Annotated in this window: 57 protein-coding genes and 2 pseudogenes (2 of these 59 cut by a window edge); 21 read left to right on the plus strand and 38 right to left on the minus strand. The window is 69.1% G+C overall.

The features are described 5' to 3' along the window. The 9 genes from OG542_RS16840 to OG542_RS16875 form a co-directional block, all read right to left on the minus strand. On the minus strand, positions 1-2 hold a 2-nt sliver of the coding sequence (locus OG542_RS16840) for a TetR/AcrR family transcriptional regulator (RefSeq protein WP_184591670.1). It extends 667 nt beyond the left edge of the window; just 2 of its 669 coding nucleotides fall inside the window; its start codon straddles the left edge of the window (only 2 of its three bases are visible, at positions 1-2); its stop codon lies off the left edge, out of view. 75 nt (positions 3-77) lie between these two features. Further along, positions 78-1,379 (minus strand): dicarboxylate/amino acid:cation symporter, encoded by a 1,302-nt coding sequence (locus OG542_RS16845; protein ID WP_311127172.1) that lies wholly within the window; start codon positions 1,377-1,379, stop codon positions 78-80. A 66-nt stretch (positions 1,380-1,445) separates the two neighbouring features. Further along, positions 1,446-1,562: a putative leader peptide gene (locus tag OG542_RS40740; protein ID WP_311127171.1), complete on the minus strand. Its 117-nt coding sequence runs from the start codon at positions 1,560-1,562 to the stop codon at positions 1,446-1,448. A 144-nt stretch (positions 1,563-1,706) separates the two neighbouring features. Beyond that, positions 1,707-2,006, minus strand: coding sequence for a DUF4229 domain-containing protein (locus OG542_RS16850; RefSeq protein ID WP_193482502.1), 300 nt, complete (start codon positions 2,004-2,006; stop codon positions 1,707-1,709). 79 nt (positions 2,007-2,085) lie between these two features. Then, positions 2,086-2,619, minus strand: coding sequence for a GNAT family N-acetyltransferase (locus OG542_RS16855; RefSeq protein WP_328411766.1), 534 nt, complete (start codon positions 2,617-2,619; stop codon positions 2,086-2,088). 16 nt (positions 2,620-2,635) lie between these two features. Continuing rightward, on the minus strand, positions 2,636-3,286 hold the full coding sequence (locus OG542_RS16860; protein WP_328411768.1) for a UdgX family uracil-DNA binding protein: 651 nt from the start codon (positions 3,284-3,286) through the stop codon (positions 2,636-2,638). A gap of 95 nt (positions 3,287-3,381) precedes the next feature. Then, positions 3,382-4,545, minus strand: coding sequence for an aminofutalosine synthase MqnE (gene mqnE / locus OG542_RS16865; RefSeq protein ID WP_328411770.1), 1,164 nt, complete (start codon positions 4,543-4,545; stop codon positions 3,382-3,384). 45 nt (positions 4,546-4,590) lie between these two features. Then, positions 4,591-5,046 carry an Lrp/AsnC family transcriptional regulator gene (locus OG542_RS16870; protein ID WP_033314055.1) on the minus strand — a complete coding sequence of 152 codons (456 nt, stop codon included), beginning with the start codon at positions 5,044-5,046 and terminating at the stop codon, positions 4,591-4,593. Positions 5,047-5,104: 58 nt separating this feature from the next. Further along, positions 5,105-5,791: a UbiX family flavin prenyltransferase gene (locus OG542_RS16875; RefSeq protein WP_311127167.1), complete on the minus strand. Its 687-nt coding sequence runs from the start codon at positions 5,789-5,791 to the stop codon at positions 5,105-5,107. A 91-nt stretch (positions 5,792-5,882) separates the two neighbouring features. Between OG542_RS16875 and OG542_RS16880 the strand changes: the two genes are divergently transcribed. After that, positions 5,883-6,488 carry a rhomboid family intramembrane serine protease gene (locus OG542_RS16880; RefSeq protein ID WP_328411772.1) on the plus strand — a complete coding sequence of 202 codons (606 nt, stop codon included), beginning with the start codon at positions 5,883-5,885 and terminating at the stop codon, positions 6,486-6,488. On the opposite strand, the gene mqnP is transcribed toward OG542_RS16880, so the two are convergent. Then, positions 6,478-7,380: a menaquinone biosynthesis prenyltransferase MqnP gene (gene mqnP, locus OG542_RS16885; protein ID WP_261681217.1), complete on the minus strand. Its 903-nt coding sequence runs from the start codon at positions 7,378-7,380 to the stop codon at positions 6,478-6,480. The genes OG542_RS16880 and mqnP overlap by 11 nt on opposite strands. Further along, positions 7,377-8,828 (minus strand): menaquinone biosynthesis decarboxylase, encoded by a 1,452-nt coding sequence (locus OG542_RS16890; protein WP_328411774.1) that lies wholly within the window; start codon positions 8,826-8,828, stop codon positions 7,377-7,379. The genes mqnP and OG542_RS16890 overlap by 4 nt, the downstream gene beginning before the upstream one ends. A 67-nt stretch (positions 8,829-8,895) precedes the next feature. Here OG542_RS16890 and OG542_RS16895 point away from each other — a divergent pair, with 67 nt between their 5' ends. After that, entirely contained in the window at positions 8,896-9,195 is a 300-nt protein-coding gene (locus tag OG542_RS16895) for a PLD nuclease N-terminal domain-containing protein (RefSeq protein WP_328411776.1), read from the plus strand. Between the two features lie 33 nt (positions 9,196-9,228). Further along, a complete protein-coding gene (locus tag OG542_RS16900) occupies positions 9,229-9,813 on the plus strand; it encodes an SMI1/KNR4 family protein (RefSeq protein ID WP_328411778.1) in 585 nt (194 codons plus the stop codon). A 67-nt stretch (positions 9,814-9,880) separates the two neighbouring features. Here OG542_RS16900 and OG542_RS16905 read toward each other — a convergent pair whose 3' ends face one another. From OG542_RS16905 to OG542_RS16920, 4 genes are read right to left on the minus strand one after another with little or no spacing between them, the layout of a single operon-like run. After that, a complete protein-coding gene (locus OG542_RS16905) occupies positions 9,881-14,323 on the minus strand; it encodes a golvesin C-terminal-like domain-containing protein (protein ID WP_408057765.1) in 4,443 nt (1,480 codons plus the stop codon). A gap of 47 nt (positions 14,324-14,370) precedes the next feature. Beyond that, complete coding sequence (locus tag OG542_RS16910; protein WP_328411782.1) at positions 14,371-14,832, minus strand: flagellar basal body L-ring protein FlgH; 462 nt, start codon at positions 14,830-14,832, stop codon at positions 14,371-14,373. Between the two features lie 29 nt (positions 14,833-14,861). Further along, positions 14,862-15,875, minus strand: coding sequence for a hypothetical protein (locus tag OG542_RS16915; RefSeq protein WP_328411784.1), 1,014 nt, complete (start codon positions 15,873-15,875; stop codon positions 14,862-14,864). Between the two features lie 13 nt (positions 15,876-15,888). Continuing rightward, on the minus strand, positions 15,889-16,404 hold the full coding sequence (locus OG542_RS16920; RefSeq protein WP_328411786.1) for a hypothetical protein: 516 nt from the start codon (positions 16,402-16,404) through the stop codon (positions 15,889-15,891). Between the two features lie 232 nt (positions 16,405-16,636). Between OG542_RS16920 and OG542_RS16925 the strand changes: the two genes are divergently transcribed. Beyond that, on the plus strand, positions 16,637-17,164 hold the full coding sequence (locus OG542_RS16925) for a hypothetical protein (RefSeq protein ID WP_408057766.1): 528 nt from the start codon (positions 16,637-16,639) through the stop codon (positions 17,162-17,164). A 10-nt stretch (positions 17,165-17,174) separates the two neighbouring features. Here the strand turns inward: OG542_RS16925 and OG542_RS16930 are convergent. After that, positions 17,175-17,282: pseudogene (locus OG542_RS16930) on the minus strand (DUF397 domain-containing protein); the annotation flags it as partial. Beyond that, positions 17,236-18,195, minus strand: coding sequence for a helix-turn-helix domain-containing protein (locus OG542_RS16935; RefSeq protein WP_328411788.1), 960 nt, complete (start codon positions 18,193-18,195; stop codon positions 17,236-17,238). The pseudogene OG542_RS16930 and the gene OG542_RS16935, both read right to left, overlap by 47 nt. A gap of 105 nt (positions 18,196-18,300) precedes the next feature. Here OG542_RS16935 and OG542_RS16940 point away from each other — a divergent pair, with 105 nt between their 5' ends. Continuing rightward, positions 18,301-18,795 (plus strand): DUF7848 domain-containing protein, encoded by a 495-nt coding sequence (locus OG542_RS16940; protein WP_328411790.1) that lies wholly within the window; start codon positions 18,301-18,303, stop codon positions 18,793-18,795. 10 nt (positions 18,796-18,805) lie between these two features. Here the strand turns inward: OG542_RS16940 and OG542_RS16945 are convergent, their stop codons facing one another. Then, on the minus strand, positions 18,806-19,228 hold the full coding sequence (locus OG542_RS16945) for a DUF6281 family protein (RefSeq protein ID WP_328411792.1): 423 nt from the start codon (positions 19,226-19,228) through the stop codon (positions 18,806-18,808). A 75-nt stretch (positions 19,229-19,303) separates the two neighbouring features. Then, the gene (gene uvrA, locus OG542_RS16950) at positions 19,304-21,763 is read right to left on the minus strand and encodes an excinuclease ABC subunit UvrA (RefSeq protein WP_328411794.1); all 2,460 of its coding nucleotides are present in this window, start codon (positions 21,761-21,763) and stop codon (positions 19,304-19,306) included. An 82-nt stretch (positions 21,764-21,845) separates the two neighbouring features. Between uvrA and OG542_RS16955 the strand changes: the two genes are divergently transcribed. Continuing rightward, complete coding sequence (locus OG542_RS16955; RefSeq protein WP_328411796.1) at positions 21,846-22,610, plus strand: MerR family transcriptional regulator; 765 nt, start codon at positions 21,846-21,848, stop codon at positions 22,608-22,610. On the opposite strand, the gene OG542_RS16960 is transcribed toward OG542_RS16955, so the two are convergent. Then, positions 22,549-23,316: a CDP-alcohol phosphatidyltransferase family protein gene (locus OG542_RS16960; protein WP_328411798.1), complete on the minus strand. Its 768-nt coding sequence runs from the start codon at positions 23,314-23,316 to the stop codon at positions 22,549-22,551. The genes OG542_RS16955 and OG542_RS16960 overlap by 62 nt on opposite strands. 93 nt (positions 23,317-23,409) lie before the next feature. On the opposite strand from OG542_RS16960, the gene OG542_RS16965 reads away from it, so the two are divergent. Continuing rightward, positions 23,410-23,886: a nucleoside deaminase gene (locus tag OG542_RS16965; RefSeq protein ID WP_328411800.1), complete on the plus strand. Its 477-nt coding sequence runs from the start codon at positions 23,410-23,412 to the stop codon at positions 23,884-23,886. Between the two features lie 135 nt (positions 23,887-24,021). Next, positions 24,022-25,431, plus strand: a complete 1,410-nt coding sequence (locus tag OG542_RS16970; protein WP_328411802.1) for a condensation domain-containing protein — start codon at positions 24,022-24,024, stop codon at positions 25,429-25,431. A gap of 73 nt (positions 25,432-25,504) precedes the next feature. Here OG542_RS16970 and ccsB read toward each other — a convergent pair whose 3' ends face one another. The 7 genes from ccsB to hemL form a co-directional block, all read right to left on the minus strand. After that, positions 25,505-26,584, minus strand: coding sequence for a c-type cytochrome biogenesis protein CcsB (gene ccsB, locus OG542_RS16975; RefSeq protein WP_328411804.1), 1,080 nt, complete (start codon positions 26,582-26,584; stop codon positions 25,505-25,507). Beyond that, positions 26,581-28,323 (minus strand): cytochrome c biogenesis protein ResB, encoded by a 1,743-nt coding sequence (gene resB, locus OG542_RS16980; RefSeq protein WP_328411806.1) that lies wholly within the window; start codon positions 28,321-28,323, stop codon positions 26,581-26,583. The genes ccsB and resB overlap by 4 nt, the downstream gene beginning before the upstream one ends. Positions 28,324-28,326: 3 nt before the next feature. Continuing rightward, positions 28,327-29,100 (minus strand): cytochrome c biogenesis CcdA family protein, encoded by a 774-nt coding sequence (locus tag OG542_RS16985; protein WP_328411808.1) that lies wholly within the window; start codon positions 29,098-29,100, stop codon positions 28,327-28,329. A gap of 1 nt (position 29,101) precedes the next feature. After that, positions 29,102-29,758, minus strand: coding sequence for a TlpA family protein disulfide reductase (locus OG542_RS16990; protein WP_261679417.1), 657 nt, complete (start codon positions 29,756-29,758; stop codon positions 29,102-29,104). Positions 29,759-29,824: 66 nt separating this feature from the next. Beyond that, the gene (locus OG542_RS16995; RefSeq protein WP_328411810.1) at positions 29,825-31,114 is read right to left on the minus strand and encodes a polysaccharide deacetylase family protein; all 1,290 of its coding nucleotides are present in this window, start codon (positions 31,112-31,114) and stop codon (positions 29,825-29,827) included. 175 nt (positions 31,115-31,289) lie between these two features. Further along, on the minus strand, positions 31,290-32,015 hold the full coding sequence (locus OG542_RS17000; protein WP_408057767.1) for a histidine phosphatase family protein: 726 nt from the start codon (positions 32,013-32,015) through the stop codon (positions 31,290-31,292). Further along, positions 32,012-33,328: a glutamate-1-semialdehyde 2,1-aminomutase gene (hemL, locus tag OG542_RS17005; RefSeq protein WP_311127152.1), complete on the minus strand. Its 1,317-nt coding sequence runs from the start codon at positions 33,326-33,328 to the stop codon at positions 32,012-32,014. Before hemL ends, OG542_RS17000 begins: the two co-directional genes overlap by 4 nt. 425 nt (positions 33,329-33,753) lie before the next feature. On the opposite strand from hemL, the gene OG542_RS17010 reads away from it, so the two are divergent. Together OG542_RS17010 and OG542_RS17015 are read left to right on the plus strand one after the other, a co-directional pair. Next, complete coding sequence (locus OG542_RS17010) at positions 33,754-33,924, plus strand: hypothetical protein (RefSeq protein WP_328411812.1); 171 nt, start codon at positions 33,754-33,756, stop codon at positions 33,922-33,924. Further along, entirely contained in the window at positions 33,915-34,352 is a 438-nt protein-coding gene (locus OG542_RS17015) for a hypothetical protein (protein WP_149512092.1), read from the plus strand. The genes OG542_RS17010 and OG542_RS17015 overlap by 10 nt, the downstream gene beginning before the upstream one ends. A 34-nt stretch (positions 34,353-34,386) precedes the next feature. Here OG542_RS17015 and OG542_RS17020 read toward each other — a convergent pair whose 3' ends face one another. Beyond that, on the minus strand, positions 34,387-35,355 hold the full coding sequence (locus tag OG542_RS17020) for an AraC family transcriptional regulator (RefSeq protein WP_328411816.1): 969 nt from the start codon (positions 35,353-35,355) through the stop codon (positions 34,387-34,389). A gap of 26 nt (positions 35,356-35,381) precedes the next feature. Further along, positions 35,382-36,323 (minus strand): annotated as a pseudogene (locus tag OG542_RS17025) (RNA-guided endonuclease InsQ/TnpB family protein); the annotation flags it as partial. Between OG542_RS17025 and tnpA the strand changes: the two are divergent. Together tnpA and OG542_RS17035 are read left to right on the plus strand one after the other, a co-directional pair. Continuing rightward, a complete protein-coding gene (tnpA, locus tag OG542_RS17030; RefSeq protein WP_328411818.1) occupies positions 36,316-36,723 on the plus strand; it encodes an IS200/IS605 family transposase in 408 nt (135 codons plus the stop codon). The pseudogene OG542_RS17025 and the gene tnpA sit on opposite strands and share 8 nt — an antisense overlap. Positions 36,724-36,824: 101 nt before the next feature. Then, positions 36,825-37,679: an NAD(P)H-binding protein gene (locus OG542_RS17035; RefSeq protein ID WP_328411820.1), complete on the plus strand. Its 855-nt coding sequence runs from the start codon at positions 36,825-36,827 to the stop codon at positions 37,677-37,679. A gap of 4 nt (positions 37,680-37,683) precedes the next feature. On the opposite strand, the gene OG542_RS17040 is transcribed toward OG542_RS17035, so the two are convergent. Next, positions 37,684-38,106, minus strand: coding sequence for a MerR family transcriptional regulator (locus OG542_RS17040; protein WP_328411822.1), 423 nt, complete (start codon positions 38,104-38,106; stop codon positions 37,684-37,686). A 376-nt stretch (positions 38,107-38,482) separates the two neighbouring features. Here OG542_RS17040 and OG542_RS17045 point away from each other — a divergent pair, with 376 nt between their 5' ends. Then, the gene (locus OG542_RS17045) at positions 38,483-39,988 is read left to right on the plus strand and encodes a SulP family inorganic anion transporter (RefSeq protein WP_328411824.1); all 1,506 of its coding nucleotides are present in this window, start codon (positions 38,483-38,485) and stop codon (positions 39,986-39,988) included. Positions 39,989-40,085: 97 nt separating this feature from the next. Here the strand turns inward: OG542_RS17045 and OG542_RS17050 are convergent, their stop codons facing one another. Next, positions 40,086-41,459, minus strand: coding sequence for an FAD-dependent oxidoreductase (locus tag OG542_RS17050; protein WP_328417954.1), 1,374 nt, complete (start codon positions 41,457-41,459; stop codon positions 40,086-40,088). Positions 41,460-41,759: 300 nt separating this feature from the next. On the opposite strand from OG542_RS17050, the gene OG542_RS17055 reads away from it, so the two are divergent. Continuing rightward, positions 41,760-42,137: an ArsR/SmtB family transcription factor gene (locus OG542_RS17055; RefSeq protein ID WP_328411826.1), complete on the plus strand. Its 378-nt coding sequence runs from the start codon at positions 41,760-41,762 to the stop codon at positions 42,135-42,137. Positions 42,138-42,255: 118 nt separating this feature from the next. Here the strand turns inward: OG542_RS17055 and arsB are convergent, their stop codons facing one another. Together arsB and OG542_RS17065 are read right to left on the minus strand one after the other, a co-directional pair. Further along, a complete protein-coding gene (arsB, locus tag OG542_RS17060) occupies positions 42,256-43,365 on the minus strand; it encodes an ACR3 family arsenite efflux transporter (protein WP_328411828.1) in 1,110 nt (369 codons plus the stop codon). Continuing rightward, complete coding sequence (locus tag OG542_RS17065; protein WP_328411830.1) at positions 43,362-43,670, minus strand: ArsR/SmtB family transcription factor; 309 nt, start codon at positions 43,668-43,670, stop codon at positions 43,362-43,364. The genes arsB and OG542_RS17065 overlap by 4 nt, the downstream gene beginning before the upstream one ends. A gap of 233 nt (positions 43,671-43,903) precedes the next feature. On the opposite strand from OG542_RS17065, the gene OG542_RS17070 reads away from it, so the two are divergent. The 4 genes from OG542_RS17070 (at position 43,904) to OG542_RS17085 (ending at position 46,954) form a co-directional block, all read left to right on the plus strand. Then, positions 43,904-44,323: an arsenate reductase ArsC gene (locus OG542_RS17070; protein ID WP_328411832.1), complete on the plus strand. Its 420-nt coding sequence runs from the start codon at positions 43,904-43,906 to the stop codon at positions 44,321-44,323. 204 nt (positions 44,324-44,527) lie between these two features. Then, a complete protein-coding gene (locus OG542_RS17075) occupies positions 44,528-45,343 on the plus strand; it encodes an oxidoreductase (RefSeq protein ID WP_328411834.1) in 816 nt (271 codons plus the stop codon). 31 nt (positions 45,344-45,374) lie between these two features. Next, positions 45,375-45,974, plus strand: a complete 600-nt coding sequence (locus tag OG542_RS17080) for a TetR/AcrR family transcriptional regulator (RefSeq protein ID WP_328417956.1) — start codon at positions 45,375-45,377, stop codon at positions 45,972-45,974. Positions 45,975-46,036: 62 nt separating this feature from the next. Then, entirely contained in the window at positions 46,037-46,954 is a 918-nt protein-coding gene (locus tag OG542_RS17085) for an alpha/beta hydrolase (RefSeq protein ID WP_328411836.1), read from the plus strand. Between the two features lie 219 nt (positions 46,955-47,173). Here OG542_RS17085 and OG542_RS17090 read toward each other — a convergent pair whose 3' ends face one another. The 3 genes from OG542_RS17090 to OG542_RS17100 all read right to left on the minus strand — a co-directional run bounded on the left by OG542_RS17090 (position 47,174) and on the right by OG542_RS17100 (position 50,539). Beyond that, positions 47,174-47,665 carry a hemerythrin domain-containing protein gene (locus tag OG542_RS17090; protein WP_328411838.1) on the minus strand — a complete coding sequence of 164 codons (492 nt, stop codon included), beginning with the start codon at positions 47,663-47,665 and terminating at the stop codon, positions 47,174-47,176. Between the two features lie 65 nt (positions 47,666-47,730). After that, entirely contained in the window at positions 47,731-48,918 is a 1,188-nt protein-coding gene (locus OG542_RS17095) for a M20 family metallopeptidase (RefSeq protein ID WP_328411840.1), read from the minus strand. A gap of 67 nt (positions 48,919-48,985) precedes the next feature. Then, positions 48,986-50,539, minus strand: a complete 1,554-nt coding sequence (locus OG542_RS17100) for an AbgT family transporter (protein ID WP_328411842.1) — start codon at positions 50,537-50,539, stop codon at positions 48,986-48,988. Positions 50,540-50,687: 148 nt separating this feature from the next. Here OG542_RS17100 and OG542_RS17105 point away from each other — a divergent pair, with 148 nt between their 5' ends. The 3 genes from OG542_RS17105 (at position 50,688) to OG542_RS17115 (ending at position 54,078) form a co-directional block, all read left to right on the plus strand. Continuing rightward, entirely contained in the window at positions 50,688-51,722 is a 1,035-nt protein-coding gene (locus OG542_RS17105; protein ID WP_328411844.1) for an Lrp/AsnC family transcriptional regulator, read from the plus strand. 247 nt (positions 51,723-51,969) lie between these two features. Then, on the plus strand, positions 51,970-53,334 hold the full coding sequence (locus OG542_RS17110; protein WP_328411846.1) for a cation:proton antiporter: 1,365 nt from the start codon (positions 51,970-51,972) through the stop codon (positions 53,332-53,334). Positions 53,335-53,451: 117 nt separating this feature from the next. Then, complete coding sequence (locus OG542_RS17115) at positions 53,452-54,078, plus strand: NADPH-dependent F420 reductase (protein ID WP_328411848.1); 627 nt, start codon at positions 53,452-53,454, stop codon at positions 54,076-54,078. A 10-nt stretch (positions 54,079-54,088) separates the two neighbouring features. Here OG542_RS17115 and OG542_RS17120 read toward each other — a convergent pair whose 3' ends face one another. Together OG542_RS17120 and OG542_RS17125 are read right to left on the minus strand one after the other, a co-directional pair. Then, complete coding sequence (locus tag OG542_RS17120) at positions 54,089-54,325, minus strand: hypothetical protein (RefSeq protein WP_193482541.1); 237 nt, start codon at positions 54,323-54,325, stop codon at positions 54,089-54,091. A gap of 114 nt (positions 54,326-54,439) precedes the next feature. Next, on the minus strand, positions 54,440-55,244 hold the 3' portion of the coding sequence (locus OG542_RS17125) for a LacI family DNA-binding transcriptional regulator (RefSeq protein ID WP_328417958.1). The gene runs 221 nt beyond the window's last position; 805 of the gene's 1,026 nt are visible here — the last part of the coding sequence; its start codon lies beyond the right edge, outside the window; it ends in the stop codon at positions 54,440-54,442.

A 55,244-nucleotide genomic window follows, 5' to 3' on the forward strand; every position in this document is an offset into this window, starting at 1 on the left:
ATACGGCTTAGCGTACGGTCCCCCTGGCCTGCCCTCGGTCGTGAACCGAAGCGGACCGGCCAGGGGACGTCACCCCGTCACGCCGCGGCAGGGACCTGCTCGCGCTCCGCGTCGCGCGGCTCGTCCAGGGAGGAGCCGTCGGCCGTGGCGTAGGCCTCGCGGTCCAGCAGGTTCTCCCGGGCGGAGACCAGGACCGGGATGAGGGCCTGGCCGGCGACGTTGGTCGCGGTGCGGATCATGTCGAGGATCGGGTCGATCGCGAGGAGCAGACCGACGCCCTCCATCGGCAGACCGAGGGTGGAGAGGGTGAGGGTCAGCATGACCGTAGCGCCGGTCAGTCCGGCCGTGGCGGCGGAGCCGACCACCGAGACGAACGCGATCAGCAGGTAGTCGCCGACGCCCAGCTGGATGTCGAAGATCTGGGCGACGAAGATCGCGGCGATCGCGGGGTAGATCGCGGCGCAGCCGTCCATCTTGGTCGTCGCGCCGAACGGCACCGCGAAGGACGCGTACTCCTTCGGTACGCCGAGCCGCTCGGTGACCTTCTGCGTCAGCGGCATCGTGCCCACGGAGGAGCGGGAGACGAAGGCCAGCTGGATCGCGGGCCAGGCGCCCTTGAAGAACTGGATCGGGTTGGCCTTGGCGACGGTCGCGAGCAGCGCCGGGTAGACGCCGAACAGCACGATCAGGCAGCCGATGTAGATGTCGGCGGTGAACGTCGCGTACTTGCCGATCAGGTCCCAGCCGTACGTGGCGATGGCGTTGCCGATGAGGCCGACCGTGCCGAGCGGGGCGAGCCGGATGACCCACCACAGCGCCTTCTGGAGCAGCTCCAGGACGGACTCGCTCAGGTTGAGGATCGGCTGGGCCCGCTCGCCGAGCTGGAGGGCGGCGATACCGGCGACGGCGGCCATGAAGACGATCTGGAGGACGTTCAGCTGGGTGAACGGCGTGATCACGTCCGTCGGCACGATGCCGGTCAGGAAGTCGATCCAGGAGCCGGTCTCGTCGGGCTTGGCGCCGTCCTTGGGCGTGAGGCCGGTACCGGCGCCGGGGTTGGTGAGCAGGCCGATGACCAGGCCGATACTCACCGCGATCAGCGAGGTGACCATGAACCACAGGAGGGTGCGCGAGGCCAGGCGGGCCGCGTTGTTGACCTTCCGCAGGTTGGTGATCGAGACGAGGATCGCGAAGAAGACGAGCGGCGCGACGGCGAGCTTCAGCAGGCCGATGAAGGTGTCGCCGACCTTCTCCAGGGTCGTGGTCAGCCAGGACAGGTCCTGGTCGCGGGCGAGCCAGCCGAGCAGCACACCCAGGACGAGACCGGCGAGTATCTGGGCCCAGAAGGGCACCTTGAAGGACTTCGTGTATGAGGACACGGACTGACTCCGTTGGGGGGACGCGTTGGGGAGCTGACGTGGGAGACGACGGGGGTTGGCGTTACGTCAGAGACGACAGTTAGCGGACGCGCACCGACAGAGATCCACGTGCAGCCGCGCGACGAGCGCAAGCCTCCGAAGCGCAACGCTCCGGGGCGGACGAGACACGACTGCTGAGTTCATAACAGCAACACCTTAACACCTGAACTTTGAGGACCCCAAAGCCTCGCTTTGACAGGCAGAAGCACGCAGGCACCCATACAAGGCAAAGCGCCCCGTTTCCGAGCATCTACGGAAACGGGGCGCTGCGCGCGTATGTGAGGAAGCTTACGAGGCCTGGCCCTGCGCCCGGCTCGTGTCGTCGGCCGAGTCCTCCTGGCTGCGGTTGGCCTCCATGTTGGCCTTCATACGGTCGACCCGCTGCACCACCTGCACGGAGGCCCGGTCCCGCTCCTTGCGCAGCACGACGAAGCTGATCGGCGCGGAGAACAGCAGGGCGAGGGTCACGATCCACAGGCCGTTGCTGTCGCCGAGGCCGCGCGGGGCGAGGCCGGAGTAGACGAGGCCCCAGACGACCACGAGGCAGCCCACGAAGATTCCGAGGCGCATCAGTGTGTAGCGGAGCATCTCAATCCACTCTTCCGATTCCAAAACGGCCAGGATTCAGTGAAGCACGGCGGGCGGCCGATCTTGCAGGGGGGTCAGTTCAAGAGAGCCGGTTCAACGGGAGGAGCATGATCACGTCTTCTCGGTCGTCTCCCGGCGCGACCCGGATGGCGCCCGGGATCCGGCCGACCTCCTTGTAGCCGCAGGACTCGTAGAACCGCTCAAGACCGAGCCCGCCCCGGCACGTCAGCCGGATCGCCTCGATGCCCTCGATTCCCCGGGCCCCGTCCGCCGCCGCGTCCAGCAGGTCGCGGCCGTAGCCCTTGCCCTGGTGACGCGGATGCACCATCACCGTGTACAGCCACAGCCAGTGCGTCATCAGGTGGTGCGTGTTGAGGGTCAGGAACGCGGTCGCCGCGACCCGTCCCTCCTCGTCGTGCCCGACGAGCAGCCTGACCTTGCCCTCCGCCATCGACGCGAAGTGCTTCACCAGCCAGGGCCGGATGTCCTCCCGCGTCACGGGCGGCACGAACCCGACGGCTCCCCCGGCGTTGGAGACATCGGCCCACAGATCGAGAATGCCGTCACGCAGGTCGGGGGTGACAGCAGGGTCGAGCGTGAAGGTAAGGGGCATGCGGGGATTGTAGCTATTACGACAACGCCCGTGCCGCCACGTCCAGATCCGACACCAGACCCCGGTACGCCGCCTCCCGGTCGTCCGCCCGCAGCACCGCCGACGGATGCACCGTCGGCACCAGCCGCTCCGCCCGCCCGTGGATCTCCTCCTCCAGCACCGTGCCGCGCACCCGCGTGACACGGAACGAGGACCCGAGCAGGGCCTTTCCGGCGGTGGCCCCCAGCACGACGATCAGCTCCGGCTCCACGACCGCGAGCTCCGCCGCCAGCCAGGGCCCGCACGCGGTCATCTCCCGCAGGGTCGGCGCCTTGTGAATACGCCGCTTCCGGGGCTCGGCCCGCGTGAACTTGAAGTGCTTGACCGCGTTGGTGACGTACGCCTCGGAGGGGTCGATGCCGGCCTCGGTGAGCGCCCGGTCGAGGAGCTTCCCGGCCGGCCCGACGAACGGTTTCCCCTGCCGGTCCTCCTGATCCCCGGGCTGCTCACCGACGAGCATGACGCGAGCGTCCTTGTTTCCGGCGCCGAAGACGGTCTGGGTGGCGTCCCGGTGCAAGGGACACCCCCGACAGTCGACAGCGGCCCGACGCAGCGCGGTCAACCCACCGCGCCCAGGAAGGAACGGCTCAGCGGTATAGGCGTCCTCAGGCGCCCGGGTGGCAACCATGCCCTCCGGGTACCCACCCAAGGGGCGCGGGACCCTGCCGATATGCGGCTCCGCCGCGGGGCGCGACCAGCCCCCACGCACCCGCACGCAAAAACTCACACCCGCATCGGCTGAGGCGACTCCCGACGCTCCGGGTCAGCCCCCTCGTACTCCCGGATGATCTCGTACCGAGTGTTCCGCTCCACCGGCCGGAACCCGGCATCCCGAATCAGATCCAGCAGATCCTCACGCGTCAGCTTGTTCGGCGTACCGAAGTTGTCCGCATCATGCGTGATCTTGTACTCGACGACGGACCCGTCCATGTCGTCGGCCCCGTGCTGCAAAGCCAGCTGCGCGGTCTGCACGCCATGCATCACCCAGAAGACCTTGACGTGCGGCACGTTGTCGAACAGCAGCCGCGACACGGCGAAGGTCTTCAGCGCCTCCGCACCGGTCGCCATCTGCGTCCGCGCCTGAAGGCGATTGCGTACCTTCCCGTCCTTCACGTCGACGAAGTCGTGCTGGTAGCGCAGCGGGATGAAGACCTGGAAGCCGCCGGTCTCGTCCTGCAGCTCACGCAGCCGCAGCACGTGGTCCACACGGTGGCGCGGCTCCTCGATGTGGCCGTAGAGCATGGTGGCCGGGGTCTTCAGACCCTTCTCGTGCGCGAGCCGGTGGATGCGCGACCAGTCCTCCCAGTGGGTGCGGTGGTCGACGATGTGCTGCCGGACCTCCCAGTCGAAGATCTCGGCGCCGCCGCCGGTCAGCGACTCCAGACCGGCGTCGATCAGCTCGTCCAGGATCTCGGAGGCGCTCATCCCCGAGATGGTCTCGAAGTGGTGGATCTCGGTCGCCGTGAAGGCCTTCAGCGAGACGTGCGGCAGGGCCGCCTTCAGCTCCCGCAGCGAGCGCGGGTAGTACCGCCACGGCAGGTTCGGGTGCAGCCCGTTGACGATGTGCAGCTCGGTGAGGTTCTCGCCCTCCATCGCCTTGGCGAGCTTGACGGCCTCCTCGATGCGCATCGTGTACGCGTCCTTCTCCCCCGGCTTGCGCTGGAAGGAGCAGTACGCACAGGAGGCCGTGCACACGTTGGTCATGTTGAGGTGACGGTTGACGTTGAAGTGCACGACGTCGCCGTTCTTGCGGGTGCGCACCTCGTGCGCCAGGCCGCCGAGCCAGGCCAGGTCGTCCGACTCGTACAGCGCGATGCCGTCCTCACGGGTCAGTCGGACGCCCGCCCTGACCTTCTCCTCCAGCTCGCGCTTGAGCCCGAGATCCATGCCCACACCTTTCTCCGAAGACGTCCCAACCGTACGACTACGCCTCTACTCCTCTTCGGGCAGCTCCCCCACCCGGTTCTCCCACTTGGTGGAGAGCACGATGGTCGTACGCGTCCGGGAGACGCCCTCGATCCCGCTGAGCCGCCGGATCATCTTCTCCAGGCCGTCCACGTCCGCCGCCCGCACCTTGAGCATGTACGAGTCGTCGCCCGCGATGAACCAGCAGTCCTCGATCTCCGAGAGGTCCTTCAGCCGCTGCGCCACGTCCTCGTGGTCGGTGGCGTCGGAGAGCGAGATGCCGATGAGGGCGGTGACGCCGAGGCCCAGCGAGGCGGCGTCGACGGTGGCCCGGTAGCCGGTGATGACACCGGCCGCCTCCAGCCGGTTGATGCGGTCGGTGACGCTGGGTCCCGACAGTCCGACGAGGCGTCCCAGCTCCGCGTAGGAGGCCCGGCCGTTCTCCCTCAGGGCCTGGATGAGCTGCCTGTCCACCGCGTCCATTGCGATCGAAGCCTTCCGCTGAAGTTGTCTGTGGGTCCGATGAGGTTCGGGGTCGTGCTCAGCCGGCGCGGTGTGATCCGCCACCGAGCTCACCTTGCCAACGGCGGTAGAGACGGTGCGGTACACCCGCCGCGTCGAGTACGCGTCCGGCGACGAAGTCCACCAGGTCCTGGATGTGCGTCGCGCCCGCGTAGAAGGCGGGTGAGGCCGGTACGACGCTCGCGCCCGCGTCGTCGAGGGTGACCAGGTGCCGCAGGGTCTGGCCGTTCAACGGGGTCTCGCGTACGGCCACGACGAGGGGGCGGCCCTCCTTCAGGGTCACGCTCGCCGCCCGCTGCAGCAGGTCCTTCGACAGCCCGAGCGCGACCCCGGCCACGCTCGCCGTCGAGGCGGGCACGATCAGCATGCCCTTGGTGGGGTACGACCCCGAGGAGGGCCCGGCGGCCAGGTCGCCGGCGCTCCAGTGCCGTACGGCGTCGAGGTCGACGGCGAAGGTGTCCGGCTTGCCGTCGGCGCCCCGGGACAGCCATTCCCGCAGGTCGTCGCGCCAGTGAGCGTCACGGAAGGAGATCCCGGTCTCGTCGAGCAGGGTGAGCCGGGAGGCCCGGGAGACCACGAGGTCGACGCTCTCGCCGGCCGCGAGGAGGGCCCGCAGCACGGCAGCGGCATACGGGGTGCCGGATGCCCCGGACACCCCTACGATCCAAGGCGTACGTGGCGTCTCGCCTGGCTTGACTGGGTTCACAAGACCGAGCCTATAGGGCGTCGCAGGGCGGGAACCGGTGCAGGGGTGCGGGCCGTTGCATGGAGGGGATGAGCGAGCACTGGGGGTCGCCATGTCGGGTAGGGAAGCCGGGTGGTCAGGGGGCGACCGTGCGATGGCCGCGGGCAAGCTGATGCTGGCCTGGGTCGCGCTGCTGTGGCTGCTGGAAGTGGTGGACGTGATCAGCGGTCACGCCCTGGACGGCCTGGGCATCACGCCACGCACCCCGTCCGAGCTGATCGACGTCGTCCCCTCGGCGTTCATCCACTTCGGCTTCGCCCATCTGGCCGCGAACACCGTGCCGCTGCTGGTCCTCGGCTTCCTCGCCGCGCTGGCGGGACTGCGCCGGTTCCTGCTGGTCTGCGCGCTGATCATCCTCGTCGACGGCGTGGGCGTCTGGCTCATATCCCCGGCCCACACCAACACCGCGGGCGCCTCCGGCCTGATCTTCGGCCTCTTCGGCTTCCTGCTGATCACCGGCTTCGTCGAGCGCCGCCCCCTGGGCATCCTGGCCGGCGTGCTGATCGCCGCGATCTGGGGCGGCTCGATCCTGGCGGGCCTGGCCCCGACCCAGTCGGGCGTCAGCTGGCAGGGTCATCTGCTGGGGCTGGCGGCGGGCGTGGCGGCGGCGTTCGTGTTCCGTCGCCGCCCGGCCGCGCCGCCCGAGCTCATACGGTGAGGCCGCGCACCAGCAGATCCAGCAGCGCACACACGAACAGGGCAATCCCGATGAAGCCGTTGACGCTGAAGAACGCCCTGTTCACGCGGGACAGGTCGTGCGGCCGGACGATCGAGTGCTCGTACAGGAACGCTCCGGCGACGATCAGCAGGCCCAGCCAGAAGAAGGCTCCCGCGCCGGTGGCGAGGGCGTACCAGACGAACAGGCCCGTCGTCAGCGCGTGACAGACGCGCGCGCCCCAGACGGCCGCCGGGATGCCGAAGCGGGCCGGGACGGACATGACGCCGATCTCGCGGTCGGTCTCGACGTCCTGGCAGGCGTAGATCAGGTCGAAGCCGCCGATCCAGATGCCGACGGCGAGGCCGAGTATCACCGCGTCCCAGGACCAGGTGCCGGTGATGGCGAGCCAGCCGCCGACCGGGCCCATCGCCTGGGCGATGCCGAGGATGGCCTGCGGGAAGTTCGTGAAGCGCTTGCCGTAGGGGTAGACCACCATCGGGATCACCGCGATGGGGGCCAGGGCCAGGCACAGCGGGTTCAGCAGGGCCGCCGCGCCGAGGAAGACGACGAGGGCGACGAGCGCGCCCGTCCAGGCGTGCTTCACGGACATCGCGCCCGTCACCAGCTCGCGCTGCGCCGTACGCGGGTTACGGGCGTCGATCTCCCGGTCGATGATCCGGTTGACCGCCATGGCGAACGTACGCAGCCCCACCATGCAGACGGTGACCAGCAGGAGCCGGCCCCAGTGGATGTTCCGGTCCAGCTGGAACATCGCGGAGAGCGCGGCGATGTAGGCGAAGGGCAGCGCGAAGACCGAGTGCTCGATCATCACCAGGCGCAGGAACGCCTTGGTGCGGCCCGGCTGGGGGATCGCGGCGGATGCGGAGGTCACAGCCCGTACTCCTTCCAGCGGCGGTCCACCTTCGCCGCCGTCTCCGGGTCGGACTCCACCATGTCGGGCCAGCCGCCGTCGCGGGTGTAGCCCTCCTCGGGCCACTTCCTCGTCGCGTCGATGCCCGCCTTGCCGCCCCAGAACTGCTGGTAGGAGGCGTGGTCGAGGTGGTCGACGGGGCCCTCGACGATCGACAGGTCGCGGGCGTAGTCCGTGTTGCCGAGGGCCCGCCAGGCGACCTCGTGCAGGTCGTGGACGTCGCAGTCGGAGTCGACGACCACGATCAGCTTGGTCAGCGACATCATGTGCGCGCCCCAGATCGCGTGCATGACCTTCTGCGCGTGCTTCGGGTACTTCTTGTCGATCGAGACGATCGCGCAGTTGTGGAAGCCGCCCGCCTCCGGCAGGTGGTAGTCCACGATGTCCGGGATGATGATCTTCAGGAGCGGGAGGAAGAAGCGTTCCGTCGCGCGGCCCAGGGGGCCGTCCTCCGTCGGGGGCCTGCCGACGACGATCGACTGGAGCAGCGGCCGCTTCCGCATCGTCACGCAGTCGATCTTCAGCGCGGGGAAGGGCTCCTGCGGGGTGTAGAAGCCGGTGTGGTCGCCGAAGGGGCCCTCGGGCAGCATCTCGCCCGGCTCCAGCCAGCCCTCGATGACGACCTCCGCCTGCGCCGGCACCTGGAGCGGCACGGTCTTGCAGTCGACCATCTCGATCCGCTTGCCCGCGAGGAACCCGGCGAACAGGTACTCGTCGATGTCCCCGGGCAGCGGGGCCGTGGAGGCGTATGTCACGGCGGGCGGACAGCCGAAGGCGATCGCGACGGGCAGCTTCTCACCGCGCCTGGCCGCCACCTGGTAGTGGTTGCGGCTGTCCTTGTGGATCTGCCAGTGCATGCCGATCGTGCGCTTGTCGTGGCGCTGGAGGCGGTACAGCCCGAGGTTGCGGACGCCGCTCTCCGGGTCCTTGGTGTGGGTGAGCCCCAGGTTGAAGAAGGAGCCGCCGTCCTTGGGCCAGGTGAACAGGGCGGGCAGTTGATCCAGGTCCACGTCGTCGCCGGTGAGGACGACCTCGTGCACCGGGCCGTCCTTGACCTTCTTCGGCGGGACGTGGGTCATCGAGCCGAGCTTTCCGAAGGCCTCGCGCACGCCGACGAACCCGTGCGGCAGCTCGGGCTTCAGCAGCCCGCCGATCCGCTCGGAGATCTCGCCGTACGACTTCAGCTCCAGGGCCTTCAGCAGCCGCCGGTCCGTGCCGAACACGTTCATCGCGAGCGGCATGGCCGACCCGCGTACGTTCTCGAAGAGCAGCGCGGGGCCGCCGGCCTTCTGCACCCGGTCGACGATCTCCCCGATCTCCAGATACGGATCCACCTCGGCCTTGATGCGCTTGAGGTCGCCCTCGCGCTCCAGCGCCCTGAGCAGGGAGCGAAGATCGTCGTAAGCCATGCGGTCCAGTATCCCCGAGCGGCTACCCTGGCCCTGAACCGCCCACCCGCTTTCGCTGAGAGGCCGCATGCTCCGGGTACTTATGTTCCTCGTGCCGCTGGCGCTGAGCGTGTACGCGTTCATCGACTGCATCAGCACGAAGGACGACGACATCCGTCACATGCCCAAGCCGATTTGGGCACTGCTCGTCCTGGTGTTCCCGCTCGTCGGCTCGATCTCCTGGCTGATCGCCGGCAAGAAGCGAGGTGCCGCGGCGGGGGGCCGTCCGCGTCCGCGGCAGTGGGTGGCGCCCGACGACAACCCCGACTTCCTGAAGTCCCTCGACGAGGAGAAGCGGGACGACGATCCCAAGCGGGACGAGCCCTGAGGGTCGCCGACGTCCAGTGAGGATCCACCAAGGATGGACAACATGCGGGAACTGTGGCGCCGATTTGAAGAGTGGCTTCGACAGAACGCGCCCGGGGATTATTCCACGCTCCGCCCAGGAGCGTCAGACGTCGATATATCCAGGCTGGAGAGCGAAGTTGGCTTCCCGCTCCACGGTGACCTGAAGTCGCTTCTCTCGGAACACAACGGTGTCACACCGCGCAGATCCAGCATGGCGCCCGGCGCCTTTCTTCTCGGGTACAGCCTTCTGGACACCGAAGGCATCCTGGAATGGCATCAGAACCTTTCCTCCATGGCGCACGAAGCGGCCGAGGAAGGCTATGAGGAAGAAGTGGTCGGGCGCACCGCACACACCCAGTGGGTTCCCTTCGCTCAGGCCCTCACCGGTGATCTGCTGTTCGTCGACCACCGTACGGACCACTACGGAGAGGTCGGCGAGATCTCGTTCGGCGATCCCGAGTACCTGCGGCTCTGGCCGTCCATGACTCTGATGCTGACCGACCTGTGCGACGCGGTGGAGGCATCGCTGCGGCTGCCGACCGCGCGGCGTCGCCCGTCGGTCCATGAAGGGCGCATGCTGGAGTGGGTCACGGGCTGACCCGCGAAACGAAGCGTCCTGCCGGATCACCGTGATCCGGCAGGACGCTTCGCTGTGGGACCCGCTGTCAGGCGATGTTGCAGACCGACTTGATGTCGCAGTACTCGAACCCGGTCTGGACGAAGTACGCGTCACTGTCGAGCAGGCGGATCTCGGACGTGAACCGCCCGAGGTCGCCACCGGCATCCGTGTTCTGCCTGGCCGGGACCGCGGCACGACCGCAGATCTCGTTCCATGTCGGATACGGGTACTTGTTGTCGAGCTCCAGCATCCAGCTGCCGTCCGACTGCTTGTCCGCGTAGAACTGCGCGCAGTACTTGCCCGAGGTCAGCGTCATCCCGCCGCTCTCACGGGATTTCGCGAACGGGTACTCGTCGCAGCTGGTGCCGTCCGCGTTCGGGTGGGGGTCCCACTCCGCGACCGCGAGCATGCACATCTTGTCCCGGTTTTCCTTTGCCTTCGCCTCGTCCGCCAGGCGGTGCAGCGGCTTGTTGTGCTGCTCGCTACCGGGGTGGGAGGCCAGCTTCTCCATGAGCACCCAGTAGTACGCGGCAGCGGCCGGGTACTTCTTCGTGTTCAGTTGAAGCGTCGGAGTGTAGTCGGGGAACACGCATCCGGTGTTGCCGCCCACCTTGTTGTCGCAGCGGACATCGAAGGCACTGTTGCTCCACTTCGGGACGGCCTGAACTCCGGCGCTGGGTGTGGACCAGGTGGTGTCCCAGGTGAAGTCCAGCTTCGATTCGCCTCCCGTGGTCTTGTTCCAGGTGTAGGTGTTGGTCCGGGTGGCGACGTGTGTGTCACCGGGGGTCCAGGTGGTACTGCCGGTCCAGGGGCCGGTGCTTTCGGTGCAGTCGCCGGTGGGCCAGCACTCCTCCGCGAACGACGTGAGCGTGGTGGAGGTGAGCCCCGTCATGTTGACCAGAGACAGCTCGGTCCACGTGGTGAACTGGTTGGACTTGGGGTTGAGGTTGATCTCCTGGATGACCTTCATCGTCGCGTTGCCGACGGGGACGCCGTCGCGTGTCGCGGTCAGCGGAAGCAGACCGCGCAGACATCCTTGCGTCCTGGTCTGCATGGCCGCGCCATTGACGTTCGAGCACCATCCGACGGGGCCCGCGGTCGCTGCCGCGGCGGCGCTCCTGAGCGTTTTCGAGGACTTGGCCTTCTCCTCGTCCAACGGGACGTAGGAGCCGCACCAGCTGATCCCGTCGCGACCGGTCGCACATGTCTGCTCCCCCGGCTCGGCGGCCGCCGAAGCCTTCAGAGCGGCGCCCGCCGGGACTTCCTTGGCGTCCTGAGCGGCCACGAAGTCGACGTCGGGCGCGTTCGGGTCCGCCTCGGGGAAGATGATGTCGTTCAGACCGTCGTAGTCCCCGGGCACGAACGCGATGGCGTCGTAGGCGATGTCCTTGGTGCCGTCGCCACCGTTGAAGTTGTCCAGGCTGACTTCGGGCACGTTGTCGTTGAACCGGTAGGCGCCCAGGTCGACCCATTTGTTGGACTGGTTGGCGTCCTGGGAGATCGCCTTGACGGTGGTGCCGTGTGCGTGCTTGATGCGGTATTCGGCCTTGGAGGTCTGCGCCCCGTGGTCGGGGATGTGCGCGTAGACCTTGGCCTGGCCGCTGTGCTCGGTGATCTTCTGGCCGAGCTTCCAGGTGCCGGTGACCTTCATCCGGTCGCCGGGCGCCGGGAAGGATTCGGGAGAGCGGGTGTGGGTGAACCAGAAGTGGTTGCCGTACGCCGCGCCGATCTGATGAGTGTCGATCTTCCCCGGGTAGGTGGTGATCGTCTGTCCGGTGTCGGCATCGATGATGTCGCTGGGCTGATAGGTGAGTGTGAACGTGCCGTCGGACTTCACTGCCCCGCAGCCGCGTGAACCGGATCCTGCCGGCGTGGTGCCGTTCGGCACGTCGTCCACGATCAGGGCGTTCGACGGCAGGCCGCTGCTGCAGCGCGGCGGGTAGGAGTTGGCGTCCGGCTGTTCCGGATACGACGTGTTGAAGCGGTGGACCTGGTTGCCGCACTCGGCCAGCCGGTCGCAGTCCTTCCACTGGGCCGACTTGTCCCACCAGCAGTGCAGCCAGTGCGGGTTGGTGTCGGAGTCACCCGCATCGAGCTGGCAGGCGCCCATGCCGGGGTCGTTGGAGTCGTTGTCGCCGATCTTGGACGGCACGCAGTCGTTGGACGCGTCACAGAACCGGTCGATCGGCGGCTTGACGGTGCTGCGGTACGCGTTGCTGTTCCACCAGGCGGCCAGGTAACCCGGCTTGAAGTCGCCGGGAGCGAACATCGCCGAGATCGGGCGAGCGGCCCAGCCGAGGACCTTCTCCTCATAGGGCCAGTCCTGCGGGTGCGCGGCATGGCTGTAGTCGTCCTTGGACGGGTCCACGGTGTTTTGCAGGAAGGGGACCCGGTTGGCCTTCCACAACGGGTTGGCCGGGTTGTTGGTCCAGCCCAGTCCCTTGTGCCCGGCGGAGTCAGCCGTCTCGTAGAAGCCGGAGTTATAGGCCCACAGGGCGAAGAACCAGTTCTCGATCCACTTCGGATGGCCGTCGTTGACCTTCATGCCGGCCCGGTAGGTCTGGTTCCACTTGTCGGAGAGGATCTGCACGCCGTAGGCGATGTTGGCGGTGTAGTCCAGCGCGACGGCATCCTGGGTGAGCGGGGACAGGGCCGTCTCACCCTCCTTCTCCTTGCCGGCCAGCCGCATGCCGTCCGTGGCCTGGGTGATGCCGTAACCGCAGTCCGCCTCGGAGAAGTTGATGCGCCACGGGTCGGCCTGCGTACCGTCGGAGGTGTACTGGGTGCCGTAGTAGTTGCCGACGAGGCTGTTGGCGGTGACACCGGGGACGGCGAACCGGGTGGCCTGCCACATGTTGGATTCCTGCGCGGTGACGCCGAGCATCACCTGCGAGGGTATGTGCCAGCGGTCGGTGACGTCGGGGTCCTCGTTGTCGAGAGTGCCGTTGGGGTCACCGGCCAGCACGATCGGCGGGAACAGGCCCTGGGGCTGGTAGCCGCCCGTGCCGGTGTTCTTCCAGTTCGGCGAGCGGTAGAAGTTCAGCTCGCCGACGACGGCTTGGTCCACGGCCCATTCCACCTGCCGGGGCGTGGGCTGGAAGGCCTGCTTCTTGACGTCGTTGCGGGCGACCGCGCAGTAGCGTTCGTCGGTGCCCTCGCTCGGACCGGTCGCCGACGCCGTCAGCGCCTGGGGGCGCAACGTCTGCGCGGACAGACCCTCGGCGTCACCGCTGACCGACGGCTTCGCGGACGAGTCCTTCCCCGTCGGGAGGCCCAGCGCCGGGGAGAGCCGGCTTCCGGCCTCGGCACGCTCGGCGGACAGCTGAGGTGTCGCGTCCAGTTCGGTGTGCTTGCCGGTGGCGACCACGTCCAGGGTGATCCGCGCGTCGCGGACCTGCTTGGCGTCCTCGGGTGTGATCAGGCTGGTCCTGCCGTCCGCCCACGAGGTGGACACGCCCGCGTGGCCCAGGCTCGACATGCGGGCACCCTTGGCGAGATGCCCCGGGTTCTTCACCGGTCCCGGCAGCGTCCCCGTGTTCTTGGCCTTGCCCGTGAGGAACACCGTGCCGCCAGGAGTGGCGGACAGGTCCCAGTCGGTGAGTTTTCCTTCAGCCACCGTCTTCGGGGTGGTCTTCCTGCCCTTGACCTGGGTGGCGTTCAGCCGCTTGGCCCAGGACTTCGCCTTGGTCTTCTTCGAGTCGGTTTCCCGGTCGATGAAGGTCACGCCGTCGCCGCTGTCGGCCGCGATCTGGAAGGGCACATGCTTCGTCACGGCAAGGACGGTTTTCTTCCGCCCGTTGATGCGGACGAGCCTGTTGCCGTGGCCGGCCACGATGCCGTGCCGGGTCGGGACAGCCGAGGTGACCTGACCGGGGAAGGCGACCGGCTTGGACTGTTTGCCGGTGGCCGCGTCGACGGTGATCAGACGGGTCTTCTGCTCCTCGTCCCCGTCGTGGGTCAGCTGGGTGAACACCGCATCGTCCCCGGTGCCGCAGCCCGGAGAGAAGTAGGCCAGCGACGCGGTGACCGGCAGCTTGGTGACCTTGCCGCTGCCCAGGTCGATGACGGCGGTGAACGCGCCGCGCACCATCAGCTCGGGCTTGTTGGTGAACGTCCGGGGTGCGTAGGCGATGGCCGCGTACTTACCGGACCCGGTCACGCACGCGTTACCGATCCAGGAGTCCGCATCGAATCCGTCCTCGCGCAGGGTGGCTACAGTGGTGAACTTGTAACCGTCTTTCTCCTTGCCTGTCAGGACATGGAAACCGGTGCTGTCGCCGGACGTGGACAGGGCCACATCCTTGGAAGAAGCGTGGTTCTTGCCCAGGACGGTTGCGCGGTCCTTGCGGCCGACCTCACGGGGCTCGCTCGTAGCTTCAGGCAGGCTCTTTCCGCCTTGCACGGCGTTGTCGGGGACCTCCGGTCCCTGAGCCTGAGCGGAGATGGACAGCGACGATGCGAGAAGCGCAGTCGCTGCCGCTACCACCACCGCGCGTTGCCTCTGTCTTTTACGCACAGTAAGAAGCCCTCCCTTTTCTATTTTCGGTCGACGAGGGGGGTGAACTCATCCACGTAGATCTTCGGAACCTGCGGCACCGGACCCATGTCTTCCGAGCCGATCACCGCGTCCTCCGTCCCGGTTTTGCCCGGAGGGACATCCTGAAGCCAGAACCGGTTGTGCGCGGTCCAGCCCTTACCGTCGGCGATGCTGATCTGGACCGAGTACGTCGCTTTCCGCTCGTTGGTGTTGGCCACCTGGATCTCGGTACGCACACCGCTCTTTTCCGGCGTGGCACGTACGGTCAGGTCTCCGTACTCCAGGACACGTGTGCGGCCTTCGGAGTGCACCGAAGGCACAGGCGATGGACGCTCTTGCGGACTGGTCTGCTCGACGCTCGGAGTCGCCGGCCGCTGCGGCACGGGGGCCTTGTCGGCGCCGCCGTCCGTACACCCGGCGGCCAGCACACACGCCGCCATCAGACACAGTGCGCGGACCATGCGCGGTCCGGGCACGACTGCACCGGCCTTCACCGGGTGGAAGCGGCCATCTGCTTGCGCGCGGTGGCGATTTCCTTGCCGTGCTGCTCCTTGATGGCGGTCAGCCGGCTCTTGTTGTCGGCGATCTGCTGGTCCTGGATCGCGGACTCCACACCAGACCAGATTTTCACCAGGTCCGTCTGCTTCTTGCAGTCGATGTCGTCGACCGCCAGAGCGATGGACTCCTGCGACGGCTCCCCGTCGTTGGTGACGCCCTGGTCCATCGCCTTGTACGGGTCGGCGAGTCCCTTGTGTCCCTTGCCGTCCATGCACGAGGACCACGCGGCGATGGCCTTGACGACCTTGTCGTCCTTCATCGACTGCACCAGGCTGTCCCCGGCGAGCTGCGCCACGGTGATCGGGTCGGCCTCCTGCACGCCGAGCTGCTCCTTGGACCAGCCGATGCAGCCGCCCGTCTTCACCTTCTTGCCGTTGTACTCCGCCCGGGCGGGCTTCGTCTGACCGGGGCCGGAGAACGCCGCTCCCGTCTTGACTCCCTCGGGGGCCTTGGGCGGTTCGGGCTTGGTGTGGCCGGTCAGGACCTCGACCTCGACACCGGACAGATCACGCATGGGCTGCTTGGTGTGCTCCCGCAGCGCCGGCGGGAGCTCGTAGCCGTACTTCTCGGCCTGAGCCCGGTCGGTGATGCCGTAACGGCGTTCGATGTTGGCGTCGTTGTCACTGGGAGGCGGGTTGGCGCCCGCTCGCGGCAGCGTCAGGTCGATGCCGTAGTCCTTCATGCAGGACTGCTGGAGATCGTTGGCGGCCTGCTCGATTGTCACCTGGTCCTCGTAGGAGGCCATGTACGCCTCCAGCGGAAGGGTCAGATCCTTGACCAGACCACTGGTGGGGACCTTCTTGGGCCAGTTCTCCTTGTTCACGACCGGTCTGGTGTCAGCCGCATTCTGCGCGGTGTCCGGAGTCGTGCCGGAGGAACAGGCACTGATCAGAAGAGCTGAAGCGGCCAGGGCTACTGCGGTGGCTGTCTGCTTGATGTGCTTCACGGGGGCTTCCTTCTCAGGCGAAGTGCGAAGACGCGTTGTTGTTCTTCAGGGCGGAGATCAGGTCGGTGATGTTGCAGTCTCCGTAAGGGCCGTTCTTCGCGAAGTACTGAGACGTGCCGCCGTAGCCGGAGTTGTAGTACACGCGGTAGTTGTCATCCCGGGCGCAGTTCTGCACGGACGCCGCATTGTTCTTCATGTACTGGCCGTTGCCATTGCCACCGTTGCCGAACACGTACCGGTAGGTCGACAGTGACGAACCCTGGTACTGGCTCGTACCCCAGTGGTCGGACACGTTGCCGTAGAACATCGTGAACGCCGACTTGTAGTAGCCGCCCTGGACGGCGATGTCCTTCGAGTTGTAGAACAGCCACAAGTCGCCGTACGAGCAGTTGATCCACGGAACGTCACAGTTGTCCATGACGGTGTACTCCGCCGCATTCGCCGGACCGGCGGTCGCCATCACCGCTGCCACTGCCGCGAATGAGGTGGCACAGGCGGCCATCCTCGTCTTGAAGGGCATACCCCTCATCACATCTCCTCGATCGGTCACACATGCGAGGAGGATCTTCACACCAAGTAGATGTCATGGCCATGAACGTTGCCTGATCGAGATCTGCTGACCCCAGTGAAACGACTTGCTCTCGGACCGCATGGTCGTCAATGGTCTTCGGACAGTTACGGCTGCCACTTGGAACTCGCGGATTCCCAGGGGGACTTCATGGATCTGCTCCGGTGCGGCGCTGATCTACTTCTTCGTCGACATGCTCTCCGTGGTCACGGCGCCGTCCCGCTACGTCCTCGCCATCGAGGCGGCCGGCCCGTCCACCGCCATGGTCACCAGCCGGACCCCGCAACACCTCGACCAGCTCGTGGGCGACGTGGCGGGCGCACTGGAGAACCCCGACACCGAGTTCCAGGTGACGGTGGAGCAGCTCACCATCAACTCGCCCACCAACTACCACTTCGGCGACAACGTCAACATGCACGGCGGCAGCGGCAACACGGGCATCGTGAAGAACGGGGCGACCGGCGACTCGCTGGATCCGACCCTGCGGCGTGCCATGGCCGAACTGCTCCAGGGTGTCCGCGAGTTGCGCGAACAGCTTCCGCAGCCCAGCGCGCAGCTCATCGACGAGTCACTGCCGGTGCTGTCGGCTGACGCCGTGCCTCAGGAGGAACGGCGCCGTGCGCTGATGGCTGTCGCCGCGATCGCCGCGGCCGTCGGGGCCGTGGGCCAGCCGGTGGCGGAGGCGGCCAACCGGATCCTGCAGATGCTGAGCGGGCAGTAGTTCAGCGCCCTCAGCACACGCCGGCAAGGAAAGCGGACCAGGCGGACCGGGTGACGAGCAGGACCGGTCCCTCAGGGGTTTTGCTGTCGCGGACGGGGACGGAGTCGGGGAAACCGGGGGCTACTTCTATGCAGTTGCCGCCGTTTTCGCCGCTGTAACTGCTCTTGATCCAGGTCGCCGCGCAGAGTTCGTGCCTGTTCATGCTGCTCGTACCCCTCCATCGCTTCGCTGATCAGGGCGACGGACTCGCGGACTGACAGAGCGTCCGCCCTGAGCACATCATAGGCGTGGCTATGACGGGTGTGGACGGTCGGATCGTCGCTGAAATGGCCACGGTCCAGCGACTCCGAATACACCCAGCGGTGCCCGTCCGGCAGCTCGATCAGCGACATGGAGACATTGGGCCGGAGGAGTTCCGAGAAGCGCGCCGGGGCGACCTGGATGCGGATGTTGGGGCGCTGTCCCGCACGAAGCAGATGTGCGCACTGGTCCCTCATGATTTCCGGACTGCCGACCACGTTGCGCAGGCAGCTCTCGTCCAGGACGACGAGGTACAGCGGACCGTCCTCGGCAAGGAATCGCCGCTGCCGACTCAGTCGGGCGTGAGCACGCTCCTCGACCTCGTCGCCGCTGGCGACACGTCGGAACAGCGCCCGGACGTAGTCACCAGTCTGCAGGAGGCCCGGGATCAGGCGCTCTTGGTACTCGCGCAACGTGACGGCCACCGCATCCATCTCAGCCCGCCGCCGAAACCAGTCGGGATGCTCCACCTGTGGATACCAGTCGATCCGCCCCCACAGCCGCGCCAACACCCCGCCCGTACCGAGAAGTTCGTCGCAGGTCTTCGCGAACGTGTCCTGCGGCACCCGCGTACCGGCCTCGACCCGCGCCACGTGCGAGCGGTCGCACGGGATCTGCCTCGCCAAGCCCTCCTGCGAAAGCAGCGCCGCCTCGCGGAAATGCCGCAGCACCTCTCCGAACACGGCAGCCGTACTCGCCCCCGACTCCGCCCCGCCGTTCCGTCGGCTCACGGCTTCCCCCTCCGTGACAGTGCATCGGTGTCACACGCCAAGCATTGAACCGGACCATTCCCCTGCGCAACGCTACATACACCCAGAGTTACGGAGGCAGGGACGATGGAAAACCCCGCACGGACCCGCATGGCCACCCTGGAAGAACGGCTCAGTGCCGGCGTACGCGAGGCCAACGACCGTTCCAGGAAGGGGATCCCGGCCGACCCGAGCCGACCCCCCGTTCCGGTGCCCGGGTGCGCGACCTGCGAGGAGCTCGCCGCCCGGCGGGACAAGGCCCGGGCGGCGTTCGACGGAAGTGCCGTGACGGACGCGAACGTGCTGCTGCGCCAGCACCAACGCAAGGAGCACGGTGGGGAATCGGCAGGGCGGAGGATCTTCCGGTACGTCCCGTACACGATCGTCCAGGACGCGTCCGCCCAGCCGGAGTACCAGGCGTACTGCGTCTCCGGGGAGGAGACGGACTGCGGCGCGAGTTCAGGGCCCTGCTCGGCCCCCGGCGAGGTCGAGGAGTGGCAGCGCAGGCACACCCAGGAGACCCGGCACCTGCGCTACCGCCGCAGTTTCGCCGACTACGCGGTACTGGAGAGGCAGGGGTGAGGCCCCGGCGTCAGGAGCGGTCGGTCACCTTCTTCAGCTCGGGCGGGAGTTCCTTGACGGTGTCGGCGACGACGAGGCGGTACTCGCCGATGTCCTCGGCCACGGCGATGGCGATACCGGGGTCGACGCCCCGCACGGCGAACGCGGTCATCAGCGCCGGGCCCTCCCCGTCGTCGCCGTCGCCCGGGGTGTCGTCGCACGCCGGGCGGGTAGCACCGCCGAGCGACTTGCCCACGGGGACGTCGGTCTCCTCTCTCCCGAGGTATCTGCGGCCGTCGTACTCGACGACGTAGGCACAGGACGGCGCGGGCCGCGCGCCGTCGCCGTCGTCCGGCGACGACTCCGACGTGCAGCCCGCGGACAACGGGGCGAGGGTCGCCGCCAGCAGCGCCCAGGCGCGTCCGCGGCCGGCCAGCGGGAGTAAGGCCTTCATCGGTACGCCTCCTTCTGGAGCCTCGGCTCCGGCTGGGTGGATACGCAACGAAGACGTGTGCGGGTGCGGAACGGTTCAGAGTCCGGGTGCGCCCTGTGCCACCACGTGTCCCCCGCCCGAACCGCCCCGCGGCCCCAGGTCGATCAGCCAGTCGGAGGCCTGGACGACGTCGACGTTGTGCTCGATGGTGACGACCGAGTGCCCGGCGTCGACGAGGCGCTGGAGGACGTCGAGGAGACGGGCGGTGTCGGCGGAGTGCAGGCCCGTCGTCGGTTCGTCGAGCAGGTACAGGGCGCGTCCGGTCGTCCGCCGTCCCAGTTCCTTGGCGAGCTTCAGGCGCTGTGCCTCGCCGCCGGAGAGGGTGGTGGCGGGCTGGCCGAGGGGGAGGTAGCCGAGGCCGACGTCCGCCATCCGCTTCAGCCGGGTGGCCACCGGCGGGACGTCCTTGAACACCGTCAGCGCCTCGTCCACCGTCGCCTGGAGCACCTCGGCGATGTCATGGCCCTCGTGCCGGACCGACAGCACCTCCGGCCGGAAGCGGCGGCCCTTGCAGCCCGGGCAGCGCACCTCGACGGCCGGGAGGAAGTGCATGGTGACGGTGAGGACGCCCGCGCCCTCGCAGCGTTCGCAGCGCCCGCCGGGCACGTTGAAGGAGAAGTGGCCCGCGGTCAGGCGGCCTTGGCTGCGCGCCGCGAAGACCTCCCGGATCGGGGTGAAGACGTCCGCGTACGTGGCCGCGTTGGAGCGCGGGACGCGGCTGACCGGCTCCTGGTCGATGAGGACGGCCTTGGACAGGTGCTCCCAGCCGTCGATGCCGTCGTGCTCGGCCGCCAGCTCCCCCGCCCGGTGGAAGTGCCGGCGGGCGGCCCGGCCGAGGATGTCCAGCAGCAGCGTCGACTTGCCCGAGCCGGACGGGCCCGTGACCGTCACCAGGCGGCGCAGCGGGATCCGTACGGTCAGGTCCTTGAGGTTGTGGGCCCGGGCCCCGCGGATCACGACGGCCGTCTCGCTGTCGCCGCGTCCACGTGAGCGCGGCGCGGACAGCAGTCCGGACAGATACGCGCCGGTCACCGAGCCCTCGGTTTGGGCGACCTCCTGCGGCGTGCCCGCCGCGACGATCCGGCCGCCGTCCCGGCCCGCTCCCGGGCCGACGTCCACCACGTGATCCGCCGCCCGCAGCACCTCCAGGTCGTGCTCGATGACCAGCACGGTGTTGCCGAGGTCGCGCAGGCGGCGCAGGACGTCGACCAGGCGGGCGGTGTCCGAGGGGTGCAGGCCGATCGTCGGCTCATCGAGGACGTAGAGGACACCGGTCAGGCCGGAGCCGAGCAGGGCGGCCAGCCGCAGCCGCTGCGTCTCCCCGGCGGAGAGGCTGGGCGTGGCCTGGCCCAGGGTGAGGTAGCCGACTCCGACGTCCACCAGGCGCCGCACCCGCTCCTCCAGGTCGGCGACGACCGGTTCCACCAGCAGCCACTCGTCCCCGTCCGACCGCTCCCGCAGACCGGCCAGCCAGCTGTCGAGGTCGGTCAGCGGGAGCCGGGCGGCCTCGACGAGGGTGAGTCCGTGCACGGTCACCACCCGGCTCTCGGGCCGCAGCCGGGTCCCGCCGCACATCCCGCAGGGCTGCTTCACGAGGCCCTGCTGTTCGGCCCGTTCGCGGTACTCGGGGTCGTCGGCGCGCTCGGTGTAGCGGCGCAACAGCGCCGTCGCGACCCCTTCGAAGCGGCCCGCCGAAACGGTCGCCGGCGGATCGGCGTCCGGGAAGTGCCGCCGGAACTCGGGGCTTTCGACGCCGTGGAGGAGCAGATCCCGCTGCTGTATGCCCAGTTCGTCCACCGGTCGGTCCGCGTCGAAGGTGAACCCGTAGTGAGCGGCGGCGGCTCGCAGCACGGGGATGTTCCACTCGGTGAATTTGGCGTTCCAGCCCTTCACCGCGCCCTGTGCGACCGGCTTCCCGCCGTCGACCAGGCGCCGTACGTCGGGCCGGATCACCTCGCCCAGGCCGGTGCACTCCGGGCACGCGCCCGCGGGCTTGTTGAAGGAGAAGGAGCCCATCACCAGCTCGGGCACGAGGGTGCCGCAGTGCGGGCAGGGCGTCTGCCCGGCCTCGGGGTCCTCGTCGGCCGCGGTGTCGGCCTCGGCGGCGTTCGCGTGGGACGGCGGGATGTCCTTCCCGCAGCCGGGGCACGGCCGTACCCCGACGCGCGACCACAGCAGCCGCAGGTACGTGAACACCTCGGTGACCGTGCCGACCGTGGAGCGGGGGCTGCGGTTGGTGAGGTGCTGGTCGACGCTGATGGACGGGGACAGGCCGGTGATCGAGTCGACGGCGGGCTTGCTGACGAAGCCGGTGACCATGCCCAGCGACTCCAGGTACTGCCGCTGGCCCTCCCGGTGGAGGGTGTCGAAGGCGAGGGTGGACTTGCCGGAGCCGGACAGGCCGGTCAGGACGACCAGCTTGTTCTTCGGGAGGGAGAGGGAGACGTTCCTGAGGTTGTGGAGCCGGGCGCCGGTGACACGGATGAAGGAGTCCATTCCTTCAAGTCTTCCATTGAAGTGCGGTGTTGAGACTTTGGCGCGGTCCACCGCCTTGCTCCCTGCCGTAACCTTCAAATCGATGACGAACGAACGCCGCCTCCGGCCCGTCGACCTCGCCCGGTCGGCCGGTGTCTCGACGCAGCAGATCCGCAACTACGAGGACGCCGGTGTGCTCCCGCCGGCCGCCAGGACCGCCTCCGGCTACCGCGCCTTCACCGAGGTGCACCGCGGTGCGCTGCTGGCGTACCGGACGCTGATGCGGGGGTACGGGCCGGTCGCGGCGACGCGGATCATGCGGACCCTGCACGAGGGGGATGCCGCGGGCGCGCTCGCCCTGGTCGACGCCGCGCATGCCGCCCTGCACGAGGAGCGCGTCTCACTGCGGGCCGCGAGCGAGGCCCTGGAGCTGCTGGCGGCCGAGCCCCCCGCCCCGCTCCCCCGGTCCGGCGGGCTGCGCATCGGGGAGGTGGCCGCGCTGCTGGGCGTACGGACGTCCGCGCTACGGGTGTGGGAAGCGGCCGGGCTGATCGCACCCCGGCGCGAGCGCGGCACGGGATACCGGGTCTACGAACCCGCCGACGTACGGGACGCCCGGCTCGTGCACACCCTGCGCCGCAGTCACTATCTGTTCGACCAGATCCGGCCGGTGCTGGAGGGGTTGAGAAGGGAGGGCAGCAGTGATGCCCTGCGCGCGGCCGTCGCGGCTCGCGGGGAGGCCCTGACCGCTCGGACCAGGGCCATGATCGAGGGCTCCGGGGCCCTCCACACCTACCTCGACCGGCTCACCGAAGCCGGGACGACGACAGGATCGACAGCAGGTGGGCCGGGACCATCAGCCAGGTGATGACGGCCAGCGCCCCCAGCGCCCAGCGGGTCGGCTCGATGCCGCCGGTCACCAGGTCGGCGACGGCCGCGACGAGCAGGACCAGGGACGCCTCGATGCCGTTGGTCACGCGGTGGATCTTGAAGGCGGCGGCGACCCGGCGGACCGTGGCCACATTCTGCGAGCGCGGGCGGGTCGCCTCGTCGTCCACGACCATCAGCCCGCGCCGGGCCCGGGCGACGTCCACGAGGTCGGTGGAGGCCTTGAGGAGGACGACGCCGAGGGCGGTGGCGATGCCGATCGACAGCCAGCCGCCGACGCCCGACTCGGCGGCCCGGTAGCCGGCCCCGGCCATGAGCGCCGCGTCCGCGAGATAGGCGCCGAGGCGGTCGACGTAGATGCCGGCCGCGCTGTTCTGCCCCTTCCAGCGGGCCACTTCGCCGTCCACGCAGTCGAAGAGGAGGAACAACTGCATCAGGACGACGGCCAGCACCGCGCCCGTCAGGCCCGGGATCATCAGCGCGGCGCCGGAGGCGACACCGCACACCACCATGGTCCAGGTGAGCTGGTCCGGGGTGACGGGCGTGCGCACCAGCTGCCGGGTCGTGTGCAGGGAGATCCGCCGCATGTAGAGCCGGCCCGCCCAGTGCTCGCCGTTGCGGCTCGCCAGCTTCGCATGCGGCTGGCAGACCTCCCGCAGCTCCTCCAGAACCGGCGCAGCGCCCATGACCGTTCCTCCACACCCGGGGACCAACTGCCGCCCGCGCGGCAATGATCGGGCCAGGTTACAGAGCGTCCTGTTCAGGTCATGGATGAGGTCATGAACGAGGTCACGAACGACGTCTCGGACCAGGCACAGGCACGCGCGTGGCTCGCCACCGCCGTGGAGGAGGCCCGCGCCGGGCTCGCCGAGGGCGGCATCCCGATCGGCGCCGCCCTCTACGGCGCCGACGGCACCCTGCTGGGCCGCGGCCGCAACCGGCGCGTGCAGGACGACGACCCCAGCCTGCACGCGGAGACGGCCGCCTTCCGCGCGGCCGGGCGGCAGCGCTCCTACCGGGGCACGACGATGGTGACGACCCTGTCCCCCTGCTGGTACTGCTCCGGCCTGGTCCGGCAGTTCGGCATCTCCCGGGTGGTGATCGGCGAGGCGGCCACCTTCCACGGGGGCCACGACTGGCTCTCCGAACACGGTGTGGAGATCGTGTTGCTGGACGACGCGGAGTGCGCCGGCCTGATGCGGGACTTCATCGCGGGCAACCCGGCGCTGTGGAACGAGGACATCGGCGTCAACTGAACGCACCGCCCAGGCCTCGTATCGCCGTTCGAGATGCCATCCGTTCCATTGAAATGTGGCCAAACCCAGTGTCGCCGAGGGCAAGTTCGGCATTCCTCTGGTCGGGTCTATCCCACCTGCGAACGGAGACGCCCTGTGCGAATGACTGACATCCAGCGTTGCGAGGTGCGACCTGGGCGACTCGTCGAATGGACACTCAGTCCGGCGACCGTCGCGACGGCGAAGGCCCTGCCGGAGGACTCCAGGCCACCGGCGTACATCCAGGAGTCGCACCTCCGGACGGCGCGGTCCGTGCGCGAGGACGGGCTGTTCGTGCCGACCTGGCTGGGCGCGGCGTTCGACATCCCGGGGCGGGCCGATCTGGACGCGCTGGGCGAGGCGCTGCGCGGCTGGACCCTGCGGCACGAGACCCTGCGCAGCGGCTTCCGCTGGGCGGGCGGGCCCGGCGACTCGATCCGCCGCTTCACGCTCGACGCCTCCTCGGTGTCCCTGCACCGTGAGGAGGTCGGCGACTTCACCGACCCGGCGGCCCTGGCCCAGCACCTCCAGGACCGCTTCGACACCACGGCGGACGCCCTGCGCTGGCCCAACCTCATCTACACCGCGGTCGTCCGCGACGACTGCACCAGCGTCTACATGGCGTTCGACCACAGCAATGTCGACGCCTACTCCATCCACCGCCTCCCCGCCGAGATCCACGAGCTGTACGAGGCGGCCCGCGCGGGCGGTGAGGTGGCGGCGTCGCCGGAGCCGGAGCCGGTGGGCAGCTACGTCGACTTCTGCGAGGCCGAGCGTGCGGACGCCGACCGCATCGACGCGGACCACGACATCGTCGCCCGCTGGCGGGAGTTCATCCAGCGCTGCGACGGACGGCTGCCGAGCTTCCCGGTCGACCTCGGGCTGGATCCCGAGGGCGGGCTGCCCACGCAGAAGTTCATGCGCGAGATGCTGGTGGACGCGGACGCCGCCGCCGCGTTCGAGGCGTACTGCCGCCCGTACGGCGGGAGCCTCGTCGGGGTCCTCGCGGCCAGCGCCCTGATCGTGCACGAGATCGGCGGCGAGCCCGTCTACCGCACGGTCGTGCCGTTCCACACCCGGGTGAAGTCCCAGTGGTCGCAGTCGGTCGGCTGGTACGTGGGCGGTGCCCCGATCGAGATCCCCATGTCCGAGGCCCCCGACTTCCCGAGCGCCCTGCGCACCGTACGCGCCGCCCTCCAGGCCAACCGGCGGCTGGCGCGCATCCCCCTCGCCCGCGTCCTGCACCTCCTGGGCGCCGACTTCCGCCCCACCTCCCCCGACCTGTACTCGATCGTCTCGTTCGTCGACACCCGCGCCATCCCCGGCTCCGCCGACTGGACGGACCAGAACGCGTACGGGCTGCTCCGGGTGTCCTACGGCGACCAGGTGTGCGCGTGGATCACCCGGCTGCACGAGGGCCTGTGGTTCGCCAGCCGCTACCCGGACACGGACATCGCCCACAAGAACCTGCGGCTGTACGCGGAGCGGCTGCGGGACATCATCACGAGCACCGTCGGCCGGCCTTAGGAGGAGACGGCGAAGGCCGGTTCCCGTGACGTGGGGTCACGGGAACCGGCCTTCTCTGTCGTCCGGGGCGGGGTTACACGCCCGCGTAGGAGTGCTTGCCGGAGACGAAGATGTTCACGCCGTAGTAGTTGAACAGCCAGCAGCCGAAGGCGAGGAGGGCCAGGTAGGCGGCCTTGCGGCCCTTCCAGCCGGCGGTGGCGCGGGCGTGCAGGTAACAGGCGTAGGCGACCCAGGTGATGAAGGACCAGACCTCCTTGGGGTCCCATCCCCAGTAGCGGCCCCAGGCGTCGCCGGCCCAGATCGCGCCCGCGATGATCGTGAACGTCCACAGCGGGAAGACGGCGGCGTTGACGCGGTAGGCGAACTTGTCGAGGGACGACGAGGACGGCAGCCGCTCCAGGACCGAGGTCGCGAAGGTGCCGGGCGTGCCGCCGCTCTGCAGCTTGCTCTCGTAGGAGTCCTTGAAGAGGTACATGATCGTGGCGACCGCGCCGACGTAGAAGACCGCACCGCAGAAGATCGCGGTCGAGACGTGGATGTACAGCCAGTACGAGTGCAGCGCGGGAACCAGCTGGTCGCTGGCCGTGTACAGCACCGTGACCGCGAGACCCAGGTCGAGCAGGACCGTGGTGATCAGGGGCAGGCCGAGCCATCCGACGTTCTTCCTCAGGGCGAGCAGCCCGAGGTACACGCCGACGGCGACCGTGGAGAACGTGATGTTGAACTCGTACATGTTGCCCCACGGCGCCCGCTCCACCGACAGGGCGCGGGTGAGGACACCGCCGAACTCGATCAGGAAGGCGAGCACGGTGAGGGAGACGGCGATCCGGCCGTACAGGTCGCCCTGCTCGTCCCCGCCCGCGGCGCCCGGCCCGTCCGGCACGTCCCGCTGACCCGACGCGGCCCGCACCGTGACCTTCGGCCGCTCCAGGACGGCGGTGCCGCCGGCCTTGTTCACGGTGACGGCGGGCGCCTTCTTCGCGTCCCCCTGGGTGGTGAGCGCGGCGGCGGTCCGGGCGACCTTGCTGCGGCTGCCGAAGAGCCATTCGGCGATGTGCGCGAAGAAGGCCAGGGTGTAGACGGCCATCGAGGAGTAGATCAGCACATTGCTGATACTCGCGAGGTTTTCGTTGGTGGCGGCGGCGAGAGTCACTTCTCAGCCCCTTCGGCAGGTACGGGGGTTTCGGTGCCCGGCTCCTGGTCGGTGTCGGGGGAATCTGCGGGGTCGTCGGGATCGGGCGCGCCCGGGGCCTGGTCGTAGAGGATCCCGGCGAGGTCGCCGAGTTCCTCCGGGACCTTGGCGGACTCGCTGCGGCCGAGGCCGGCCATCTCGACGACGGTGACGCCGTCGGCCCCTCGGACCGCGCGCACCCAGACGCGGCGGCGCTGGATGAACAGGGAGGCGGCGAGGCCGCCGATCGCGGCGACGGCCCCGGCGAGGGCCCAGCCGCCACCGGGCTCCTGGACCACCTGGAAGCCGGCCCACTCCTTGACGGTCTTGCCGAAGGTGACCGAACCGGCGCCGTTCGGGAGCGTCATGGAGTCGCCGGGCCGCAGCAGCCGCTTGAACAGCTTGCCCTTGGAGTCCTTGAACTCCTTCATGTTGGTCTTGTCCATCTGGTACACGCTCTGCGGGATGCCCGAGTCGGCCCCCAGGTCGCCGTGGTAGGCGGACAGCGCGAGCACCGGGGAGTCCAGCGCGGGGAACTGCGACAGCATCGTGCCGCTGGCGTGGCCGCCGTAGGTCGGGACGAAGAACGCGTTGAAGCCGAGCTGTTCCTTCTTGCCCTGGGCGTTGCGGTAGCCGTCGAGGACCTTGACGACTCCGGAGGAGGTGACGTTGGCGTCCAGCGGCAGCAGCGGTACGGCGTCGTCGTAGACGACCTTGCCCTGGGCGTCCCGGACGGTGATGACGGGGGCGTAGCCGTGGCTGACGAGGTAGACCTTGGAGTCGTCGATCTCCAGGGGGTGGTTCACCTGGACGGTGGTGTTCTCGTCCTTGCCGTAGGGGCCCGCGCTGTAGGTGAGGCCGGCCTTGTAGACGCGCGGGGTGCCCTTGTTGGGGCCGGTGCGCTCGTAGGTGCCGGTGAACTTCTCCAGGTTGAAGCTGAAGGGCACCAGGTCGTCGGACGTGAAGAGGTTGCCGGACTTGAAGTCGTCGTACTGGGTGAGGGTGTTGGAGAATCCCTGGCCCTCGACGACCAGCTTGTTGCCCTCGGACTTGTAGAGCTGGCCCCAGGCGAAGGCGACCAGCATCACGATGAGGGCGATGTGGAAGAGGAGGTTGCCCAGTTCGCGCACGTAGCCCTTCTCGGCGGCGACGGCGTCACCGGCGAGGTGGGCGCGGAAGCGGCGCTTCTTGAGCAGGGCCAGGGCGGCCTGGTGGACCTGCTCGGGTTCGGCCGTGGTGCGCCAGGTGGTGTGTGCGGGCAGCCGGTTCAGCCGCTTGGGCGCGCCCGGCGGGCGGCCGCGCAGCTGGCCCACGAACTGCCAGGTGCGGGGCACGATGCAGCCGATGAGGGAGATGAACAGCAGGATGTAGATCGCGGAGAACCACACCGAGCCGTAGACGTGGAACAGGCCGAGCTTGTCGTAGATGTCGCCGAGGGTTTCGTGGCTCTTGCGGAAGTCGGCGACCTTCGTCTCGTCGACGCCGGACTGCGGGATGAGCGAGCCGGGGATCGCGCCGAGGGAGAGCAGCAGAAGCAGCAGCAGGGCGACCCGCATGGAGGTGAGCTGGCGCCAGAACCAGCGGGCCCAGCCGATGACGCCCAGGGCGGGCAGGTTGGGCAGGTCCTCCTTGGGGGCGGTGGACAGCTGGGAGCCGGCGGCGCCCAGGTCCTGGTCCTCGGCTGGTGAGGGGGCCGGGTCGGAGGCGGTGGTCTTGCTCATCGATCAGATCCCCACAGTGAAGCCGTCGGACCAGACCTGCATCTCCTGCACGATGCGGTCCCACGCGCCGGTCAGCAGCAGCAGACCGGTCACGATCATCATGGTGCCGCCGACCCGCATCACCCAGACGTAATGGCGCTTGATCCACCCGAAGGCTCCGAGGGCCTTGCGGAAGGCGACCGCGGCGAGCACGAACGGCACGCCCAGCCCAAGACAGTACGCGACGGTCAGGAGGGCGCCGCGTCCGGCGCTGCCCTGGTTCAGGGCGAGTGTCTGCACGGCGGCCAGCGTCGGGCCGATGCAGGGCGTCCAGCCGATGCCGAACAGCGCGCCCAGCACGGGAGCGCCGACCAGGCCGGCCGCCGGCCTGCGGTGGAAGCGGAACTCGCGCTGGGTGAGCCAGGGCATCAGCCCCATGAAGAAGATCCCCATGAGGATCATGAAGACGCCCAGCACCTTCGACAGGACGCCGCGCTCCTCCTGGAGCGTCTGGCCGAAGTAGCCGAAGAAGGCGCCGCCGGAGACGAAGACGGCCGTGAAGCCGAGCACGAACAGCGAGGCGCCGGCGACCATCCGGCCCCGCCTGGCCTCGGCCAGGTCGGTGCCGCTGACGCCGGTGACGTAGGACAGGTAGCCGGGCACGAGCGGCAGCACGCAGGGCGAGAAGAAGGAGACGAGGCCGCCGAGCAGGGCGAGGGGCAGGGCCGCGAGCAGGGCGCCGTTGAGCACCGTGCCGTTGGGGTCCGTGACCGCGGCGAGGCTGGTGACGTCCGTCACGTCACTTCTCCGCGACGACGGGCTTGAGCATCTTCAGCAGCCGTTCCTCGCTGAGCGCGGACAGCGAGCGGGCCGCGATCTTCCCGTCCCGGTCGAGGACGAGGGTGGAGGGGATCGCCTGCGGGTTGAGCGTGCCCTTGTCGAAGCGCAGCAGCAGCTTGCCGGTCGGGTCGTAGAGGCTGGGGTAGGTGATGTCCCAGTCCTTCTCGAAGGCGAGGGCGGCGCCGGTGGAGGTGTCCCGGGTGTTGATGCCGACGAACTGCACGCCCTTGCCGGCGTACGCCTTGGACACCTTCGCGAAGTACTTGGCCTCGGCGCGGCAGGGGTTGCACCAGGAGCCCCACACGTTGAGGACGACGACCTTGCCCTTGAAATCGGCGACGTCGAGCGTCTTGCCGGCGATGGTCTTGCCGGACAGGTCGGGGGCCGGGGTGCGCTCGCCCTTGGCGACCGTGGCGGTGCCGTCGGAGCCGGTGACGAAGTTGGTGTTGCCGCCCCCGCCGGAGGTCCCGCCCGAGCCGCACGCGGAGACGAGCAGGGCGGCCGCGGCGGCACCGGCGGTCAGGGCGGCGCGGCGACGGACCCGGGGTGAACGGGTGGTCCGGGTCGTGCGGGGCGTGCTGTTCGAGCCCAGGGGGGCGCGGCTGGCGGCACTCATGTGAAAAGTTTCGCATGCCCGTTCCGGGGCTCTCGCGCACCCCCCTTGCGGGCGGAAAACCGCATTTCAGGCAGCGTTCCGCGAGGGCGTCCCGGACCCCTGCGGGGCCTTCTCGACGAACCCCTTCCAGCCACCGGCCGGTTGCTGCCCGACCTCGAGTGTGCGCAGCTTGGCGAGCACCTCGGGTTTCTGCACGTCCAGCCAGTCGGTGAACTGCCGGAAGGAGACGAGGCGCACATCCGCGCCCTTCTCCTTCTCGCGCGCGATGTGCTTGAAGGCCTCCTCCACGGCGTCCATGTAGATGCCGCCGTTCCACTGCTCGAAGTGGTTGCCGATGAAGAGGGGCGCGCGGTTGGACTCGTAGGCCCGCTGGAATCCCCGGATGTACGCCTGGGCCGACTGCTCCCGCCAGCCCGGGTAGTTGTGAGCGGGCGCCTTCGTGGTGCTTATGGACTGGTTTGCCAGCATGTTGTAGTCCATGGAGAGGACCTCGAAGCCCCGGCCGGGGAAAGGTATCTGCTGCAAGGGCAGGTCCCAGATCCCCTGCCGCTTCACGGGCCACACCTGGCGGCCGCCGGGCGAGGAGGCGTCGTAGCGCCAGCCGAGCTCGCGGGCGGTGGGCAGCAGGTTGTCCTGGCCGAGCAGACAGGGCGTGCGGCCGCCGACGAGCTCCTTGTCGTAGTCGAACGGCAGCGACGGCAGGTCGGTCCAGCCGGTGTTGGTGCGCCACTCCTTCACGAAGGACTTCGCCTGGTCGATCTCGCTGCGCCACTGCCGGGGCGTCCAGTTCTTGACCGAGCCGTGGGCCTCGCCGCAGAAGTGCCCGTTGAAGTGGGTGCCGATCTCGTGGCCCTCCAGCCAGGCCCGGCGGACGTTCTTCAGTGTGTCCTTGACGTGCCCGTCGGTGAGGTAGCCGATGTCGGAGGCGCCGCGCGGGTTGTTCGGCGGGTCGTAGAGGCGCTTCTTCGACTCGGGCAGCAGATACAGCCCGGACAGGAAGAAGGTCATGCTCGCGCCGTGCTCCTTGGCGAGGTCCAGGAAGCGCGGGAAGAGGCCGTTGCCGACCTCGCCGGCGCCGTCCCAGGAGAACACGACGAACTGCGGCGGGGTCTGGCCGGGCTCCAGCGGCTCGGGCTCGCCGGGCTGGTGGGGCTGCTTGCCGGTGTAGGCGGTGGAGCCGTCGCCGATGGGGCGGGCGGCGGGCTTCGGCTTGGAGCCGCCCTGTGCGGCGTCTCCGGAACCGTCGGCATGGCTCGACCCATCTGACCCGGTGAGGCCGCCGCATCCGGCGAGCGAGACGGCAGCCGCGGCACCCGCGCCGATTCCGAGCATTCCCCTGCGGGAGTAAGGGCGCATTGCATCCCCGTTCGTCACGTTCTCTGGTGGTCACCCAGTCAGAGGACGTGATGAACGGGGAGGTTCCTCAGATACTTGCAGATTCCGTAACAGAGGGATCAGAAGCGAACAGAAAGGGCTTCCGCACTGTTCGGGCGCCGTGTGCGCCTGATCAGGCATCTGCTCAGGCGCCCGCTCAGGCGCCGAACGCCTTGTCCTTCCCCTTCACCGGCTTGGCACCGGCGAGGAGGTGCGCCGGGACGAGATCGCGGGCCGGCTCGGTGTAGCCGACGGAGACGATCCGGTCGCCCCGGAACGTGAAGGTCGTCAGCGAGGCGAGCGTGCACTGCCGCTTGCGCGGGTCGTGCCACAGCCGCCGCCGCTCCACGTAGGACCGCACGATCCAGATCGGCAGCTGATGGCTGACCACGACCGCCTCGTGCCCCCGGGCCCGGTCCTTCGCGGTGCTCAGCGCGCTCATCATGCGGACGACCTGGTCGACGTACGGCTCGCCCCAGGACGGCCGGAACGGGTTGACCAGGTGCTTCCAGTTGCCGGGCTGGCGCAGCGCCCCGTCCCCGACACCGAACGTCTTGCCCTGGAAGATGTTCTCGGCCTCGATCAGCCGCTCGTCGGTGGCGAGGTCGAGACCGTGCGCCTTGGCGATCGGCTCGGCCGTCTCCCGCGCCCGCTCCAGCGGGGAGGCGACGACGTGTGTCACATCGCGGTCCGAGAGGTGCTCGGCGACCCGGTCCGCCATGCGCCGGCCCAGCTCGGAGAGGTGGTAGCCGGGGAGGCGGCCGTAGAGGATGCCGTCCGGGTTGGCGACCTCGCCGTGGCGCACGACGTGGACGACGGTGATGTCGTTGTCCGTCTCCCGGCTCGTGCCGTTCTCGTCGCTCATGCCGTTCTCGTCGCTCATGCCGTCGCCTCCGCGGCCGCGCGGGCCGCCGCCGGGAGGGCGTCGGCGATCCGCTGCACGGCACGCTCGTCGTGCGCGGTGGACACGAACCAGGACTCGAAGGACGACGGCGGCAGGTAGACGCCGTCCGCGAGCAGCGAGTGGAAGAAGGCGGTGAAGCGGAAGGACTCCTGCGCCTTGGCGTCCTCGTAGTTCCTGACCGGCCGGTCGGTGAAGAACACGGAGAACATGTTGGAGGCGTTCTGGAGCGTGTGCGCGACGCCCTCCTTGGTCAGGGCGTCGGTGACGAGGCCCTGGATCCGCTTCGAGACGGCGTCGACCTTGGCGTAGGCGGCGTCGTCGAGCAGCCGCAGCTGGGCGAGGCCGGCCGCGGTCGCGACGGGGTTCCCGGACAGCGTGCCGGCCTGGTAGACGGGCCCGGCCGGAGCGAGATGCGCCATGACGTCCGCGCGCCCGCCGAAGGCCGCGGCGGGGAAGCCGCCGCCCATCACCTTGCCGAAGGTCATCAGGTCGGGCACGACGCCGTCGACCCCGAACCACCCGGCGCGGCTGGTCCGGAAGCCCGTCATGACCTCGTCGGAGATGTAGAGGGCGCCGTTCTCGGCGCAGAGGTCCTTGAGCCCCTGGTTGAACCCCGCGGCGGGCGGTACGACGCCCATGTTGCCCGGGGAGGCCTCGGTGATCAGGCAGGCGATCTCGCCGGGGTGTGCCCGGAAGGCTTCGCGCACGGCGTCGAGGTCGTTGTAGGGCAGGACGACGGTGTCGCCGGCCTGGGCGCCGGTGACGCCCGGGGTGTCGGGCAGCGCGAAGGTGGCGACGCCGCTGCCGGCCGCGGCGAGCAGCGAGTCGACGTGCCCGTGGTAGCAGCCGGCGAACTTGATCACCTTGGTGCGCCGCGTGAACCCGCGCGCGAGCCGGATCGCCGACATGGTCGCCTCGGTCCCGCTGGACACGAGCCGGACCTGCTCCAGCGGTGCGACGCGGGCGACCATCTCCTCGGCGAGCGCGACCTCGCCCTCACCGGGCGTACCGAAGGACGTACCGCGGGCGACGGCGTCCTGGACGGCGGCGATGACCTCGGGGTGCGAGTGCCCGAGGATCATGGGCCCCCAGGAGCACACGAGGTCCACGTACTCGCGCCCGTCGGCGTCCGTCAGATACGGGCCGGTGCCGGACACCATGAACCGCGGCGTGCCGCCGACGGCGCGGAAGGCCCGTACCGGTGAGTTCACACCGCCGGGCGTGACGGCCGCCGCACGGTCGAACAGAGCCTGTGAGGCCGGTGCTTCATACGGATATGCCAGTTCGCTCATGACCTGCGACTTCTCCGACCTTCTCCGACGTTGTCGGGCTCCGGGTGCCAGTGACCTGTTCAGGGTAGGCCAGGGGAGATTACGGGGCGGACGGACGAGGTGATCGAACCGGCATCCAGCCCGCGATTCCCGGCCGTCTGCGAGACTGGACCTGATACACACAGATCAAACAGCCCAGGGTGGTCAGAGGCTGCGGAGATCCTGCGGGCAGATGTTTCGACGCACGTTTCGGCGGGCGGCCGCGGGGGAGGTCACTGACACGATGATCGGGTTGCGCGGCGGGGGCGACGCGTCCTAGAAAAAGCAGTCGGGTGGAGATATGCATCGCGGTGGCGGACTGGGCGAGGGGACCGATGACCTGGGTCCTCGACGTGCCCGGCGGGGCAAGCACCGGCGCGAGGCGGAGGACACCCAGGAAACTCGTCATGCGCAGGGTCCGCAGAGTGAACCGGAGCGGCCCGACGGACGTACTGAACATCGGCTGGACGATCTTCGGGCTGAACGTCGGGGTGAGCGTCGCGTGGATGAATTTCGGGCTGAACGCCGGGTGGACGATCTTCGGGCGGGGAGCAGGAATGGTGGTCGGGTGGGGGTGACGTACAAGTACTTCGGCGCGCCCGACGGCGCGACCGCGGCCCGCGTCCCGATCTCGATGCGCCCCGAGGAACTCGGCGGCGACGAACTCGGCATGAACGGCATGTTCACCAAGATCAAGCCGGAGACCATGGCGGCGATGGTCCTGACCGGCATCGAGGGCATCCCCCTGCACAAGGTTCCGCCCCTGGAACTGGTCGTCCTGCACCCCGACTACGCGGTGGTGAAGCTCCCGATGACCGTCGTCGACCCCCTGCGGGGCATCGGCGAGGAGGCGGTGGGCGCGGCGGCCTTCATCTGGTCGACGGTGCCGGACCGGGGTGGGCCCCGGGACGCGTTCAACGTGTACCAACTGCTGCACGAGTGGCAGGACTTCTCGCATCGGCTGCATGAGGCGGGGCATCAGCCTTATTGCCTTGTGTGGCCCTGAGCTGCCCGAGCGCCGTACATGTCACGTTCCGCCGTCAAGGACCGTTGCGGGCATGGGCGCGGTGGCGTTGCGGGCTGATCCCACGGGCTCGCTTGAAAGCGGCGCTGAACGCGAACCCGCTGCCATAACCGACCTGACGGGCGACGGTGTCGATCGTGGCGTCCGACTCCACGAGCAGGTCGGCGGCAACGTCGATTCGCCATCCGGTGAGGTATGCCATGGGCGGCATGCCGACGACGTCGGTGAAGCGGCGCGCCAGCGTCGCTCGGGACACCCCGGCCTCCCGGGCGAGCGCGGCCACCGTCCAGGGACGGCCCGGCTCACCGTGGATGAGTCGTAGGACGGACCCGACGACGGGATCCCCGCCGGCTCGGAACCAGGCAGGCGCGTCCGCATCGGGCCGGGTGAGCCATTCGCGGAGGACGCCGATCAGCAGGAGGTCCAACAGCCGTTCGAGCACGAGGTCTTGGCCGGGCTCGTTTCGCACGGTCTCCTTGGCGAGCAGCGACACCAGCGCGGAACCGACGTGGGCGGCCGTGGGGACGACCAGCAGCGGCGGCATCTCACGGAGCAGGCGTGTGGCGATCTCGCCCGGTCCCGAGTACTTGCCGATCAGCAGCACCGACGAGCCGTCCGCGCCGTTCTCGTGGGCTCGCCCGCCGTTGACCCAGGTGCGCACGCCCATGTCCGCGGCCTCGGGCAGTTCCGCGCCGGCTTCGGTCGTCCGTCGGGGACCGGGCTGTACGACCACCTGAGTCGGAGTGCGGGGATCATCGGCGAAGGTGAACGCGTCCGGGCCACGCATCAGCGCGATGTCGCCCGCGTCCAGGCGTACGGCATCGCCGGCGCTGGGCACGACCCAGGGCGTGCCTCGCAGAACGGCCACCAGGTTGAGGGGCACCCTGTCCCGCACCTGCACCGACCATGGTGGGTTCAGGATGGTTCGCAGCACGAACGTCCCCCTTGCCCTGGCTCCGTCGAGCAGGATCGAGAAGGGGTCCATCGGCACAGGTTGACGTGCTCCCTGGCCTAAAGTCCAGGGATTCCGGCCTGGGTCGTCTGACCCTTCCGGTGGCTTCCTGCTTCAACGCGCTGTGCGGGCACGTGTGCCCGTCTTACCGGCGCTCCACAGGCGTTTAGCGTCTCCGCCCGTCCGGCGGCGACGATACGGCGTCCTTCGACGAGGACGTTACGGGCTGCGTTGTGATCGCGGTCGTGCACGGTGCCACATCCGCTGCACGTCCATTCACGGACGTGCAGCGGCTTGGGACCGTCCCGGAATCCGCAGGCCGAACAGACCTGAGAGGACGGGAAGGCACGGTCCACCTTGGCGAAGGTGCGCCCATGTTTGACCGCCTTGTACTCCAGCATGCCAACAAACGCGGACCATCCCGCGTCGTGCACGGACTTGGCGAGCCGGGTACGGCCGAGACCGGACACCGCGAGGTCTTCCACATACACCGCTTGGTTGTCGCGAATGATCTGTGTGGAAGCCTTGTGGTGCCAGTCCCGGCGCCGGTCGGCCACACGCGCGTGCTGGCGCGCGACCTTGATGCGGGCCTTGGCCCGGTTCTTCGATCCCTTGGCCTTGCGGGACAGCTCTCTTTGAAGGCGTTTGAGTTTCTTCTCCGCCCGGCGCAGGAAGCGGGGGCTGTCGATCTTCCGGCCGTCGGACAGGACCGCGAAGGCGGACAGACCGAGGTCGATTCCGGCCTCCGTCTCCACCTCGGGCAGGATGTCCGGCTCGGTGTCCACGACGAAGCTGAGGAAGTACCGGCCGCAGCTGTCCCTGGTGACCGTCAGGGACGTGGGTGCGGCAGGAAGCCGCCGGGACCACGTGACCTTGAGGTTGCCGACCTTGGCCACGTACACCGTGCCGTCGCCCTGGAGGCAGAAGGCGTTGGTGTTGAGGCGGATCGACTGCCGGGTGTCCTTCTTCGACTTGTAGCGGGGAGGGCCGACCTTGCGGCCCTACTACAGGCGTGGCAGGCACGTCGTTTCGGGGATGCATGTGCACTTGGTCTTCGTGACGAAGTACCGGCGCGGGGTGTTCAACGACGAGATGCTGACCCGCTGCGAAGAGATCATGCGCAAGGTCTGCGAGGACTTCGAGGCGGAGCTGAAGGAGTTCAACGGCGAACGCGATCACGTCCACCTGTTGGTGCACTACCCGCCCAAGGTCGCCGTCTCGAAGCTGGTCAACAGCCTCAAGGGCGTCTCCGCTCGCCGGATACGGCAGGAGTTCACCGGCCGGATCAACCGCGCCACCATGCACGGGCACCTGTGGTCGCCCTCGTATTTCTCGGCATCATGCGGCGGAGCACCGTTGGCGATCGTCCGCCAGTACATCGAGCAGCAAAAACGTCCGTGAACGCCGGGGCTTTCTGCAAGAGTCCCGGTAAGACGCACCAATATGGGCCTGCGAGCCTCGACCATGTCCCGTACCTCCGGCGTTCCGGTGGACTGGGGAGCATGACAGCGACTACAGCGACAACGTTGGTCCTCGCGGGGACGGGCAAGACCGGACGCCGGGTCGTGTCCGGGCTCCGTGCGCGTGACATGCCGGTACGGGTGGGTTCACGGAGCGCTGAGCCGCCTTTCGACTGGCAGGACGACAGCACGTGGGAACCCGCGCTGCGGGGCGTGGGCTCCGTCTATGTGGCCTTCTATCCCGATGCGGCCTTCCCCGGCGCGGCCAGTGCCGTGGGTTCCTTCGCAGAACTCGCGGTGGCGTGCGGTGTTCGGCATCTCGTCCTGCTCGCCGACCGTGGTGCTGCCGAGGCCGAGCGGTGTGAACAGGCGGTGCGGGACTCGGGTGCGGAGTGGACCATCGTGCGGGCGGGGTTCATCACGCAGAACTTCAGCGAGGGGTTCCTCGTCGAACTGGTCCGGGCGGGTGTGGTCGCGCTTCCGGCCGGCGACGTCGCGGAGCCGTTCACCGACGCGGAGGACATCGCGGATGTCGCCGTCGCGGCGCTGACCGAAGACGGCCATTCCGGCCGGATCCACGACGTGACCGGACCACGACTGCTCACCTTCGCCGATGCCGTCGGTGAGATGGCGAGGGTGACCCGCAGGGGGGTTCGTTATCTGCCGGTCACGCCCGAGCAGTTCGTCTCGTCGCTGACCCGGCGAGGCGTGCCGACCGGGTACGCGACGCAGCTGACCAGCCTCATGGTCGAGGTCTTCGACGGCAGCAGGGCCAACACGACCGACACCGTCGAGCGCGTTCTCGGCCGGCCGCCCCGCGACTTCACGGAGTATGTCCGCAAGACCGCTGCGACCGGAATCTGGGATGCGCACCCCGAGTCCTCCGGGGAAGCCTGACCTGTCAGCGTGCTGTGGCAGAACCCGGCTCGCGTGCGCTGTCGAGGCGGTCGCGCAGTGTCGCGGCGAAGTCCTCGGCGCGCTCCAGCTGGGTGCGCAGGTCCTCCACACGCCGCCGCGCGGCCTGTTCGAAACCGCTCAGCCGCTCCAGGAGTTCCTCCCGCTCCGAGTCGAGCAGTTCGTCACCGGAGTCAAGGCGGTCGGTCGCCGCGAGCAGGTCGCGCATCTCGTCCAGCGTGAATCCGAGTGGCTTCATCCGGCGGATGACCATCAGCCGCTCGACGTCCCGCTCGGTGTAGAGGCGGAAGCCGCCCTGGGAGCGGGCCGAGGGGGTGACGAGCTTGGTCTCCTCGTAGTGCCGGATGGTGCGCAGGGACAGCTCGGTCCGCGCGGCGACCTCGCCGATCTGCATGTGCTTGCCGTCCACGTCCCTGCCCTGACCTCGTCCGAAGCATCCCCGCCGGTCTCTACTCTAACGTTAGGGTAGAGTTGCCTGCGGTGCGGGCCGTGGGGTCCGGCCGTTGCCGTGTCGGGGCCGATGCCGCCCCCGGCGAAGATCTTCCAGGTTGCAGGAGAGACGCGTGCGCGAGTCCGTGGTGCCCGGCGCCGCCGTCTGGCCGCCGTGACCCTACGCACCTGAGCAGAGCCCCGACGCGAATCCGGTCGCGTTCCTTCAGCTCTGTCCTGAGACTTCCGGCCCGTCAGCGGGCCGCTCGCGGGGTGCCCGCCTGGCCTTCCGCGCCGTCTTCCGCACGCCTCGTCCTGCCCGGGGGCGTGCCCGAGCACGACAGGTAGCTGTTTCCTTGTCTTCCTCCGTACTGTCTCCCGCCGCGCGGCTGCGCTCCCTCAAACCCGACTGGCTGCGTGATCCGAAGGTCTGGCGCACCGAGGTGCTGGGCGGGCTCGTGGTCGCCCTGGCGCTGATCCCGGAGGCGATCTCCTTCTCCATCATCGCCGGGGTCGACCCCGCGATCGGCCTGTTCGCCTCGTTCACGATGGCCGTGACCATCGCCATCGTCGGCGGCCGGCCGGCCATGATCTCCGCCGCCACCGGCGCCGTCGCCCTCGTGATCGCCCCGCTGAATCGCGAGCACGGCTTCGGCCATCTCGTCGCCGCCGTGATCCTGGCCGGCGTCTTCCAGATTCTCCTCGGCGCGCTCGGCGTCGCGAAGCTGATGCGGTTCGTGCCACGCAGCGTGATGGTCGGCTTCGTCAACTCCCTCGCCATCCTCATCTTCATGGCGCAGGTGCCGGAGATAAGGGACTCGCCCTGGCCGGTCTATCCGCTGATGGCGGCCGGGCTGGCGCTGATGGTGTTCTTCCCGAAGGTCACCACCGTGATCCCGGCTCCGCTGGTGTCGATCGTGATCCTGACCGTCATCACGGTCGCGGCCGGGATCGCGGTGCCGACCGTGGGTGACACCGGGGAGCTGCCGTCCTCCCTCCCCGTACCGGGGCTGCCTGACGTGCCGTTCACCCTGGACACCCTGACGACCGTCGCGCCGTACGCGCTCGCCATGGCTCTGGTCGGCCTGATGGAGTCGCTGATGACCGCCAAGCTGGTCGACGACATCACCGACACCCACTCGAGCAAGACCCGCGAGTCCATCGGGCAGGGCGTTGCCAACATCGTCACCGGGTTCTTCGGCGGCATGGGCGGCTGCGCCATGATCGGCCAGACGATGATCAACGTACGGGTCTCCGGTGCCCGTACCCGCCTGTCGACCTTCCTCGCCGGCGCGTTCCTGATGGTGCTGTGCATCGCCTTCGGCCCGATCGTCTCCGACATCCCCATGGCCGCCCTGGTGGCGGTGATGGTCATGGTGTCGGTCGCGACCTTCGACTGGCACTCCATCGCGCCGAGGACGCTCAAGCGGATGCCGGCCGGGGAGATCACCGTCATGGTGGTCACCGTCGCCTGCGTGGTCGCCACCCACAACCTCGCCATCGGTGTCGTCGTCGGCTCCATCACCGCGATGGTCGTCTTCGCCAAGCGGGTCGCCCACCTCGCCGAGGTCACCGCCGTCACCGACCCCGACAGCGGCGCGGTCGTCTACCGGGTGACGGGCGAGTTGTTCTTCGCCTCCTCCAACGACCTGGTCGGCCGGTTCGACTACGCCACCGACGCCGACAAGGTCGTCATCGACCTGTCCGCCGCCCATGTCTGGGACGCCTCCTCCGTCGCGGCTCTGGACGCCATCGAGACCAAGTACGTCCAGCGCGGGAAGACCGTCGAGATCATCGGGCTGAACGAGCCCAGCGCCCGGATCCACGAAAGCCTCAGCGGCGAACTCACCGGCAGCCACTGAGCGGTGTGGCGCGATCAGGGGCGCAGGGGCAACCGGCTCGCCCCTCGATGAGGACGAGCTCTCGCCACTCGATGAGGACGAGCTCGAGGGAAGGTGTTCAGCAGCCGCCGGGGCTGGTGGCCGGGGTGTCGATGCCGATCTGGAGGGTGCTCGGCGCGGAGCAACATCCACCGGCGCCCTGCTCGGCGTTCTCCGGCTCTTCGAACAGGCCCGCGCCGCCGCACACGCCGGTCTCCGGGAGGGTCAGCTCGACGCGCTCGGCGGCCTCGTGGTCGCCGGCGAGGGCGGCGGTGATGGAGCGGACCTGCTCGTAGCCGGTCATAGCGAGGAACGTCGGAGCGCGGCCGTAGCTCTTCATGCCGGCCAGGTAGATGCCCTGTTCGGGGTGGGAGAGCTCGTTCACGCCGTGCGGGTAGACGGTGCCGCAGGAGTGGACGTTGGGGTCGATGAGCGGAGCGAGTGCGGTCGGGGCCTGGAGGCGGTCGTCGAGGCCGAGGCGGATCTCGGAGAGGAAGGACAGGTCCGGGCGGAGGCCGGTCAGGACGATGACCTCGTCGACCGGGTCGAGGCGGCGGCCGTCCTCGTCCACGAGGACGAGCCGATCGCCGTCGCGCTCCACAGCCTGTGTACGGAATCCGGTGGCCGCGCTCGCGTGGCCGGCTTCGACGGCGGCCTTGGCGCGCAGGCCCAGGGCGCCGCGGGCGGGCAACTGGTCGGCCTCGCCGCCGCCGAAGGTGGAGCCGGTGATACCGCGGCGCAGGATCCACACCGCGTGGGTGCCCGGCTCGTCCTCGGCCAGGTCGCCGAGACCGGCGAGGGCCGTGAAGGCGGAGGCACCGGAGCCGACCACGGCGGTGCGCTTGCCCGCGTACCGGGCGCGTACGGCCGGATCGCCCAGGTCGGGTACACGGTAGGAGATGCGGCTGGTGGCGGACTTCTCACCGAGGGCGGCCAGGCCGTCGGCGCCCAGCGGGCCGGGGGTGGACCACGTACCGGAGGCGTCGATGACCGCGCGGGCGCTGATCCGTTCCTCGCGGCCGTCGGCCAGCGCGATGTGCACGGTGAAGGGCTGCTCGTCACGGCCTGAGTCGACGATGCGGTCGCGTCCGGCGCGGGCGACGCCGGCCACGGTGGCGCCGTAGCGAACCTTGTCGCCGAGGACGTCGGCGAGGGGCTGCAGGTACCGCTCGGCCCAGTCACCGCCGGTCGGGTAGGCGGAGCCGTCGGGGCGGGTCCAGCCGGTCGGGGCGAGCAGCTTCTCGGCGGCCGGGTCGGTGATCTCCGACCAGGGGGAGAACAGCCGCACATGCGCCCAGTCGCGTACGGCGGTGCCGGCCGACGGTCCGGCTTCCAGGACCAGCGGTTCGATGCCGCGCTCGACGAGGTGGGACGCTGCGGCCAGGCCGACCGGACCTGCTCCGATGACCACGACGGGCAGCTGGTCGGTGGTGGGCACGCTGTTGATGGACACGGCCACGAGATTCCCCTTTGCTTCGACATTCGTCGATGGCTTGCGCTGTCAGCATTGCACCTGATTCGATGACCGTCAACATAGACAGACGTCGAATTGAGGGCACCCCGCGGAGCGCGTCGGCGTCGTGGCGATCGAGGCGGGCAGGTCCGGGCCGGCCGCCCGAGACGTTCGTTCACCGGGCAGCGCGTCGTACTGGCGGGTGCGGGGAACTCCACGGTTCGGATCGGCGCCTGCCTCGCACTCCGAGTCCATCCGGCGACCTGGCCCGTTTGGTTCGACGTATGTCAACATAGATGCATGTCGAATACGAAGGTGCTGCCGCTGCTGGAACCCGAGGTTCCCGAGACCGTGGCGCCGTGCTGTCCACCGCTGACCGAGCGCCCGTTCACCGCCGAGGAGGCCGAAACGGCCGCGCGGATGTTCAAGGCCCTGGGCGACCCGGTGCGGCTGCGACTGTTCTCGGCGGTGGCCTCGCACGAGGGCGGCGAGGCGTGCGTGTGCGACATCTCCGATGTCGGCGTCTCCCAGCCGACCGTCTCCCACCACCTGAAGAAGCTGAAGGATGCCGGGCTGCTGACCTCCGAGCGGCGCGGCACCTGGGTCTACTACCGCGTCGAGCCGTCCGTGCTGGCCGCGATGGGCAAGCTGCTGACCATCGCGCCGGCCGCGGCCTGACCCGCTGCCGGAATCCCGGGCGAGGCCGTCTCAAGGACCTGCCCGGTGCCGTAGGCGAGGCCGGCGGTGACCTGCGCACCGGTGCCCGTGCCGGTGCCGGTGCGGTCCAGGTAGTGAGTCAGCTCTCCTGCGGTGCCGCCGTCAGCCGCCGACCGGTGCTGAACTTCCGCCGCCAGGCCAGGGAGACGTACACCAGAGCCACCAGCACCGGGACCTCGATCAGCGGGCCGACCACGCCAGACAGGGCCTGCCCCGAGGTGACGCCGAAGGTGGCGATGGCGACCGCGATGGCCAGCTCGAAGTTGTTGCCGGCCGCCGTGAAGGCGAGGGTCGCGGTGCGGTCGTAGGCCAGGCCGATGACCTTGCCGAGGGCGAACGTGCCGAACCACATGACGGCGAAGTACACCAGCAGCGGAAGCGCGATACGGGCGACGTCCAGCGGCTGCGAGGTGATGGTCTTCCCCTGCAGGGCAAAGAGGATGACGATCGTGAAGAGCAGGCCGTACAGCGCCCACGGGCCGATCTTCGGCAGGAAGCCCGACTCGTACTTCTCGCGGCCCAGCTTCTGTTCGCCGATGCGGCGGGTGAGGAAGCCGGCGAGCAGCGGGATGCCGAGGAAGATGACGACGTTCGCCGCGATCTTCCACATGGAGATGTCGAGGTGTTCGCCGTTGCCCAGGCCCAGCCAGCCGGGCAGCAGGTCGAGGTAGAACCAGCCGAGCAGACCGAACGCCAGGACCTGGAAGACCGAGTTCAGTGCCACGAGTACGGCGGCGGCTTCGCGGTCGCCGCAGGCGAGGTCGTTCCAGATGATGACCATGGCGATGCAGCGGGCGAGGCCGACGATGATCAGGCCGGTGCGGTACTCGGGCAGGTCCGGCAGGAAGATCCAGGCCAGGGCGAACATGACCGCCGGGCCGACGAGCCAGTTGATGACCAGCGACGAGGCCATGAGCCTCTTGTCGCCGGTGACGGCGTCGAGCTTGTCGTAGCGGACCTTGGCCAGCACCGGGTACATCATGATCAGCAGGCCGATGGCGATCGGCAGGGAGATGCCGCCGATCTCGACCTTGGCGAGGGCGTCGTTGAGGCCGGGGATGGCGCGGCCCAGGCCGAGGCCGACGGCCATGGCGAGCAGGATCCACACGGCGAGGAAACGGTCGAGCGTCGACAGCTTCGCGACGACCGAGGGCTCTTCGGCGGTCGCGGACGCTTCGGTGCGGGTCACGGGCAGGCCCTCTTGTTGTCGGCGGCATGGCGTGCGGACTCGGCCAGATCGGCGAACCGGCCGGCGAGGCGGGCGATGACGTCCGGGCGCAGCCTGTAGTACGTGTACCGGCCGCACGGCTCGGTCTCGACGACGCCGGCCTCGCGCAGCACCTTCAGGTGGTTGGAGAGGTTGGTCTGCCGGGCACCGGTCTCCTCCACCAGGTGGGTGGTGCACAGCGTCTCTTCGGCGAGCAGGGTCACGATGTGGAGCCTGAGCGGGTCGGCCAGAACCCGGATCAGATCAGTGTCGACTGACGTCAGCATGGGCTGATACTGTCACATCACTCCGAGCTGATACCAGCCGGGGCTGATGTCTGGGATCCGCATCCCGACGCCCCGAAGGGGGTTCCCGTGACCGCATCCCCGCCTCCTGTCCTGCCTGATGAGCGCCTCGCCGAGCACGCCGCATGCGCACCCACCTGGTCGCGCCGGCCGAGCACCTGGCCATAACCCGCACCACCCGCAAGAACCCCGTGTGCACTGACGAAGGAAGAACGATGTCCTCCAGCCCGCTCGCCTCCGTGCTGTTCGTCTGCGTCCACAACGCCGGACGCTCGCAGATGGCTGCCGGATTCCTCTCCCATCTCGCGGGCGACCGGATCGAGGTCCGCTCCGCCGGCTCCATCCCGGGCGACCAGGTCAACCCGTCCGCCGTCGAGGCCATGAGGGAGGTCGGCGTCGACATCGCCGACGCCGAGCCGAAGATCCTCACCACCGAGGCCGTCCAGGCGTCCGACTACGTCATCACCATGGGATGCGGCGACGCCTGCCCGGTCTTCCCCGGCAAGAAGTACCTCGACTGGGCCCTGGAAGACCCGGCCGGCAAGGGCGTCGAGGCCGTCCGTCCCATCCGCGACGAGATCAAGACCCGCATCGAGGCCCTGATCGCCGAGATCGACGCCAAGCGGGAGGCGTGACGTCCGTGTAGGGCACCGGCATCCGCGAGGTCATCGTCACCGGTTCCGGCCCCGCCGGATACACCGCCGCCGCCCGCTACACGGCTCACGCCAGCTCAAGCCGCTCGTCTTTCGGACGTGACCACTTGCCATCGATCAGCCATCCCCGTATGGTCGTATGAACGTAAGGCATACGAACGTAATTCAAAAGCAAGGGAGTCCGTGATGGCGACAACTCGGCCGGTGGCGCTCGTGACAGGTGCCTCATCGGGAATCGGCAAGGAGACGGCCCGCGCCTTCGTCGCGGCGGGTTTCGAGGTGATCGGAACCGGCCGCAAGACCTCCGGACTCACCCCGCCCGCCGGTGTGACGTACCTCGATCTCGACGTCGGCAGCGACGAGTCGGCCACCGCCGCGGTCAGAGAGGTGATCGACCGGTTCGGACGCATCGACGTCCTGGTCAACAACGCGGGCATCGGCTCGGCGGGCGCCGTCGAGGAGAACTCCGTCACCCAGGCCCAGAACCTCCTGAACATCAACGTCCTCGGCGTCATCCGGCTGACGAAGGCCGTCCTGCCGCACATGCGCGCCCAGGGTGGCGGACGCGTCATCAACATCTCGTCCGTCCTCGGGGTCGCCCCCCAGCCCTTCATGGCCCTCTACGTCGCGTCGAAGCACGCCATCGAGGGCTACTCCGAGTCACTGGACCACGAGGTCCGCGAACACGGCGTCCGGGTCCTCCTCGTCCAGCCCGCCTACACCAAGACCAGCTTCGACACCAACGCCGCGCAGCCCGACACCCCGCTGCCTCTGTACGCGGAGCGACGGCGCGTCTTCGACGAGGTGATCGCGGACGCGATGAGGGACGGCGACGACCCCGCCGTCGTCGCCAAGGTGATCGTCACCGCGGCCACCGACAGGAAGCCGAGGCTGCGCTACACCGCCGGCCCGCTGGCCTCACGCGTCACCACGGCGCGCCGCCTCGTCCCCGCCGGAGTGTTCGACAAGCAGATCCGCAAGAACAACCGCCTGCCCACCTGACACCCCGGTGACTTGACCAGTGGAGAAACACATCGTGCGGTACCCGAAAGAACACAAGCGGGAGACGAGGCAGCGGATCATCGCGACCGCCGGTCGCCGGCTCAAGCGGGACGGCATCGACGGCTCGGGGATTTCCACGCTCATGAAGGACGCGGGGCTGACCAACGGCACCTTCTACGCCTACTTCGCGTCCAAGGACGAACTCGTCGCCACCGCGGTCGCCGACCAGATGCGCGCCCAGCACGCGAACCTCGTCGCGCAGGCGGCGCCCGGCCGTGCCGGCCTCGAGCAGATCGTGCGCTGGTACTTCTCCCCCGAGCAGCGCGACAGCATCGAGGACGGCTGCCCCAACGCCGCCCTGCTCGACGAGATCGCCCGCGCCACGGATCCCACCAGGCAGGCCTACACCGACGGCGCGCTGGTCCTCATCGACGACTTCGCCGCCCGCCTGGCACCCCACGATCCGCCGTCGGCGCGTCTGAGAGCACTCAGCCTCCTCGGCATGCTGGCCGGGACGCTGCAGCTCTCCCGCGCCCTGACCGACCGGCAACTCGCCGACCAGCTCCTCGAACAGGGCATGCGCAACGCCCTCGCGCTGCTGGATGCCGACCACCCCACCCACACCGCCTGACCAACCCCGGCGATACCGGTCCTGGCGGGCCGGTATGCCACATGGCCCCATGGAGGTACCAGATGTCTGAGCACGCTGCTGTCGAACTGAGCCCGGAAGCGATCCGCTTCGCGGAATGGCTGGCCACAGGCCAGACTCCCCCGTCCGAGTTGGATGCGGCGCGTATCCAGGCGGAGCAGGTCCATCTCGCGGCCCGGGAGCCGGAGGGCGTCACCTATCGGGAGGTGGACGCGGGTGGCGTGCTGGGCATCTGGTGCGAACCGGTCGACGCCAACACCGGCTACGTCCTGCTGCACACACACGCCGGGGGCTCCGTGCTGGCGTCCGCACACGTCGACCGAAAGCTCGCCGGCCATATCGCCAAGGCCGCCGGGGCTCCCGTACTGGTCCTGGACTTCCGGCGGGCACCGGAACACAAGTACCCGGCTCAGGTGGACGACGCGGAGGCGGCCTTCAACTGGCTGCTGTCCGAAGGGTATGCACCGGGGAACATCATCACGATCGGCCACTCGATCGGCGGATTCATCGCCGTCGCCCTGGCGCTTCGCCTCCGCGACCAGCAGCAGCCCCTGCCCGGCGCCATCGTGTCGATCTCCCCCTGGTGCGACCTCGAGATCGCCAACGAGACCATCACGACCAACGCCGAAACGGACAAGATACTCAGCAAGGAACTGCTGGAGTTCTTCCGGGATGCCTGGATCGGCGGCACAGGCATCGAGTTCACCGACACCAGGATCAACCTGAACCGGGCGGACCTGAGCGGCCTGCCCCCGACCCTGGTCTCCTGGGGAACGTACGAGGTCCTGGCCGGCGAGGACGAGGAGTTCGCCGCCCGCGTCAAGGACGCCGGAATCGACACGGCGACCGTCGTGGTCCCCGGAGGCCAGCACTCCTACGTCTACGGTGCCGGCCGGGTTCCGGAGACCGACGCCGCCATCGCGCAGATCGGCACCTGGGTCCGCGAGAAGACCAAGATCTGAGCGAGCGGTACAGGCACGGCAGGCGCAAGATCCGTGCGCCTGCCGGACCGGGACGGTGGACGGACGCCGACATGGCCTGCGGTGGCGCGCGGGTCCGCGACGCACGCGGCCTCGTTCCGGTCCGGCAGGCGACGGTTGCGTCGCCCCAATCCTTCAAGAATCCGTGAACTGGTGCGCCTGCGCGCGGGACCTCCTGATCTGCGCGGCGGCGCGATGCGGTCAGGAGCGGACGATACGGCGCACGTTGTCCACAGCGCCGCAACCCTTCTTCAGCTGGCGTTCCCGTTCCTCCAGGAACGCCCCGCCCAGTTCCTCCCGACGGTCCGTGGCGACGTTCTCGCGTGCTCCGTTGAGGATGGTGCGCTCTTCCTCATCGGTGTGGTGGGTGATGGCCTTCACCAGCTCTTCCAGCTTCTCGTCCCATTCCGCGGAGCCGACCTCGCCGACCTCCAGAAGCTCGAGAAGCGCCTCGTTGCCCTCCTCGTGCTCCTCCTCGCCGTGCTCCAGTTCGTCGTCATCGATCTTCTTGTAGCGCTTGAGGGCGGGGTACACCTTCGACTCTTCCGCCAGCGCGTGCGCGATCAGCAGATCGGCGAACTCCCGCAGGGCGGCTGCCCGGTCGGCCTCGACACTGCGCATCAGATGGAAGAGGTCCTCCATTCTTCTGTGGTCCTGGAGAATGAGTTCGACGACGTCTCGTGTCTCGGCCATGGGGCGGGCATCACTTCCGTACGAGGAAACCTTGTGCCGGACCCGACTACCCCCGCCCGCCGTGTTCAGCCGCGCAACGGCTCCGTCAGCCGGGCCAGCAGGCCGGCGACCAGGGCCGTCTGGGCGGGCACCGTGTCGGGGTGGATGAACTCGCCCTGGGCGTGGGCACCGTCGCCGATCGCGCCCATGCCGCACAGGACCGGCAGGCCGAGGGCCGCGACGAAGTTGGCGTCGCTGGCACCTCCGACGGCGGCGGTGGGAAGGTCGGCGCGGCCCTGCGCGCGGGCGACTTCGCGGGCGAGGGCGAGAAGCGGGGCGGAGGCGGCGTTCAGGGTCATGGGCGGCCGGTTCCAGGCGTGGTCGACCTCGATGCGTACGCGGGGGTCACTGACCTCGATGGCGGCGAACTCGGCGTCCACGCGGTCCTGTTCGGCCTCGCTGCTGATCCGGATGTCGACGCAGGCGGTGGCCTGACCGGCGACGACGTTGGTGGCCGAACCGCCGCTGATCAGTCCGGTGTTGATGGTCGTGCCCTGCTCGGGGCGGGCGATCCTCGCCGCGGCGAGGACGAACTCGGACAGCGCGGTGATCGCGCTCGCCCCGTCCTGCGGCGCCAGCCCGGCGTGCGCCTCGACCCCGGTGGCCGTGACCTTGAAGATCCCGGAGCCCTTGCGGGCGGTCTTGACCACGCCGTGGGCGGTGGGCTCCAGGACCAGCGTGGCGTCGACCTTCCGGGCGGTCTCCTCGATCACCGGGCGGGAGGAGAGGGAACCGATCTCCTCGTCGCCGTTGAAGAGGAAGGTGACGGTGGGCAGGGGCGTTCCGGTCTCGCGGGCCAGCTTCAGGGCCCAGATGCCCTGGGCCAGGCCGGTCTTCATGTCGAAGATGCCCGGCCCGCTGAGCTTCCCCCGGCCGTCGGGGCCGGCCGGCGGCTGCTCCCATCCGGCGAGCGTGCCGGCCGGCCACACGGTGTCGTAGTGGCCGACGAGGGCGACGTGCCCGGGTCCGGTGCCGTGGTAGGTCAGGGTGAGGGTGTCACCGCACTCGCCGCCGTCGTACCGCTGCTCGCGGTCGGGCTTCCCCAGCCTGTGGACGGCCAGCTCGCGCAGGAGGTCCAGGCCCGCCGCCAGTCCCGGCAGGTCGTAGCTTCCGGTCTCCTGACGGACGAGGGCGAGGATGTCGGTGACGATCTCCGCCGAGACCTCCTGTGCGCGGGCGGTGACGGCGGCGGGTGCGGGTGACGATGTGGTCATGACCGGCTTTCTCGTGTCTGTCGCACGTCTCGTACGACGGTGTCGTATGGGCTGCTGAAGGGTCGGGTCAGCCGACGCCGAACGGGATGCCGAGCAGGTACCAGGCCACGAAGAAGGCGACCCAGACGATCCAGACGACGGCGGCGATCGGGATGGTGAAGGAGGCCAGCGTGCCGATGCCGGCGGACTTCTTGTGCTGCTGGATGAAGCCGAGGCACATGGCGAAGTAGGGGCTCATCGGGGTCACGCAGTTGGTGACCGAGTCGGCGACGCGGTAGACGGCCTGAGTGGTCGCCGGCTCGATGCCGATGAGCATCAGCATCGGGATGAGCACCGGAGCGGCCAGCGCCCACAGGGCGGAGCCGCTGGTGATGACCAGGTTCATGAAGGTGATCAGTACGGCGATGCCGACCAGCACGGTCCAGCCGCTGAGGTGCATGCCCTTCAGCGTCTCGGCGCCCTCGATGGCGATGACGTCGCCGATGTTCGTCCACTTGAAGTAGGCGAGGAACTGGGAGATCGCGAAGAACAGCACGAGGATCGGGGCGTAGCTGCGGGCACCCTCGACCAGCGCGTCGACGATGTCGTTCGCGGTGCGGAAGGTCCCGGCAGCGCGCCCGTAGACCCAGCCGAGCAGGGAGAAGAACAGGAACAGCACGACCGACATGCCGGTGATCACCGGGGACTCGACCAGGGAGCCGTGCTCGCCGCGCAGCGGGGAGTCGGCCGGGACCATGGCGACCGCGACCACCGCGACGAAGACGAGCGCGGCCACGCCGGTCCGGCGCAGGGCGCGGCGCTGCTCCGGGGTGACCTCGACCGCCTTCAGCTCCTCGACGGTCAGCGCCTTGACCGGCTCGTCGGGGTCCAGGTCCGAGCGCCTGGCGATGACCTTCTCGACGACGACCGTGATGACCAGGGCGACCAGGACGGACGAGGCGAGGCCGAAGAAGTAGTTCGCGACCGGGGTGACGACGTGGTCCGGGTCGATGGTGTGGGCCGCGGCCGTGGAGATCGACGACAGCAGGGTGTCGGTGGTGGTGATCGCCGGTGAGGCGTCGTAGCCGGCGGAGATCGAGACGTAGGCGACGACGCAGCCGAGGACGGGGCTGCGGCCGGCCGCGCGGAAGATGAGCGCGCCGAGCGGGATGAGCGTGACGTACGCGGCGTCACCGGCGACATGGGCGACCATCGCCGTCATCGACAGCGCGAAGGTGAGGTACTTGCCCGGCACGCGCGCGACCATGCGGCGCAACAGGGTCGTGAACAGGCCGCTGGCCTCGGCGACCGCGATGCCGAAGCCCACGATGAGGATGGTGGCCAGCGGCGGGAAGGTCGCGAAGTTGTCGACGGCCCCCTCGACCATCGTCGTCAGACCCGCCTTGCTGAGCAGGCTCCGCACCTCGATGGTGTCGTGCGTTCCGGGGTGCACGGTGCTGACACCGGTCGCCGCCAGGATCGCACTGAGGACGATCACGACCCCGGCGAGGATCCAGAACAGCCAGAAGGGGTTGGGCAGCTTGTTGCCGACCTTCTCGATCGCCGCGAAGGCGCGGAACGCGGCACGCAGGGCTCTCGACGGAGGCTCGGTGGGCTGGGGCTCGGTGGAGGTGGTGCTCATGGGTACCTCTTCGCGCATGGGGGGAGGTTTCGAGGTAACGCGTGGGGGACGTTCCCGCAAACCATGACAGCGAAGTGGGATATTCTCTATCCCCTGCGTGTAACAGTGGGATTAATCGGCAGGCATTCGCGGTCTAAGGTGGGACCCCATGACGCGCCCTCTCCTCGACGAGCTCGACCGGCGCCTGATCGGGGCGCTGCACTTGGCCCCCCGGGCCACCTGGGACGACATCGGCGGAATCCTGTCCGCCGACGCCGGCACACTGAAGCGCCGCTTCGACCGGCTGCACGAGGCCCGGATGGTCCGCGTGATCGGGCAGGCCGACTGGGGCATGCATTCCACGGCGATGCCGGTCCACGTTTTTCTGGACATTACCGGCGAAACCCCCCTGGCCGTCCTGGACCGGCTGCGTGACCTCCCCCACCTCCAGCTCCTGGCGCAGATCTCCGGCGACTACCCCCTCTACGCCGTCGTCCACGCCCCCTCGGAGGCGGCCACGAGCGAAGCGATCGACCGGATGTTCTCGATCCCCGGCGTCCGCCGTGTCAACGCCCTGCCCGCGCTCAGCACGCTGCGCCGGGGCATCACCTGGGACCCGCAGTTCCTCACCGGCACCGAGCGTGCCGGTCTGCTGGAGCTGACCGGCACGCAGCCGGAAGGCACCGCGACGGCGACGCCCCCCGACAGGCCGCTGAGCGAGTCCGAGCGCGCGGTCGTCGCCCTGCTGCTGCGGGACGGCCGCGCCTCCGCCGCGAGCATCGCCCGGGCCTCGGACCTGGCCACGTCCACCGCGCACCGCGTCGTACGCCGGGTCCTGGACGAGCGCTGGGTCAAGCCCCGCCTGGAGATCGTGTCGGAGTGGCTCGGCTTCCAGACCCCGTTCATGCTGCGGCTGCGCGTCGACCCCGGCGAGACCTCCGAGGTCATGCGCCGCATCGACCTGCTCCCCCAGACCCGCCTCGCCGCGCATGTCGCCAGCGACCTGTCCGTACTCGCCACCGGCCTGGTCGCCGACCGCTCCGCCCTGGCCCGCTTCATCGACGGCGAGTTGGCGAGGATCCCCGGCGTCACCGCCGTCAGCGTGGCCGTCATGCTCGCGGAGCCGCGCCGCTACTGGCTGGACCGGGACCGGATCACGGGTCTCGGGGAGTTCCACGCGCCGACGTTGCTGAGGCCGCAGTAGTGCTGCGACACGGGCGGCCCGCCGAGCTGCTTGTGCATGGCGATCCTTTCTTCGCCGCGTCGGCTGCCCGGCACGCTCCCGGAAACGCCGTGACCTGCCGCTTTGCGCCCTGGCGGCCGTTGGCGCCGGCAATGCGCCCTTCACCCGCCCTCGATAAAGTTGACAAAGTGGTGACAAACGGCTTCGTACGTACCGGGGCCTCGACACGGACGACACGATTCCACCGCGTTCGCGATGACACGGCGGCATGGACGCGGTGAGCGGCAGCGTGTGGGCGGGGGCGGCGGTGGCCGCCGTGACGGCGGGGTACGCCCTCTTCTCCCGGCGGCTGGCCACGACCGTCGTGTCGGCGCCGATGGTGTTCACGGGCTGCGGGATCGCCATCGGCCCGATCGGGCTCGGTCTGCTCGACCTGAAGCACGACTCGGGCGCCGTGCTCACCCTGGTCGAAGCCGCCCTGACGCTGGTCCTGTTCACCGACGCGATGTCCGTACGGCCAAGGGATCTGCGCCTGGGCGGATTCCTCCCCGGCCGCCTTCTGGGGATCGGTCTGCCGTTGACCATCGGGGCGGGCTGGCTGCTGGCGTGGCCCCTGCTGCCGGGGCTGACCCTGTGGGAACTGGCCCTGCTCGGTGCCGTTCTCGCGCCGACCGACGCCGCTCTCGGCAAGACGGCGGTCTCCGACCGGCGTGTCCCCCCGCTGGTGCGCGGCGGCCTGAATGTCGAATCCGGCCTCAACGACGGTATGGCGCTGCCCTTCTTCGTGCTCTTCCTCGCGGCTCTGCCCGGAACCATGGCCTCGGAGGAGGGAGCCGCCGGAGTCTTCTGGCGGGCGCTCGTGCTCAGTACCGCATGGGGCCTGGCCGTGGGAGGGCTCGGCGGGTGGCTGTTGCGCCGGTCGCGCGCGAGGGGCTGGATCACCGGTGACTGGCGGCAGGCCTTCGTCCTGGCCGTGGCCGCGGGCGCGTACGCACCGGCCGTCGCCTTCGAGGGGAGCGGCTTCATCGCGGCCTGGGTGGCCGGCTTCGCCTTCGGTGTCTCCCTGCGGCGGAGCGGACCGGCGGAAGCACCGGCTGAGGCACCGGCAAAGGCACCGGCTGAAGCGTCGGCCAAGTCCCCGGCGCGGGCACCGGCCGCCGTCGACGACACCGCCGGTCTCTCCGGGCATCTCGCCGGCCTTCTCGCCTCGTTGAGCTTCCTGGTCTTCGGTGCCGTCCTGCTCGGGCCGACGCTGGATGACCTCGACTGGCGGATCATCGTCTATGCCGTGCTGAGCCTCACCGTGGTCCGGATGCTGCCGGTCGCCCTCTCCCTGGCCAGGACCGGCCTGGCCCTTCCCACCGTCGCCTACATCGGGTGGTTCGGGCCGCGCGGCCTCGCCTCCGTCGTCTTCGGGCTGCTCCTGGTGGAGGAACACGTCCCGGGCGTCCAGCTCCTCGGCCGGGTGATCGCGGTCACCGTCGCGCTCAGCATCCTTCTGCACGGTATGTCGGCCGTGGTCCTCGCGAAGCGGTACGGCGCCTGGTACCGGAAGGCCGCCGACCGGCGACCGCGGCTGCGCGAGGACCTGCCCGGGGACGGAGAGGCCGGGCACCCGCCCACGGCGCGGTAGGGCGGCAACGGACGTGAAAATCCCGGGTGGGCGCCCACCGGCCTAGGTCTTTCGTGCCGGTTCACCCGGGCCCGAGGCCCGATTCGCCGTGGTCCCGGCAGGGGCTAGCGTCCGAGCATGCGTCTAGGACTACTTGGCACCGGCAACGTCGCCCGAGCACTCGCCCACGGCTGGAGCGCCGCGGGGCATGACGTCCTCCTCGGCTCCCGCCACCCCGGGGAGCGGACAGACCTCGGGCACCCCGTGGGGAGTCTGAGCGAAGCGGCCGCTCACGCGGAGGTACTGGTCAACGCCACCCCGGGGACCGTCTCCGTCGAGCTGCTGCACTCGATCGGAGCCCCGGCGCTGGCCGGCATCCCGCTGATCGATGTCGGGGTGGGCCTCTCCGACGACTTCGTCGAGCTCTCACACCCCAACAGCAGCCTTGGGGAACGGATCCAGGACGCGTTCCCCCTGACCCCCGTCGTGAAGACGCTGTGCACCATGGACTCCACGGTGATGATCGCGCCGGGCGACCTGGACGGCCCTAGCACCGTCTTCCTCTCCGGCGACGACGCCGAGGCGAAGGGGACCACGGGCCGGCTGCTCACCGACCTCGGCTGGCCGCCGTCGTCCCAGCTCGACATCGGCGGTATCCGCACCGCACGCGGACAGGAGCACTTCGCCCTGCTCTTCATGGGCATCGCGGGCGGGCTGGGCTCTCACACGTTCAACATCAACGTGGTCGCCCGACCGGCTCTCTAGCGGGCGCGGCTCAGCCCTCGACGCACTTGGGGTACTTCGAGCCCCGATTGCAGTCGTGGTAGTCGTACTTGCTGACCCTGAACTTCGTCTCGTCACCGGCCTTGGAGGGATCAACGACCAGGTAGAACTTCTTCCCGTCCTTGACCTTCTCGGTGACCTTGCCCTCCGGGCCCTTGTCGAAGTCCTGCGCGCATCCGGCGAGTGCGAGGACGCTGACTGCCACGAAAGCGGTGGCCAGGCGACGCATGTCGTGCTCCGTTCATCTTGAAAACGCAGCTCAGTGTAGGGGCGCACCTCCGACGGTTCATGATCGCGAAGGTTCCCGGGTGTGGATGGGAGAGGTCTGTGGAGGGATGCGGTCCTACTCGCTCAAGGACTGATCAGCCGGGGGGGCCACCACCGGTGCCGTCGTGGAACGGGGGATCACATGGGTCGGCAGGACCAGATGCCGGCCGTGTTCCCCCTCGGCGTCGTCGATGAGCTTCAGTGCCAGTTCGCCGGCCTGGCGCCCCATGTCCGACGGTGACTGGGCGACCGTGGACAGGTCGAACCAGTCCGCCAGCGGCTGGTCGTCGAAGCCGAGGACGGAGATGCGCTCGGGCACGGCGATCTGCGTCCTGCGCAGGTTCCAGATGAGGGCGACGGCGACCTCGTCCTGCTCGGCGAAGACGGCGGTCGGCGGCTCGCGCAGGCTCAGCAGCGTGCCGAGCACCTCGGCGGCGGCGCGCTTGTCGCCGACCCGGGTGGAGACCACCAGGTCGCCGTCGAGCGGGACACCCGCCTCGGTGAGCGCCTGCTGGTAGCCCAGCAGGCGTTCGTTGGAGCTGAAGGTGAAGCCGCTCGCGCCCTGGGTCTGGACGAAGGCGATCCGGCGGTGGCCGAGGTTGAGCAGGTGCCGGGTGCCGTGCAGCGCGCCGGCCACGTCGTCGACGTAGACGCTCGGGCGGCCTTCGACGTGCTGGCTGACGTAGATCACCGGCATGCCGAGGTCGTCCAGCCGGGCCGTCTCCTCGTCGGTGAGGTCGAAGGAGAAGACCAGGAGCGCGTCGGCGTTGCGGCGCGCCGGAAGGTGTTCGAAGAAATCCGTGCGCTCGGCCAGGTCCGGGATCTCGTAGACGTTCAGCTGCAGGCCCGCCGCCCGCAGCAGCGGGGCCAGGCTGGACAGG

Origin of the sequence: Streptomyces violaceus (assembly GCF_036014075.1) — a bacterium.
GTDB lineage: Bacteria > Actinomycetota > Actinomycetes > Streptomycetales > Streptomycetaceae > Streptomyces > Streptomyces violaceus.

Excerpts from the sequence above, each read along its gene's own strand:
- OG542_RS16955 (WP_328411796.1), top strand. The coding sequence starts at position 21,846 with ATGACGAACGAACGCCGCCTCCGGCCCGTCGACCTCGCCCGGTCGGCC.
- mqnE (WP_328411770.1), bottom strand. The coding sequence starts at position 4,545 with ATGGATCTCGGGCTCAAGCGCGAGCTGGAGGAGAAGGTCAGGGCGGGC.
- OG542_RS16910 (WP_328411782.1), bottom strand. The coding sequence starts at position 14,832 with ATGGTCCGCGCACTGTGTCTGATGGCGGCGTGTGTGCTGGCCGCCGGG.
- OG542_RS16920 (WP_328411786.1), bottom strand. The coding sequence starts at position 16,404 with ATGAGGGGTATGCCCTTCAAGACGAGGATGGCCGCCTGTGCCACCTCA.
- OG542_RS16855 (WP_328411766.1), bottom strand. The coding sequence starts at position 2,619 with ATGCCCCTTACCTTCACGCTCGACCCTGCTGTCACCCCCGACCTGCGT.
- resB (WP_328411806.1), bottom strand. The coding sequence starts at position 28,323 with ATGAGCAAGACCACCGCCTCCGACCCGGCCCCCTCACCAGCCGAGGAC.
- OG542_RS17115 (WP_328411848.1), top strand. The coding sequence starts at position 53,452 with ATGCGTCTAGGACTACTTGGCACCGGCAACGTCGCCCGAGCACTCGCC.
- OG542_RS16870 (WP_033314055.1), bottom strand. The coding sequence starts at position 5,046 with ATGGACGCGGTGGACAGGCAGCTCATCCAGGCCCTGAGGGAGAACGGC.
- OG542_RS16965 (WP_328411800.1), top strand. The coding sequence starts at position 23,410 with ATGAACGAGGTCACGAACGACGTCTCGGACCAGGCACAGGCACGCGCG.
- OG542_RS16860 (WP_328411768.1), bottom strand. The coding sequence starts at position 3,286 with ATGGTTGCCACCCGGGCGCCTGAGGACGCCTATACCGCTGAGCCGTTC.
- OG542_RS17085 (WP_328411836.1), top strand. The coding sequence starts at position 46,037 with ATGTCTGAGCACGCTGCTGTCGAACTGAGCCCGGAAGCGATCCGCTTC.
- OG542_RS17035 (WP_328411820.1), top strand. The coding sequence starts at position 36,825 with ATGACAGCGACTACAGCGACAACGTTGGTCCTCGCGGGGACGGGCAAG.
- uvrA (WP_328411794.1), bottom strand. The coding sequence starts at position 21,763 with ATGGACTCCTTCATCCGTGTCACCGGCGCCCGGCTCCACAACCTCAGG.
- OG542_RS16880 (WP_328411772.1), top strand. The coding sequence starts at position 5,883 with ATGTCGGGTAGGGAAGCCGGGTGGTCAGGGGGCGACCGTGCGATGGCC.
- OG542_RS16890 (WP_328411774.1), bottom strand. The coding sequence starts at position 8,828 with ATGGCTTACGACGATCTTCGCTCCCTGCTCAGGGCGCTGGAGCGCGAG.
- OG542_RS17000 (WP_408057767.1), bottom strand. The coding sequence starts at position 32,015 with ATGAGCGACGAGAACGGCATGAGCGACGAGAACGGCACGAGCCGGGAG.
- OG542_RS17090 (WP_328411838.1), bottom strand. The coding sequence starts at position 47,665 with ATGGCCGAGACACGAGACGTCGTCGAACTCATTCTCCAGGACCACAGA.
- OG542_RS17055 (WP_328411826.1), top strand. The coding sequence starts at position 41,760 with ATGTCGAATACGAAGGTGCTGCCGCTGCTGGAACCCGAGGTTCCCGAG.
- OG542_RS16990 (WP_261679417.1), bottom strand. The coding sequence starts at position 29,758 with ATGAGTGCCGCCAGCCGCGCCCCCCTGGGCTCGAACAGCACGCCCCGC.
- OG542_RS17100 (WP_328411842.1), bottom strand. The coding sequence starts at position 50,539 with ATGAGCACCACCTCCACCGAGCCCCAGCCCACCGAGCCTCCGTCGAGA.
- OG542_RS16895 (WP_328411776.1), top strand. The coding sequence starts at position 8,896 with ATGCTCCGGGTACTTATGTTCCTCGTGCCGCTGGCGCTGAGCGTGTAC.
- OG542_RS16945 (WP_328411792.1), bottom strand. The coding sequence starts at position 19,228 with ATGAAGGCCTTACTCCCGCTGGCCGGCCGCGGACGCGCCTGGGCGCTG.
- OG542_RS16960 (WP_328411798.1), bottom strand. The coding sequence starts at position 23,316 with ATGGGCGCTGCGCCGGTTCTGGAGGAGCTGCGGGAGGTCTGCCAGCCG.
- OG542_RS16925 (WP_408057766.1), top strand. The coding sequence starts at position 16,637 with ATGCTCTCCGTGGTCACGGCGCCGTCCCGCTACGTCCTCGCCATCGAG.
- OG542_RS17110 (WP_328411846.1), top strand. The coding sequence starts at position 51,970 with ATGGACGCGGTGAGCGGCAGCGTGTGGGCGGGGGCGGCGGTGGCCGCC.
- OG542_RS17075 (WP_328411834.1), top strand. The coding sequence starts at position 44,528 with ATGGCGACAACTCGGCCGGTGGCGCTCGTGACAGGTGCCTCATCGGGA.
- OG542_RS17065 (WP_328411830.1), bottom strand. The coding sequence starts at position 43,670 with ATGCTGACGTCAGTCGACACTGATCTGATCCGGGTTCTGGCCGACCCG.
- OG542_RS17105 (WP_328411844.1), top strand. The coding sequence starts at position 50,688 with ATGACGCGCCCTCTCCTCGACGAGCTCGACCGGCGCCTGATCGGGGCG.
- OG542_RS16995 (WP_328411810.1), bottom strand. The coding sequence starts at position 31,114 with ATGCGCCCTTACTCCCGCAGGGGAATGCTCGGAATCGGCGCGGGTGCC.
- hemL (WP_311127152.1), bottom strand. The coding sequence starts at position 33,328 with ATGAGCGAACTGGCATATCCGTATGAAGCACCGGCCTCACAGGCTCTG.
- OG542_RS17070 (WP_328411832.1), top strand. The coding sequence starts at position 43,904 with ATGTCCTCCAGCCCGCTCGCCTCCGTGCTGTTCGTCTGCGTCCACAAC.
- OG542_RS16900 (WP_328411778.1), top strand. The coding sequence starts at position 9,229 with ATGGACAACATGCGGGAACTGTGGCGCCGATTTGAAGAGTGGCTTCGA.
- OG542_RS17010 (WP_328411812.1), top strand. The coding sequence starts at position 33,754 with ATGCGCAGGGTCCGCAGAGTGAACCGGAGCGGCCCGACGGACGTACTG.
- OG542_RS40740 (WP_311127171.1), bottom strand. The coding sequence starts at position 1,562 with ATGAACTCAGCAGTCGTGTCTCGTCCGCCCCGGAGCGTTGCGCTTCGG.
- OG542_RS17020 (WP_328411816.1), bottom strand. The coding sequence starts at position 35,355 with ATGGACCCCTTCTCGATCCTGCTCGACGGAGCCAGGGCAAGGGGGACG.
- OG542_RS16940 (WP_328411790.1), top strand. The coding sequence starts at position 18,301 with ATGGAAAACCCCGCACGGACCCGCATGGCCACCCTGGAAGAACGGCTC.
- OG542_RS16850 (WP_193482502.1), bottom strand. The coding sequence starts at position 2,006 with ATGCTCCGCTACACACTGATGCGCCTCGGAATCTTCGTGGGCTGCCTC.
- OG542_RS17095 (WP_328411840.1), bottom strand. The coding sequence starts at position 48,918 with ATGACCACATCGTCACCCGCACCCGCCGCCGTCACCGCCCGCGCACAG.
- OG542_RS17120 (WP_193482541.1), bottom strand. The coding sequence starts at position 54,325 with ATGCGTCGCCTGGCCACCGCTTTCGTGGCAGTCAGCGTCCTCGCACTC.